Origin of the sequence: Sphingopyxis sp. 2PD (assembly GCF_005503695.1) — a bacterium.
Taxonomy (GTDB): domain Bacteria; phylum Pseudomonadota; class Alphaproteobacteria; order Sphingomonadales; family Sphingomonadaceae; genus Sphingopyxis.
In genome coordinates this window covers 1-50,296 of sequence record NZ_SCMU01000022.1, presented here as the reverse complement: position 1 = coordinate 50,296, position 50,296 = coordinate 1, and the positions used below count along the sequence as shown (strand labels likewise).

General features: G+C 66.0%; 39 protein-coding genes and 1 tRNA gene. 23 read left to right on the top strand and 17 right to left on the bottom strand.

Features of this window, described 5'->3' with window-relative positions:
* Positions 1 to 43: 43 nt before the first annotated feature.
* From FFS18_RS13455 to FFS18_RS13445, 3 genes are read right to left on the bottom strand one after another with little or no spacing between them, the layout of a single operon-like run.
* On the bottom strand, positions 44 to 784 hold the full coding sequence (locus FFS18_RS13455) for a thioredoxin domain-containing protein (protein WP_120215094.1): 741 nt from the start codon (positions 782 to 784) through the stop codon (positions 44 to 46).
* Between the two features lie 36 nt (positions 785 to 820).
* Positions 821 to 1,537, bottom strand: a complete 717-nt coding sequence (locus tag FFS18_RS13450) for a thioredoxin domain-containing protein (RefSeq protein WP_137871213.1) — start codon at positions 1,535 to 1,537, stop codon at positions 821 to 823.
* A gap of 13 nt (positions 1,538 to 1,550) precedes the next feature.
* Positions 1,551 to 2,129: a DUF721 domain-containing protein gene (locus tag FFS18_RS13445; RefSeq protein WP_137871212.1), complete on the bottom strand. Its 579-nt coding sequence runs from the start codon at positions 2,127 to 2,129 to the stop codon at positions 1,551 to 1,553.
* Between the two features lie 117 nt (positions 2,130 to 2,246).
* On the opposite strand from FFS18_RS13445, the gene FFS18_RS13440 reads away from it, so the two are divergent.
* Genes FFS18_RS13440 through nudC form a run of 3 tightly spaced genes read left to right on the top strand, consistent with a single transcriptional unit; the run spans position 2,247 to position 5,451 of the window.
* Entirely contained in the window at positions 2,247 to 3,299 is a 1,053-nt protein-coding gene (locus FFS18_RS13440) for an A/G-specific adenine glycosylase (protein WP_137871211.1), read from the top strand.
* On the top strand, positions 3,296 to 4,582 hold the full coding sequence (locus tag FFS18_RS13435) for a serine hydrolase domain-containing protein (RefSeq protein ID WP_137871210.1): 1,287 nt from the start codon (positions 3,296 to 3,298) through the stop codon (positions 4,580 to 4,582). Before FFS18_RS13440 ends, FFS18_RS13435 begins: the two co-directional genes overlap by 4 nt.
* Entirely contained in the window at positions 4,582 to 5,451 is an 870-nt protein-coding gene (gene nudC, locus FFS18_RS13430; RefSeq protein WP_137871209.1) for an NAD(+) diphosphatase, read from the top strand. Before FFS18_RS13435 ends, nudC begins: the two co-directional genes overlap by 1 nt.
* A 187-nt stretch (positions 5,452 to 5,638) precedes the next feature.
* On the opposite strand, the gene FFS18_RS13425 is transcribed toward nudC, so the two are convergent.
* The 3 genes from FFS18_RS13425 to FFS18_RS13415 all read right to left on the bottom strand — a co-directional run bounded on the left by FFS18_RS13425 (position 5,639) and on the right by FFS18_RS13415 (position 8,322).
* Entirely contained in the window at positions 5,639 to 6,034 is a 396-nt protein-coding gene (locus FFS18_RS13425; RefSeq protein WP_443029455.1) for a DUF2497 domain-containing protein, read from the bottom strand.
* A 104-nt stretch (positions 6,035 to 6,138) separates the two neighbouring features.
* Complete coding sequence (locus FFS18_RS13420) at positions 6,139 to 7,620, bottom strand: TolC family outer membrane protein (RefSeq protein WP_137871208.1); 1,482 nt, start codon at positions 7,618 to 7,620, stop codon at positions 6,139 to 6,141.
* 36 nt (positions 7,621 to 7,656) lie between these two features.
* Positions 7,657 to 8,322: a protein-L-isoaspartate O-methyltransferase family protein gene (locus tag FFS18_RS13415; RefSeq protein WP_137871207.1), complete on the bottom strand. Its 666-nt coding sequence runs from the start codon at positions 8,320 to 8,322 to the stop codon at positions 7,657 to 7,659.
* Between the two features lie 252 nt (positions 8,323 to 8,574).
* Here FFS18_RS13415 and FFS18_RS13410 point away from each other — a divergent pair.
* Positions 8,575 to 8,648 (top strand) — tRNA-Cys (locus FFS18_RS13410).
* A 210-nt stretch (positions 8,649 to 8,858) separates the two neighbouring features.
* Here FFS18_RS13410 and rtcR read toward each other — a convergent pair.
* Positions 8,859 to 10,463: an RNA repair transcriptional activator RtcR gene (gene rtcR, locus FFS18_RS13405; RefSeq protein WP_137871206.1), complete on the bottom strand. Its 1,605-nt coding sequence runs from the start codon at positions 10,461 to 10,463 to the stop codon at positions 8,859 to 8,861.
* A 313-nt stretch (positions 10,464 to 10,776) separates the two neighbouring features.
* Here rtcR and FFS18_RS13400 point away from each other — a divergent pair, with 313 nt between their 5' ends.
* The 3 genes from FFS18_RS13400 (at position 10,777) to rtcA (ending at position 13,599) form a co-directional block, all read left to right on the top strand.
* The gene (locus FFS18_RS13400; protein ID WP_120215102.1) at positions 10,777 to 12,003 is read left to right on the top strand and encodes an RtcB family protein; all 1,227 of its coding nucleotides are present in this window, start codon (positions 10,777 to 10,779) and stop codon (positions 12,001 to 12,003) included.
* Between the two features lie 40 nt (positions 12,004 to 12,043).
* A complete protein-coding gene (locus FFS18_RS13395) occupies positions 12,044 to 12,475 on the top strand; it encodes a hypothetical protein (RefSeq protein ID WP_120215103.1) in 432 nt (143 codons plus the stop codon).
* 101 nt (positions 12,476 to 12,576) lie between these two features.
* Positions 12,577 to 13,599, top strand: coding sequence for an RNA 3'-terminal phosphate cyclase (rtcA, locus tag FFS18_RS13390; protein WP_120215104.1), 1,023 nt, complete (start codon positions 12,577 to 12,579; stop codon positions 13,597 to 13,599).
* A gap of 515 nt (positions 13,600 to 14,114) precedes the next feature.
* On the opposite strand, the gene FFS18_RS13385 is transcribed toward rtcA, so the two are convergent.
* From FFS18_RS13385 to FFS18_RS13370, 4 genes are all read right to left on the bottom strand, one after another.
* Positions 14,115 to 14,567 carry a thiol-disulfide oxidoreductase DCC family protein gene (locus tag FFS18_RS13385; RefSeq protein WP_120215105.1) on the bottom strand — a complete coding sequence of 151 codons (453 nt, stop codon included), beginning with the start codon at positions 14,565 to 14,567 and terminating at the stop codon, positions 14,115 to 14,117.
* Positions 14,560 to 15,675, bottom strand: a complete 1,116-nt coding sequence (locus FFS18_RS13380; protein WP_120215106.1) for a saccharopine dehydrogenase family protein — start codon at positions 15,673 to 15,675, stop codon at positions 14,560 to 14,562. Before FFS18_RS13380 ends, FFS18_RS13385 begins: the two co-directional genes overlap by 8 nt.
* Entirely contained in the window at positions 15,669 to 16,139 is a 471-nt protein-coding gene (locus tag FFS18_RS13375) for a DUF2269 family protein (protein ID WP_120215107.1), read from the bottom strand. The genes FFS18_RS13380 and FFS18_RS13375 overlap by 7 nt, the downstream gene beginning before the upstream one ends.
* Before the next feature lie 65 nt (positions 16,140 to 16,204).
* The gene (locus FFS18_RS13370) at positions 16,205 to 16,834 is read right to left on the bottom strand and encodes a TetR/AcrR family transcriptional regulator (RefSeq protein WP_249340402.1); all 630 of its coding nucleotides are present in this window, start codon (positions 16,832 to 16,834) and stop codon (positions 16,205 to 16,207) included.
* 93 nt (positions 16,835 to 16,927) lie between these two features.
* Here FFS18_RS13370 and FFS18_RS13365 point away from each other — a divergent pair, with 93 nt between their 5' ends.
* The 4 genes from FFS18_RS13365 to FFS18_RS13350 are packed head-to-tail and all read left to right on the top strand — an operon-like array spanning position 16,928 to position 21,183.
* Positions 16,928 to 18,064: an ABC transporter permease gene (locus FFS18_RS13365; RefSeq protein WP_137871205.1), complete on the top strand. Its 1,137-nt coding sequence runs from the start codon at positions 16,928 to 16,930 to the stop codon at positions 18,062 to 18,064.
* The gene (locus tag FFS18_RS13360) at positions 18,061 to 18,789 is read left to right on the top strand and encodes an ABC transporter ATP-binding protein (protein ID WP_212743053.1); all 729 of its coding nucleotides are present in this window, start codon (positions 18,061 to 18,063) and stop codon (positions 18,787 to 18,789) included. Before FFS18_RS13365 ends, FFS18_RS13360 begins: the two co-directional genes overlap by 4 nt.
* Before the next feature lie 4 nt (positions 18,790 to 18,793).
* The gene (locus FFS18_RS13355) at positions 18,794 to 19,792 is read left to right on the top strand and encodes an efflux RND transporter periplasmic adaptor subunit (protein WP_137871204.1); all 999 of its coding nucleotides are present in this window, start codon (positions 18,794 to 18,796) and stop codon (positions 19,790 to 19,792) included.
* Positions 19,789 to 21,183: an efflux transporter outer membrane subunit gene (locus FFS18_RS13350; protein ID WP_249340401.1), complete on the top strand. Its 1,395-nt coding sequence runs from the start codon at positions 19,789 to 19,791 to the stop codon at positions 21,181 to 21,183. Before FFS18_RS13355 ends, FFS18_RS13350 begins: the two co-directional genes overlap by 4 nt.
* Positions 21,184 to 21,391: 208 nt before the next feature.
* Here the strand turns inward: FFS18_RS13350 and FFS18_RS13345 are convergent, their stop codons facing one another.
* A complete protein-coding gene (locus tag FFS18_RS13345) occupies positions 21,392 to 23,029 on the bottom strand; it encodes an N-acyl-D-amino-acid deacylase family protein (protein ID WP_137871203.1) in 1,638 nt (545 codons plus the stop codon).
* Between the two features lie 193 nt (positions 23,030 to 23,222).
* On the opposite strand from FFS18_RS13345, the gene FFS18_RS13340 reads away from it, so the two are divergent.
* The 7 genes from FFS18_RS13340 to dacB all read left to right on the top strand — a co-directional run bounded on the left by FFS18_RS13340 (position 23,223) and on the right by dacB (position 31,561).
* On the top strand, positions 23,223 to 24,107 hold the full coding sequence (locus tag FFS18_RS13340; protein ID WP_137871202.1) for a LysR family transcriptional regulator: 885 nt from the start codon (positions 23,223 to 23,225) through the stop codon (positions 24,105 to 24,107).
* Between the two features lie 96 nt (positions 24,108 to 24,203).
* Complete coding sequence (dgcN, locus tag FFS18_RS13335; protein ID WP_137871201.1) at positions 24,204 to 25,238, top strand: N-acetyltransferase DgcN; 1,035 nt, start codon at positions 24,204 to 24,206, stop codon at positions 25,236 to 25,238.
* Between the two features lie 10 nt (positions 25,239 to 25,248).
* Positions 25,249 to 26,241 (top strand): N-acetyl-D-Glu racemase DgcA, encoded by a 993-nt coding sequence (gene dgcA, locus FFS18_RS13330; protein ID WP_137871200.1) that lies wholly within the window; start codon positions 25,249 to 25,251, stop codon positions 26,239 to 26,241.
* 22 nt (positions 26,242 to 26,263) lie between these two features.
* Positions 26,264 to 27,502: a dicarboxylate/amino acid:cation symporter gene (locus FFS18_RS13325; protein WP_137871199.1), complete on the top strand. Its 1,239-nt coding sequence runs from the start codon at positions 26,264 to 26,266 to the stop codon at positions 27,500 to 27,502.
* Entirely contained in the window at positions 27,499 to 29,076 is a 1,578-nt protein-coding gene (locus FFS18_RS13320; protein ID WP_171005318.1) for an MFS transporter, read from the top strand. Before FFS18_RS13325 ends, FFS18_RS13320 begins: the two co-directional genes overlap by 4 nt.
* Positions 29,073 to 30,083 (top strand): serine hydrolase domain-containing protein, encoded by a 1,011-nt coding sequence (locus tag FFS18_RS13315; protein WP_137871198.1) that lies wholly within the window; start codon positions 29,073 to 29,075, stop codon positions 30,081 to 30,083. The genes FFS18_RS13320 and FFS18_RS13315 overlap by 4 nt, the downstream gene beginning before the upstream one ends.
* Entirely contained in the window at positions 30,083 to 31,561 is a 1,479-nt protein-coding gene (gene dacB, locus FFS18_RS13310) for a D-alanyl-D-alanine carboxypeptidase/D-alanyl-D-alanine endopeptidase (RefSeq protein ID WP_137871197.1), read from the top strand. The genes FFS18_RS13315 and dacB overlap by 1 nt, the downstream gene beginning before the upstream one ends.
* 232 nt (positions 31,562 to 31,793) lie before the next feature.
* Here dacB and FFS18_RS13305 read toward each other — a convergent pair whose 3' ends face one another.
* On the bottom strand, positions 31,794 to 34,181 hold the full coding sequence (locus tag FFS18_RS13305) for a penicillin acylase family protein (protein ID WP_137871196.1): 2,388 nt from the start codon (positions 34,179 to 34,181) through the stop codon (positions 31,794 to 31,796).
* Between the two features lie 421 nt (positions 34,182 to 34,602).
* On the opposite strand from FFS18_RS13305, the gene FFS18_RS13300 reads away from it, so the two are divergent.
* The 5 genes from FFS18_RS13300 to FFS18_RS13280 all read left to right on the top strand — a co-directional run bounded on the left by FFS18_RS13300 (position 34,603) and on the right by FFS18_RS13280 (position 45,911).
* Entirely contained in the window at positions 34,603 to 37,644 is a 3,042-nt protein-coding gene (locus FFS18_RS13300) for a TonB-dependent receptor plug domain-containing protein (protein ID WP_137871195.1), read from the top strand.
* A gap of 151 nt (positions 37,645 to 37,795) precedes the next feature.
* On the top strand, positions 37,796 to 38,407 hold the full coding sequence (locus tag FFS18_RS13295; protein ID WP_137871194.1) for a TetR/AcrR family transcriptional regulator: 612 nt from the start codon (positions 37,796 to 37,798) through the stop codon (positions 38,405 to 38,407).
* 260 nt (positions 38,408 to 38,667) lie between these two features.
* Positions 38,668 to 40,032, top strand: coding sequence for a hypothetical protein (locus FFS18_RS13290; protein WP_137871193.1), 1,365 nt, complete (start codon positions 38,668 to 38,670; stop codon positions 40,030 to 40,032).
* Positions 40,033 to 40,196: 164 nt separating this feature from the next.
* Positions 40,197 to 44,900 carry an NAD-glutamate dehydrogenase gene (locus tag FFS18_RS13285; RefSeq protein ID WP_171005317.1) on the top strand — a complete coding sequence of 1,568 codons (4,704 nt, stop codon included), beginning with the start codon at positions 40,197 to 40,199 and terminating at the stop codon, positions 44,898 to 44,900.
* 147 nt (positions 44,901 to 45,047) lie between these two features.
* Complete coding sequence (locus tag FFS18_RS13280; protein WP_137871192.1) at positions 45,048 to 45,911, top strand: ATP-grasp domain-containing protein; 864 nt, start codon at positions 45,048 to 45,050, stop codon at positions 45,909 to 45,911.
* A 452-nt stretch (positions 45,912 to 46,363) separates the two neighbouring features.
* Here the strand turns inward: FFS18_RS13280 and FFS18_RS13275 are convergent, their stop codons facing one another.
* The 4 genes from FFS18_RS13275 to hemH form a co-directional block, all read right to left on the bottom strand.
* A complete protein-coding gene (locus FFS18_RS13275) occupies positions 46,364 to 46,609 on the bottom strand; it encodes a ribbon-helix-helix domain-containing protein (RefSeq protein WP_137871191.1) in 246 nt (81 codons plus the stop codon).
* 234 nt (positions 46,610 to 46,843) lie between these two features.
* Entirely contained in the window at positions 46,844 to 47,566 is a 723-nt protein-coding gene (phbB, locus tag FFS18_RS13270) for an acetoacetyl-CoA reductase (protein WP_120215124.1), read from the bottom strand.
* 98 nt (positions 47,567 to 47,664) lie between these two features.
* Positions 47,665 to 49,233 (bottom strand): DUF1963 domain-containing protein, encoded by a 1,569-nt coding sequence (locus tag FFS18_RS17625; RefSeq protein ID WP_137871190.1) that lies wholly within the window; start codon positions 49,231 to 49,233, stop codon positions 47,665 to 47,667.
* Positions 49,234 to 49,315: 82 nt separating this feature from the next.
* The coding region (gene hemH, locus FFS18_RS13260) for a ferrochelatase (protein ID WP_137871189.1) at positions 49,316 to 50,296 on the bottom strand (981 nt) is incomplete at its 5' end.

Genomic DNA, 50,296 nt, shown 5'->3' with positions numbered 1-50,296 from the left:
GTCCCCCTCCCCACCGCTTCGCGGCAGGGAGGATTGCGCATCGTCAGCGCGCGCCCATCGTGCGCAGGCGGTCGCGCAGCGGGCCCCAGGTGTTGATGCCTTCGACGACCTGGCCGTTGAGGACGAAGGTCGGGGTGCCGGTGATTTGATATTTTTCGACCCCGGCGTTGGTGCCCTTTTCGATCGCCGAAACATTGTCGACCTTGCTCAGGCACGCCTGGATCGTCGCCGCCGGAACGCCGCGTTGCTGATAGAATTGGTCGATGCCCCAGCCTTTGGCGAGCGCGGTGAAGCGCTGTTCGGGCGGGAGCTGCATCGCGGCCTCGATCCCCGGCTGCGGCTTCTGCGCCCCGGCGATGAAGGCCTCATGCTCGAGGAAGGTTGCGTCGGCGAGCGGGAAGAAGCGGTCGGGGCCGGCGCACTTCGCGATCGCGCCGGCGATCGCGTCGACCGGGTGCAGCATGAACGGGGTCAGCTTGTACGACACGCGGCCGGTATCGACGAAATCGCGCTTCAGCTCTTCGTGCGAATCCTTGGTGAACTGTGCGCAATGGCCACAGGTAAAGGCGCCAAATTCTTCGAGTTTGATCGGGGCATCGGGATTGCCCATCACCACGCCGTCGCCATCGAAGCTGACGACCTGCGACCAGCTCTTGCCCGCGGGCGCCGCGACCTTGGCAACGACCTCCTGTTCCTTGGCAGGGTCGCTGGCGCCGCCGCCACAACCGGCAAGCGCGAGCGCGCCAAGCGAAGACAGAAGGGCGATACGAAGCGATGCGGTCATGATGTGCTGTTCTCCGGAAACAAGATGGGCAGGCTTTTACGATCCCTTGATCGCGAGGTCGAGTTTCGATTTGAGCGCGGGCCAGGCGGTGACTTCGGCGTTGCGGCCGTTGACGAAAAAGGTCGGAGTGCCGCCGACGCGGTCCGCGCCGTGTCCGATATTGGTCATTGCGGTCAGTTCGGCCTGTGCGACTTCGCTGTCGAGCGCGGCGTCAAGCTGTGCCTGCGTATAACCGCGCGCGCGCATCAGCGCGGCGAGCCCGGTATCGGCGGCGATCTTGCGGGCGCGCTGCGCGGTGGTGCCTTCGAACCAGCTGGTTTGCTGCGCCTCACTCGCGTTCTTCACCTTGGCCATCCACGTGTCGAAAGCGGCAAAAATTGCCTGATGATTGCGCGCGAAGGCCGCGGGGCCGCCGCAGCGCGCGAGCAGCGACGCGGTCATGTCAACGGGGTCGCGGACCAGATTGCGATATTCGAACAGCACCAGCCCGCGGTCGATATATTGCGTCTTGAGCGGCGCCGAACCGAGCTTGGCGAAATCGGCGCAGACGTGGCAGGTGTAGCTGAAATATTCGACCAGCCGAACCTTGGCGGCGGGGTTGCCGACGACATGCGCGCCGATCGAACTTGTCGTGACCTTTGACGACCAGGGCGCCGGCTTGGCCGGGGTCGCGGCGATCAGGGTCAGCGCGGCGCCCGATAGTGCGAGCACCGCGGTACGGCGATCGAGCGGGGAATCGTCAAAAACGGCCATCTCTTGGGGTCTTTCAACTGATCCGGGGAAGTTTGGGCGCCGCGGCCAGTCCCGATGCCATGCGTTCGAGCACGGTACGCAGTTCCGGGTCGCCGATGTCGCGCAAACTGTCCCCCAGCTCGGCGGGTACGGGTTTCAGCATGGCTGGCGGCTGAACGGGCGCGGCGGGCCTCACATGGCCGTGCGTCATGCGGACGTGCGCGACCGCGGCATAGCCGAAGAAGCGATTGACCGCGGTGATGATGTCGGGGGCGACATGTTGCAGCATCGGCGCGTGCGCGCCGCTGATCGTCAGGTGCAGCGTCCCGCCCGCCTTTGCCCCGACCGGAAAGCGGATCATCGCGGGCTGGGTGACGTCGGCGAGCCGGTCGCCGACGATCTCGCGCCAGCGGCTCACCACCGAGCTTTGGATGAAACCGAATTTGCGAAAGGCGGCACGGCCGATTTCAGGGACGAGGTCGGAAATCATCCGCGCTTCGCCGCCACGCGGGCGTTCATATGCGCGCTGGGCGGGCTTTCTGGCGCCGCCTTTCGCCCTGGCCTTTTTGGCTGGCCTGTCGTCTCCCGCATCTTTCGTCATCGCGGGTGCCATGCCATAGGCGAGGGGTGAGCGTCCAGACTTCGCGGCGCGGGACCTTCGGACGCCGGATATGATTTGCGACATTTTACCCTCACCCTTCCGGCGCTTCGCGCCTCCCTCCCTCTCCCGATGGGAGAGGGGAGGGGCCCGCCGGCGCAGCCGGTGGGAAGGGTGAGGGTGGAGTCCTTTTCCGACCGCCTGCTGGCCTGGTACGACCGCGCTGCGCGCGTGCTGCCGTGGCGGATCGCGCCGGGCAGCGACATTGTCCCCGATCCCTATCGCATCTGGCTCGCCGAGGTCATGCTACAGCAGACGACGGTCGCCGCGGTTGCGGGCTATTTTCAGCGTTTTACCGCCCGCTGGCCGACGGTCGCCGATCTGGCGGCGGCGGATGACGCCGATGTCATGGCCGCGTGGGCGGGGCTGGGATATTATGCCCGCGCCCGCAATCTGCTTGCCTGCGCGCGCGCGGTCGTGCGCGATCATAGCGGACGCTTTCCGGACAACGAGACGGCGCTGCGCGCGCTGCCGGGGATCGGAGACTATACCGCGGCGTCGGTTGCGGCGATTGCCTTTGGCCGCCCGGCGGTCGTCATCGATGCCAATATCGAGCGCGTGATGGCGCGCCACCGGCTGATCGAAACGCCGTTGCCGCTGGCCAAGCGCGAGATTCGCGCGGCGTTGGTGCCGCTGGTGCCGCAGGATCGACCTGGCGATTTTGCGCAGGCGCTGATGGACCTCGGCGCGACCATCTGTACGCCGCGCAGCCCCGCCTGCGCAATCTGTCCACTGATGGCCGACTGCCGCGCGCGCGGACGACCCGATGTCGAACGCCTGCCTGTCAAGCCGCCAAAGAAGGCGAAGCCGCATCGCCACGGGCTCGCGCACTGGATCGAACGCGACGCACGGGTCTGGCTCGTCCGCCGTCCCGACAAAGGCATGCTCGGCGGGATGCGCGCGCTGCCGGGAGGCGACTGGACCGATGCGCGTCCAACCGAGTCGGGGATCGCCCAAGTCGATCATGGCTTCACCCATTTCGACCTGACCCTGACACTGGTCCGCCGCGAATCCGCCGATGCCGCAGCGGAAGGCTTATGGTGGCCGATCTCGGACCTTGACGCCGCGGGGCTACCGACGCTCTATCGGAAATTGGTCGACAAGATGCTGGAGAGAGACGCATGAACATGATGGTTTCGCGCCGCGCGCTGCTCGGTGGGCTGGCGCTAGGCGGCAGTGCCGCGCTGCTGCCGCGCGCTGCCTTCGCGTGGAAGGAAAGCGGCGCACAGCTTTACCCCGCGACGCACGCGTTCATCAAAGGCTTCGTCGACCGCCGCGAACTCGCTGGCACGCTGGCCGCGATCGGCAAGGGACAGGCGCCCGCCGACTATTTCGGCGCCGGGGTGCAATCGATCAGCGATGCGGTACCGGTCGGCCCCGACACTTTGTGGCGGCTCTATTCGATGACCAAGCCGGTGACCGGCATCGCCGCGATGCTCCTGATTGAAGACGGCAAGATGAAACTCGACCAGCCGATCGCCGACTTCCTGCCCGCTTTCGCCAAAATGCAGGTGCAGACCACCCCCGACGGGTCGATCACTGATCTACGCCCCGCGAAAACGCAGATTACCGTGCGGCATCTGCTCACCCACACCGCGGGGCTTGGCTATAATATCATCCAGAAAGGCCCGATCAAAAAGGCCTATGATGACAATGGTATCGTCGGCGGGCAGGCGAGCCGGATGACGCTGCCGGGCTTTGCCGATGTGAAAGCCGCGCCTAGCCTGGCGGTGATGGCCGACCGACTCGCGGCGCTGCCGCTGGTCTATGAACCCGGCACCAAATGGAGCTATTCGATCAGCCTCGACCTGCTCGGCCGGGTGATCGAGGTCGTATCGGGGCAGCCGTTCGACGCGTTCCTGAAGGCGCGGTTGTTCGATCCGCTCGGTATGAAAAGCACGGGTTTCATGGTGGACGCAAAGGATGTCGGGCGCTTCACCAGCAATTATGCGTCACTCGGCGGCGCGTTGCTTCCTTTCGACCCGGCGACCAGCTCGATCTATCTAGATGCGCCGCCTTACCCCTTCGGCGGCGGCGGGCTGGTGTCGAGCGCGCGCGATTATGACCGTTTCCTCGTCATGCTGCTCGGCGAGGGCGAGACAGGCGGCAAGCGGATCATGAAGGTCGAGACGGCGCGGCTCGCGATGTCGAACATGCTGGACGATGCCGTCGATCGCAAAGGCACGTTCGTCGATGGACAGGGCTTCGGCGCTGGCGGGCGCGTTTCGTTGCCGACCTCGCCGGGCGGCGAAGGCCTGTTCGGCTGGGCGGGCGCCGCGGGCACGATCGGTTTCGTCCACCGCAAGCTCGGCTACCGCATCGCCGGCTACACACAGATCATGCCGCCCGAAACCGTGTCGTTCCAGGCGAAGTTCGGCGAAACGGTGATCAAGGACGTGCTGGCCTGATGCCCCTACCGTTGGGATTCACCGGGGCGTGGCTCGACCGCGCCGACCAGTTGCGGGTCGATGCCGATGGTTTCGCGGCCGCCCTGGCCGACCCGCGCGCGCGCTGCCTGACGCTCGACGGGATCGATTTCGTCCCCGGCGAACGGGGCGGGCTGCGCTGGGAGGCGCTCGACCCCGCCGACGATCGCCCGCTGTTGCTGCTCGGTTTGGACGACGCGGGCGTGCCGCATTTCGTTCGCGAAGCGCCCGCCGGGGTGCGCATCGACGCGCGTTCGCGCACCGTGATGCGGCTGCTGCCGCTGCTATCGGGGCCGGAGGCGGCATTATATGGCGGCGCGCGCAGCCTGGTCGACTGGCACGCGCGGCATCGCTTTTGTGCGGTGTGCGGTTCGCAGACGGCGGTATTTCGCGGCGGTTGGGGGCGGCGCTGCGGCAGCTGCCAAGCCGAACATTTCCCGCGCGTCGACCCGGTCGTCATCATGCTCGCCGAATGCGAGGGGCGCGTGCTGGTCGGGCGGCAAGGCGGCTTTCCCCCGGGCTTTTTCTCGGCGCTGGCGGGGTTCGTCGAACCCGGCGAATCACTGGAAGAAGCGGTGGCGCGCGAATTGTTCGAGGAAGCGGGCATTCGCGTAACGGACGTGACCTATGTCGCGAGCCAGCCCTGGCCCTTTCCATCATCGCTGATGATCGGTTGCCGCGCGGTCGCCAGCGACCCGGCGCTGACGCTCGACACGACCGAGATCGAGGCGGCGATGTGGGTCGATAGGGCCGAGGTGCGCGCTGCGCTGGCTGGTGACATGGGCGCGCCGTTCATTGCGCCGCCGCCACTGGCGATCGCGCGTTACCTGCTGGAGGAATGGGCGGGGTAGCTTAGTCCTCCCCCTTGATGGGGAAGGCAGGGAGACTTGCCAGCTTGCTGGCTTAGTCGCAGCGGTGGGGGTGTGTTCTCGGCCAGAAACGGCGATGGAAGGGCGCACCGTCACCCCCATCCAACTTCGCCTAGCCGCTGTGCGGCAAGGCTGCGTATCCTTCCCCCATCGAGGGGGAAGGGGGGTGCTAGATCCGCCGTCCGGTAATCCGGCTGATTTCCTTGGCCACCATGGCCTCGACCATGCTCGGCAGGTTGGCGTCGAGCCAGTCCTTCAGCATCGGGCGGAGCGCATCGAGCACGACATCTTCCATCGTGCGGCCGGCAGCGACGGGCGCGGCAGTCGTTGCGGCGGCAACGGCGGGGGCGATCGCGGCGGTCAGCGCATCGAGCGATTGGCGCGCCGCATCGGCGCTGGCTTCGGAGACGAGCTCGTCGGCCGCGGGTGCGGCATCGGCCTCATCCTCTTCCTCGTCGTGCAGATCGAGAATGTCTTCGGCGATCGCGGGCGTGATTTCGCGCGCCGTGCCGGGGGCTTCATCGCGTGCGATGACACGCCTGATCGACGACAAGATATCTTCCATCGACGGTTCCCGCGACATATCGCCCATAACCAACCCCCTAAACCATCGCGATTACCGGATGGTTAACTATCCTCTTACCGATTTGGGCGGTGTTTTGCCAAGCCTTATTGTCGCGGCGGCGCGGGCGGTCCGACCGGAACGCTGGCAGTTGCCGCGGGGATCGCGCGCGTGTCGGTCGCCTGTTGCTGCGGCGCCGGATCGTCGGCCCAGTCGAAAATCTGGCCCTTGACGCGGTTGTAATTGACCTCGGGGTCATAGAGCGCGCCGCCCTCGATCCCCAGATCGCGCGCTTCGGCCTTGCCCATGGCGGCGAGGACCGAGAAGGCGGCGACATAGGAGTTGCGCTGCGCCGACACCAGCTGGACCTGGGTGTTCAGATATTCCTGCTCGGCATTCAGGATGTCGAGGATCGACCGCGTGCCGACGCTGTTTTCGGCGCGCACGCCCTCCAGCGACAGGCCGTTGGCGCTCACCGCCTGCTGCGTCGCGGCGATGATCTGCTCGTTCGCGCGCCACGCGGCATAGGCGCCGCGCGTCTGTGCGATGACGCTGCGTTCGACCTCGACGTAATTTTCGATCGCCTGGCTGGTCCGCGATTGCGCCTGACGCACCTGCGCCGAGGGGCGCCCGCCCTGAAAGATCGGCACCGTCAGCGACAATCCCGCCGAAGCGCTCTTGGTGGTATTCTCCGACGCCGGATCATTCACCGAATTCAGATTGTTGTTATAGCCGCCGCTCGTCGTCGCCGACAATTTGGGCAAGCGTCCGGCGCGCGCCACGCCGATATCGGCGCGGCTGGCGTTGACCACCTGATTCGCCGCTTCGATGTCGGGATTGCTGGTCAGCGCGATCGCGACCGCTTCGTCGGGCGAGGCGGGCAGGTTCGGCAGCTGCGGCGGCTGTTCCAGGTCGACCGGCGCATCGCCGACCAGACGGACATAGGATTCGCGGCTGGCGATCAGATTCGCTTCGGCGGTGCGCAAATCACCCTCGGCCAGCGCAAGCCGCGCTTCCGACTGCGCGACGTCGGTGCGCGTCAGGTCACCAATTTCGAACCGGTCGCTCGTCGCCTGCAAATTGGTGCGCAGCACCGCGACATTCTTCTGGTTGAGCTGGACGATCGCCTGATCGCGGATCACGTCCATATAAGCGCCGACGACTTGCGCAAAAACGCTCGCTTCGGTCGCGCGCAGGTCAGCCTGGCCCGCCTCGACGCGAAATTTGGCGGCCTTTACCGCATTGCGCACCGCGCCGCCCTGATAGATCGGCACCGACACCTGACCGCCGACGCTGACGAAGCGTTTGGGCGAGAAAAAGCTGTTGCCGGGCAGCACCAGATTTTCCTGGTAATCCACTCCCACCCCGACGTTCGGCAGCCCACCCGATTTCTGGATCGGGACATTTTCGTCGTTCGCGCGCTGCCCGGCGCGCGCGGCGGTCAGCGTCGGGTTGTTTTCATAGGCTTTAGCCAGCGCATCCTGCAGCGTTTCGGCGTGCGCTGCGGTCGGCAGCAGCAGGGCGCCGACGGCGAGGCCGGCAAGCCAGCGGGCGCGGGGGAGAGGCCGTTTCTTATCGGTATCGAACATCATCATGTCAGCCTGAAACGAGGAGGGGATTGGCTTTTAGAATGTGAAGCCGGCCGCGGCGGCAAAACCCGGCAGCGGCGCGGCGTCCATGTCGGCAAAGCTGCGGAGCGGCACGGCGCCGCCGGCCTTGACCCCCTGGACCAGCCGCGTCACCGCGCCTTCGCGGCGGGCCGCGACCAGTCGGCCGCCCTCGGCCAATTGCGCGGTGAGTGCGTCCGGCAGCGTTTCGATCGCGCCGTCGATGATGATGCGATCGAACGGAGCCGCATCCGGCGCGCCGCCGTTGAGCGGCCCGTTGACCCAATGGATGTTCTCCTCGGCAGTCGTCGCAGCTGCGGCCATCGCCATCAGCTCGGCCTGATCCTCGACCGCGTGAACCTCGGCGCCAAGGCGCGCCAGCACCGCGGCGGTATAGCCCGTCGCACTGCCGATCAGCAGCACGCGCATGCCGGGACGGATTGCGGTGGCGACCAGCATCCGGCCGGTGACCAGCGGCGCGTTGAGTGCGCGGCCATGCCCCAGCGCAAGCGCGCGGTCGGTATAGGCGACGCTCGCCAGATGCGCGGGAACATGCGCCTCGCGCGGCACCGCCGCCATCGCGCCAACCACCGCCGCATCGATGACGTCGTTGGTGCGCAGCTGGCTGTCGATCATGGCAGCGCGCATGTCCGCCGCAGTGAATTCGCTAAACTTCGTCGCCATCAGCCTTTTCCGATTCCCTGGGGCCATGAACCTGTGCGGGGCAGCTCTAGCCCAACCGATGCTGTATTGCAATAGTAATACAGCCTGTGCCCGCATAGACGCGCATAGCTGGCAACGCCGGTGCCGCCAAGCCTGCATCATCGCATCGGCGACGGGCGCGCGGGCGAATCCTTGACAAGGCGGCGAAACCCCCTCACTAGCGGCGCCGTCCAACCCCCGGCCCATCCCCGACGGATGCGGTATCTGGCATGAGGCCCGATGGCGGAGTGGTGACGCAGCGGATTGCAAATCCGTGCACGCCGGTTCGATTCCGGCTCGGGCCTCCACCAAGTTTATCATTTAAAAACAACAACTTAGAACGAGAAATTTCTTCCCCACATTCCCTTAGGTTACAGGGATCTGGTGCCCTGATTGCGCGCCCGAGAGACTGAAATTACAAGGGAAATTTGCCGCGAATTGGGCCGCGAATGAGCAGAGTCTCTGCCGCAGAAAGTGCAAGTAGGGTTTTGATTTCTGAAAGCCGCGCTCGACGGCGACTATCGGTACCCGCCAACCGGTTGCTGAAGATCGGTCCACGTCAGATTAAAGCGAGCCAGATACTTGCGAAGGCGATCCGCGTCATTCGTGCTTGTACGCAACTCGCGAGACGCCGCGAACAGTTGCCGCCCTGCCTCCGACAGCGATCGGCATGCACGACAGGTTTTGACGACGAAGGCCAGTTGCACTCGGTCAAATGGATCAATCTCGGCCAGCTGGTCTCCACTTAGAATCAGGTCGAAAATATCAGCTTCGGATTTGTCGGCGTGCCAAGTAGAGCCCAGGCGCTTGATCTCAAGATCGACGGCGCCGACGTCGATCCGCCCGGTCGTGTTGAGCGTCGCCATTCGCGTGACGCTGGCGGCGAGATCGCGAAAATTTCCCTGCCACTTCGCGTCGTGGCTCTCCGCGAAGGCAAGATATCGTTGGCGCGCTTCCTTGTTGAAGGTGACCCGCGACCCTTCGCGCTCGGCGAAGCGTTCGAGCTCGTAATCAAGATTGGGTGCGATGTCTTCGCGGCGTTCGGCGAGGCCGGGAAGCGAAAAGGTCCAGAGGTTCAGCCGCGCGAACAGGTCGTCGCGGAAGCGGCCCGTGCGCACTTGCTCGACGAGATCGCGGTTGGTGCCCGCGATCAGCTGGAAATCGCTTCGCGTCTCGCTGTCCGATCCGACCGGCAGAAACCGCCCTTCCTCGATCGCGCGCAGGATCATCGCCTGTTCGTCAAGCCCGAGCTCGCCGATCTCGTCGAGGAACAGTAAGCCCTGGTCGGCGCTCTTGAGCAGCCCGGGACGGTCCTGCGCAGCGCCGGTAAAGGCGCCCTTGCGGTGGCCGAACAGCGCCGAGGTCGCGCTGTCGCCCTTCAGCGTCGCGCAATTGACCTCGACGAACGGGCCGCCGAGCTGGTGGCGAAGCTTCTTGAGTTCATAGACCTTCCGCGCCAGCTGACTCTTACCCGCACCGGTCGGTCCCATGAGCAAGATCGGCGCGCGACTACGGACTGCTACCTGTTCGATCTCCTCGATCATGCGGTTGAAGGCGGGGTTGCGCGTTTCGATCCCGCTTTTCAGAAAGCTCGCGCTCTCCGCGCTGGCCTCGGCGAAGCGCGTCGCGATACTGTCGTAGCGCGAGAGGTCGAGATCGATGCTGTTCCAGATGCCCACCGGTTGCGGTGCGCCGCGCTGTGGCTGCGTCTGCAGCAGCCGGCCGGGCAGGTAGCGCGCCTCGGTGAGCAGGAAGAGACAGATTTGCGCGACGTGCGTGCCCGTCGTGATGTGGATCAGATAATCTTCCGCGTCGGGATCGAAGGGAAAGCTGCGCGCGAAGTCGAGCAGCTTGCCGTAAACCTCCTCGAAATCCCATGCGTCGTCGAAGTCGACCGTTTGCGGGACGACCTCGGTCTCGGGCGATACGTCGGCGATGTCCTTTGCCACGATCTCGGCCAGCCGGCGGTGATGGCTGCCGTGGAGCAGGATGAAGCGATCGACGCGCAGATCCTCCTGCATGCAGATGCTCACGCTCGGCCGCCACTTGTTCCAGCGTCCGGCGTCGAACTTGCCCGCGTCGAGGGTCGAACCCAGAAATCCAAGAACGGTCAGCGGCTTCATGTCATTCTTATACATATTTATAATGAACGATACAATGATATCTCAAAATCCAATTTGTTTCGCCGGACTGATTTTTTCGTTTCAGAAAATATTGCAATTTATCAAAATGATGATCCAAGTTTTGGTATCGGCAAGCGGTTTGGCACGGCTTCTGCATTATGTTCGGTGCCGGGGTTCACGTCGCCCGGTACGACGCGGGAAGAGGGGTGGCCGGAATGGGCCGGCCGCCCCCAAGCGCCCAAACGACGTGGAAGGATTCAAGGGCTCGCCATTGCTACAGCGCTGCCCCAAGGAAGCGAAGAGGAGGTCAGCCATGACCCAGACGACCTATGAAGTGCTGAACGTCGAGGGCGGACGCCCGGTCAAGATGTGGACCCGCGGGGTTCCGGTCGAGGATATGGCGCGCGCGCAGCTTCGCAAGGCGGCGCAGATGCCGTTCGTGTTCAAGCATGTCGCCGCTATGCCCGACGTCCATGTCGGGATCGGCGCCACGGTCGGATCGGTGATCCCGACCAAAGGCGCGGTGATCCCGGCCGCGGTCGGGGTCGACATCGGCTGCGGCATGATGGCCGCGCGCACCACGCTGATGGCGCACGACCTGCCCGACAATCTGGAGGGCATCCGCAGCGCGATCGAGGCGGCGGTTCCGCACGGCCGGTCGGTCGGGCGCGGCCAGCGCGATCACGGTTCGTGGGGCGATCCCCCGGCCGCGATCGTCGACGCCTGGGCGACGCTGGCCGAACGCTTCGGCCATATCGTCGCCAAGCATCCGCGGCTGAAGAACACCAATAACCTGACGCATCTGGGGACGCTCGGGACGGGCAACCATTTCATCGAGCTGTGTCTGGATACCGAGGGGCGGGTGTGGGTGATGCTGCATTCGGGATCGCGCGGCGTCGGCAATGCGATCGGCACCTACTTCATCGAACTGGCGAAGAAGGACATGTGCAAATGGTTCATCAACCTGCCCGATGAAGACCTCGCCTATTTCCCGGAAGGGACCGACCATTTCGACGATTATGTCGAGGCGGTCGGCTGGGCGCAGGACTTTGCGGCGCTGAACCGGCGCATGATGATGGCGAATGTCATCGCCGCGCTGCGGCTCCAGATCGCCAAGCCCTTCGAGGCCGAGGCCGAAGCGGTGAACTGCCATCACAATTATGTGACGCGCGAGAATCACTTCGGCGAGAATGTGCTCGTCACCCGCAAGGGGGCGGTGCGTGCAGCGAAAGGCACGATGGGGATCATCCCGGGTTCGATGGGCGCGAAATCGTTCATCGTTCGCGGGCTGGGCAACGCCGAAAGCTTCGACAGCTGCAGCCATGGCGCGGGCCGCGTCATGAGCCGCACCGCGGCGAAAAAGCTCGTCACCCTCGACGAGCATATCGCTGACACCGCGGGCGTCGAATGCCGCAAGGACGAAGGCGTCATCGACGAGACGCCCAAGGCATACAAGCCGATCGAGGCCGTTATGGCGGCGCAAGCCGACCTCGTCGAGATCGTCCATACGCTGAAGCAGGTGGTATGCGTGAAGGGGTGATCCCCTTCACGCCGCCATCGCCAACTTCTGGTGAGAAGCCATGCGCAAGTCGCTTTATTGCAGCATATGTGGCGCGCGATTGACGACGCCGCTGACCATCGTTTCGGGTAAGAATCCGAAGGTTGTGAAGCCGCTGATCGAGGTTCGCAAGCCGATCGTGTCGCAGGGTACGGCATACAAGGCATGGGAGGCGACGCCGTGGCTCTATCGCGCGCCCGGCGAGTCCTTGTCCTTCGTTCCGCAATATTGGCTGAACCCCACGGACCTGACCGATTCCGTGCAGTTCCCGAAGAATGGCGCCGGGCTGGGCGGATGCTGCGGGATCGCCGGTATCGGCGGCCCCAATCAGCTTTGCCGATGCAAGTGCCCGATTGGGACCTTGCAGGACGATTGCATGACGCCAAAAGTCTTCATCCCTGAACCCGACGCCACCGTCTGGGTAGAGGGCAACGAGGACTATCCGGCACCCTAGCCATAGTGGAGACCACCTTTGGGCAAGAAGGCCGCAAGCCCGACATTTGGATGTTTTGGCCGATGCCTTGGTCGGCAGGATTTTACAGGTAAGCAAAGAACATGATCATCATCGACGGATCGGAAGGCGAAGGCGGGGGGCAGGTGCTGCGTTATGCGTGCGCGCTGGCGCTGCTGACCGGCGAGCCCTTCACGATCGAGAATATTCGTGGAGGACGCGAGAAGCCGGGGCTCATGCGCCAGCATGTCACCGCGATCGAGGCCGCGTGCGTCATCGGCGGCGCCGAATGTTCGGGGCTGGCGGTCGGGTCGAACAGCATCTCGTTCCGACCGGGGCGGATCACGCCCGGCGACTATCATTTCGCGGTCGGTACCGCGGGCAGCACTGCGCTCGTCCTGCAGACGGTCATGGTGCCGCTGATGCTGGCCGATGCTCCGTCGCGGCTCGTACTCGAGGGCGGGACGCATGCGATGGCCGCGCCGCCCTTCGAGTTCATCGAGCGCACGTTGCTGCCCGTCATCAACCGAATGGGGCCGACCGTTGCCGCGCGGTTGGTGCGCCACGGCTTCTTCCCGCGCGGGGGTGGGCGCGTCGAGATCGACATCGCGCCGGCGCCGCTGCGCGCGATCGAATGCGTCAAGCGCGGTGCCCTGCGCCGCGTCTCCGCGACCGCGATCATAGCGGGGGTTCCTTTCGACGTCGGCGACCGCGAGCTGAAGACCGCGGCCAAGACGCTTGCCGGCTGGCCCGCCGATGCCTTCGGTATCCGCCAGCTTCCCGCTGATCAGGGGCCGGGCAATGCGCTATTGCTCGAAGCCGAATTCGATCATGTGACCGAGGTAATGTCGGCTTTTGGCAAAATCGGAATTCCCGCCGAACGCCTAGCTAAAACTGCGGCGCGGCGGATAGCGGGATATTTGGCGTGTGAGGCTTTCGCCGGCCCTTACCTGCAAGACCAATTGCTGCTTCCCTTCGCGATGGCGAGGGGCGGGTCCTTTTCAACGGTAAAACTGAGTCAGCATACGCTGACGGCGGCAGCGCTCGTCGAGCGCTTTCTGGGGGCAGGCTTTCGCTTCGTCGAACGACCTGACGGGGCAATCATGGTCGAGTGGGCAGGCTCGTAGCGATACTGCTTGCTCGACCGGGCGCGACAATGGCCAGAGTCTCTCGGCGGGGATCGGCAGCTACGTAACTGAAAATGGGGTTACCTTTGACCGATTGCAGCTCGGCAGCTTTGAGCGAGCAAACGGAAAGAGCGCAAGTTGCGCGGGGTGGGTCATTGATCTGGAGTGCGTCCATCATGCGGTCTCTATATGCTCAACGACCGCCCGCGCGCATTGCGCAGGCAATTCTCGAACGAAACCCGGTCGAAGCCGACGAGGCCATGAAGCAGCACTTCAGGCAAAATATCGAAGTTTTGTCCGGGATCGCGGGATCCGGCGGTCGCGATATGCATCCATGGCCGTGACGCTGGCGGCGAGCTGATTATTGCGGATCGTCTGGTCGCGGCTGATTTGTTCGGCAATGGAGTTGCTTGTCGCGCCAAGGGACAAGCTCGCGTGCTCTCTCTCTCTCGGTGCAACGCAGCCAAAAGCCTGCAATCTGCTATCAGACGACGATCGAGGTTGGATCACGCTTCCTAAAGCAATCGCTCACGCTGCGCTTTGGTCAAGAGCGCGCAAAAGTCGGCCTTGCCGAACCAGCGATATCGGTTGCGGGCGACCAGGGCGTAGAGCCAGTCGCGCAGGCGTTCAGGGATGATGGCGGACATGCGGAGTGCGTGCCACCAGCGCCCCAATATCCGGCAGAGCTCCAGATAGCCGCGCGACGCGGTATAGGCGGACCCATCTGCAATGAGCAGATAACTCTCGTCCATATCGATTCCGTAATGGGCATAGAGCGCCTGGCCCAGCGCTTCCTGCGCAGGCGTAAAATTGACGAGCGCCCTGCCATCGTTTCGCATGATCCAGCTCGCGCCGCTCGAGCACAGCACGCAGATGCCATCGAACACGAACAGCGCTTTGCGGTCATCGAAATCGGGGACCGCCGGATCATTGCGATAGCTGAATGGTTGTTTTGAGACCTCAGGCATTAATCTCGTCCCGAATGACCTCGATATCGAGATCTGACAGCGCGCCGAGATAGCTGTCGAGATCGATCAGATCGACGCAGGGCGTTGCGCCGGGTCTTATCGACCAACCCCTTGCCAGCCGCCTGGCCAGCAGGATTGCCGGCATGCACGGGATGTAGGGCCCATGGCCCGACCGCGCGACGATCCAGAAGCGTCGCTGCTGCGGATCGCCGCCATGACCTACGCCGCGCAGGAACATATGAAAGCCGCTTTGTCCCGAGCCGAAGCGATCGAATGCGAAAGCGAGCTTGAGCAGCGATCCGGCATGGTTGCTGAGCGATCCGATCAGCCCCAACCGGACCAGCGCGCCCAGCATGCGCGTGCCGATATGGAGCGTCTTCAGCTCATGCCCGGCGCAAAAGCGCATCGACCGGAGCGTGGGATAGCGTTCGGGAAACAATGCCAGGTCCGGAATATCGCAGTTGCCGAAAAGACGGGTGCCAAGCCCGGGATAGCGGACGACATGCGTGTCTTCCCAGCCATGGACGGTTTTCATCGCGCCATCGCGCAGCATCTCGATCGGTTTGCCCACATAGCTGAGCACCGCCGAGGTTGTTGCCAGACCGCGATTGGTGTGCTGCGCCGCGCTGATGCCGTAATCGACCGCCTCGAGCCGTGCGAACGACGGGAGATAGGCGTCGATTACCGCTGCCGTCAGACAGGGGACCGAGCTGGCTCCACTGACCACCAGCAGATTTTTCGCTCGTGCTTCGGCATCGAGCCGGCCGATCGTCGCCACGAACGCCCGCGCATCGGCGAGGTCGATATAATGACAGCGCTGTGCGATGCACGCCCGCGCGACGCGGTGGTCCTGGGTCTGGAAAGGCCCGGTGGTGTGGATGACGATGTCTGGCGCGATTCGCCCCAGCGCTTCGGTGAGGTCGCCATCGATGTCGATCGCATGACCCTCGGCGACATGAGCGGGTCCGAGCGACGCCGAAAACGCCTTTGCCTTGGCCGCCGAGCGTCCCCCGATCAGCAGGTGGATGCTCGCGTCATTGGCAAGGCTGCGCGCGATATAGCTGCCAAAATTGCCATAGCCACCGATGATCAGGACGCGGGCTACCATGTCGGTTTGGTGACCATCAGCCAAAAAATGACGACCAGCCCGCCGAACGCGGGCCAGCCCAGGATGAACCATTTACGAAACAGCCGAACATAGGCCGCTTCATCGATTGCCTCGCCCCGTGCGGACGCTTCCAGCAGCCTTTTCATGCGGATCTGAATGAACACGACCGGCACCCAGCACAGCGCCGCCAGCAAATAGAGGCCATAGGTGACGACCAGCCAATAATCGTCCCACCGGAAGCCGCCGTGCCACACCAGCCACGCACCGCTCAGCGGCTGGATGATGACCGAAGGCAGGGTGAACAGGAAATCCGCCTTCACCGTCATGCGTGCGGCAAAGGCGCGCTCGACCGGAACGCGGCTACGACTTCCGAAGAACATGAAATTGGCAATCCCGATCCCCGTCCCGAACACGATCGTCGCACTCAAGATGTGCAGCGTTTTGACGAGCGAATAGAGGTCCATGGAATGTCGCTACAGCACAGCGCGCCGCGCCGCCAGATATACGGGCATCCACGAAGCAGACTAGCCTACCGACCCCCGCCGTAGATATTCAAAAAGGCATCGACCGCAGCCTCGACCCTTCGTTGGGTTGATTGGGCGCTCGGCGGCGCGCCGAAGCGGAGTTCGACGTCGCCGAAGCCCTTGCACATGGCCGCAAATTGCTCGGCGGCGAGGGCGGGGTCGGGAATGGCAAGGGCTCCGCTTTGGGAAATCGCGGTCAGAAATGTCGCCATCGTCGCTTTCATCCGCCGCGGACCGGCGTTCAGGAAAGCGAGGCCGATTTCCGGGTTGCGCTCGGTTTCGGCGGCGATACGGCGCTCGAACTGAACCATCTCAGGCCGCGACAAAAAGGCCACCATGGCGTGGCCGATATGGAGCAGGCGATCGCGGAGCGAGGTCGTCCCGTCACCCTCGATCGAAAAATGACTGCGCATCCGTTCGCATTCGCGTTCGATTGCCGCGGCAAACAGCCCCTGCTTGTCCGAAAAATGATTATAGACCGTCACCTTGGACACGCCCGCGGCCGCGGCAATTTGTTCGATCGCAGCGGCGCCATAGCCATGTTCGAAAAACGCATCCCTGGCGGCGACCAGAATGGCCTCGCGCTTGGCGAGATTGGCCGGGCGGCCAAGATTCGTTTTTGGGGCGATTGACAAACTGTACGCTTCCGTTCACTTATACGCTACCGTTCAATAATGTTCACAAAGCGAAACGGTTGCAAGCGGTGAGGAAAAAAGGGCTCTCCCCCGATGGTCTGGATCGCAATCCGAATGCTGACCGGCGACGCGACCAAATTTTATGGTCTGCTGTTCGGCATCGCATTTTCCACCCTGCTGATCACCCAGCAGCTGACCATTTTTGTCAATCTGATCGAGCGCGGCGCTAGCGGCGTTTACAACGTCCCGTCGGCCGATGTCTGGGTGATGGACCCGGTCAGCCGCACGACCGACGTCAATCTGCCGATGCCGTCGACAGCGCTCGATCGGGTGCGGTCGGTGGCGGGGGTCGAATGGGCGGTGCCGCACCTGCGCGCCGCGGCGTCGGTGCGGACAAAGGAAGGCGATCTTGAAGGCGTGTCGGTCATCGGGGTCGACGACGCGACGCTGATCGGCTTGCCTCGCCGGATGGCGTCGGGGGCCGCCGATGTGCTCGAGCGGCCCGATGCGGTCGTCATCGACGATGTCGGGACGACGCGCTTTTTCCCGGAAGGATATGATCCCGTCGGCGAGCGGCTGGAACTCAACGACCAGCGCGCGGTGATCATGGGGGTCGCCGATGCGATCCCCAGCTTTACCAGCCAGGTCACGCTCTACACCCGGTATAGCCGCGCCCTCAATTTCGTGCCCGGTACCCGCAACCGATTGAGCTTTGTGCTGGTCGGCGCCGCGCCCGGGGTGGATGCGAAGGCGCTCGCGGCGCGGATTACCCAAGATACGGGGCTGCGCGCCCGCACCCGCGACGAATTCGCGCGCGACGGGGTGGATTTCATCATCGAAAACACCGGCATTCCGCTGAATTTCGGGATTACGGTGCTGCTCGGCTTTGTCGTCGGGGTGGCGATCGTCGGCCTGACCTTCAGCCTGTTCATCCGCGACAATATCAAGCAATTCGGGGCGCTGAAGGCGATCGGGGTGAACAACGCGAAGATCCGCCGCATGGTCGCGGCGCAGGCGGCGATGGTCGGCCTGATCGGCTATGGCCTTGGCGTTCTTGGTACCGTCGGCTTTATCTGGGGCTTTTCGAGCAATCCGACCTTCAAGGGTTTCTATATCCCCTGGCAAGTGCCGCTCATCAGCCTGGTCGCGGTCGCCTTGATCCTGGCGCTGACCGGCTGGATTGCGCTGCGCCGGGTGCTCAAGACCGAACCCGCGGCGGTGTTCCGGTGAGCGCCGCCGCCGACACAGCGACGGCGATCGCCGCGATTTCGACGCGCGGTGTCGCGCGCGACTTCACCGCGGGGCAGCAGACGATCCGGGTGCTGCACGGCATCGACCTCGACGTGCGCGCCGGCGAGCTCACCTATCTGGTCGGGGAGTCGGGATCGGGCAAGACGACGCTGATTTCGATCATGTGCGGCATCCTGTGGCCGACCGAGGGCGAAGTGCGACTGTTCGGTACCGACATCTATCGCCTCAGCGACAGCGATCTGGTCGATTTCCGGCTGCGCAACGTCGGTTTCATTTTTCAGCAATATAATCTGATCCCGGCGATCGACGCGGCGTCGAATGCCGCCGTGCCGCTGATCGCGCAGGGAATGGACCGGCTTGAGGCCCGCGAGCGGGCGATCGAACTGCTCGCCGCGCTCAACATCGCCGATCAGGCTAACAAGCTTCCCAACCAATTGTCAGGCGGCCAGCAGCAACGCGTCGCGATCGCGCGCGCATTGGTCCACCAGCCGCGCCTGATCGTCTGTGACGAACCGACCGCGGCGCTCGACGCGCGGTCCGGGCGGCGCGTGATGGACCTGCTGCGCGAGGTTGCGCTCGCCGACGATCGGTCGGTGATCATCGTCACCCACGACAACCGCATTTTCGACCTCGCCGATCGCATCCTCGTGCTCGAGGATGGGCGGATCACCCATGACGGCCGCGACATGCCGAAGGACCATTGACGCCATGACCCGACGCTTTGCCAATCTGAACTTCGCCCGCCAGATCCTGCCGGCGATCGCCTTGCTGGGGCTGGTGATCGCGGTGATCTTTATCGCGAGCGGGCTCCCCGACCGGCAGCTCGAACCGCCGCAGCAGACGCCGCCGCGGGCGACCGGGGCGCTCGCTAACAGCGCGCGCGTGGCGGGGGCGGGGGTTGTCGAGCCGTCGAGCGAGATCGTCGATGTCGGCACGGCCTTGTCGGGTCTGGTGATGCAGTTGAATGTGCAACCGGGCGCCTATGTCGCCAAGGGTGACTTGCTGTTCACCGTCGACGATCGCGCCGTGCGCGCACGTTTGGCGGAAGCGGAGGCCGCGATCGGCGAAGCGCGCGCGGCGATCGGGGAGGCTGATGCGGCGCGCATCACCGCGCAGCGCCAGCTCGCACTGTATCGCCAGGTTGACGATGCCGAAGCGGTCAGCCGGACCGAAGTGGTGCGGGCCGAAGGCGAAGCCGCGGCAGCAACGAGCAGGCTCGCGCTGGCGCGGGCGCGCCTCGCCGCGGCGAGCGCGGCGGCCGGCAGCTCGCGTACCGAACTAGCCCGGCTGGCGGTGCGCGCGCCGATCGCCGGCGAGATCCTGGCGGTGAATATCCGCCCGGGCGAATATGTGCAGGCAGGCGGGCCGCAGGGCGGCAATGCCGAACCCTATATCCGCATGGGCGAAACGCGCCCGCTGCACGTCCGCATCGATATCGACGAGGATCAGGCGGCCGATGTCGCGTTGGGAGCCAATGCCATCGTGTCGCCGCGCGGCGCCGCCGAGCGCCAGGTCGCCGCGCGCTTCGTTCGCGCCGAACCGCTGGTGGTGCCGAAACGCTCGCTGACCAACAGCGCCGCCGAGCGCGTCGATGTGCGCGTGATGCAGATCATCTATGCGCTTCCGGCGGGCAGCGACCTCTTCCGCGTCGGGCAGCAGGTCGATGCTTTCATCCCGGCGAAAGCCCCCTCCGGAGCCAGGAAGTGACGCGCAGCGCGCCCCTGTTCTTCGCCGCGGCGCTGCTGGCAGGGTGCGCCGCCGGGCCACCGCCGACGGTGGAGACGCCGACGCCGCCGCTTCCTGCGACCTTTTCCGGCGCGCCCGATGCTGCTCGTGCCGGGTCTTTGGCGGCTTTGTTGCCGAGTGACGATCCTGCTTTTTTGGCGCTACAGGCCGCGGCGATCGCCGAAGCACCCTCGCTCGGTGAGGCGGCGGCGCGGATCGAACGCGCCCGCGCCGCCGCGCGCCGCGCCCGCGCCGAACGCGCGCCGCAATTGGACGCGTCGGCGTCGATCGAGACGAGCCGCAGCAATCCCGGGAGCTTCGGCGCCAGCCTGCCGCCCGGCATTTCGATCGATCCCGATCAGACGGCTTACGGCGCTTCGCTCAGCGCGCGCTGGGATCCGGACATCTTCGGTCGCTTGCGGTCCGAACAGCGCGCCACATCGTTGCGGCTCGATGCGGCGACCGCCGACGCCGATGCCGTCCGGATCGCGCTGATCGCCGATATCGCGTCGCTGGTGGTCGATTGGCGCAGCCTTGACGCGCGTGCGGCATCGCTTCAGCGCGACCTGGCGTCGGCCGAGCGTCTGATTGCGCTGGCCACCGCACGATCGACCGCCGGCCTTGCGCCGGGCGCCGACCGCGTGCGCGCCGAAAGCGTGGCAAGCGCATCGCGGAGCCGTCTCGCGGGGCTCGATACCGAACGTGGCCCGATCATTGGACGCCTGGTAACGCTAACCGGGCGCGATGCCGCATGGGTCGAGGCGCAGCTGGATGCGCCGCATGGTGAGCAGGCGTTGCCATCGGCGCCCGCCGCGCTGCCGTCCGACCTGCTCGTCCGCCGTCCCGATATCGTGGCCGCAGCCGCGCGGCTGGCCGCGGCCGACGCCGATCTGGCGGCGACCGCCGCGCGGCGGTTTCCGCGCCTGACGCTGTCGGGCACGCTGGGCCTGTTGGCATTCAGCCCGGGCCAGTTGTTCGACGATGATTCGATCATCGGGTCGCTCGCCGCTGCAATCGCGGGGCCGCTCCTTGATTTTGGCCGGATTTCGGCGGAGATCGATGGTGCGGCGGCGGACAAGAAGCTCGCCTTTCAGCAATATCGTGCGACGGTGTTCACCGCGCTGGGCGATGCCGAGTCGGCTTATCGATTGATTGCCGCCGCCGACGCGCGTGCGGCGGCGGCGGCGCAGGAGGCGGCGCTATTGGCGCGCAGCGACGCCCTGACCGCAAGCCGCTTTCGTGCCGGGCTGGCCGACTTGTCGGCGGTGCTGGAAACGCGGCGGCAAGCCGACGGCGCGGCGGAACGCGCCGCGGTCGCGGTGGGCGCGGCGCGGCGCGCGCGCCTGCTGTTGTGGCTGGCGCTGGGCGGCTAGAGTCTGTCCAGCTCAGGCTGAAGCAAGTCACCGTAGCCCTGAGCCTGTCGAAGGGCGCTTATCGGCGAGAGACGCCCCCTTCGACTGCCTTGCAGGCGCTCAGGACAGGCTTCGACAGGCTCAGGGCTACGGATTAGTTTGAACAGGACAGACGCTAGCGCACGTCGCCTTCGCGCCGGGAGCTGCGCGCGACGGATTTCCGCTTCAACTAGCCGGGGCAGCCCGGCGGGCGGGGCCGGAGCAGCGCGCGGCCCGCGGCAACGCCGGTGGTGCGGCCGTCGTCGAGCGCCAGCGCACCGTTGACGAACAGGCTTTGCACGCCGACGCTCAATTCGCGCGGGCGGACATAATCGGCGCGCGGCGCATATCCCGCAGGATCCAGCACGACGATGTCGGCGAAAAAGCCGGGACGCAGATAGCCGCGCCGGTCGAGCTTGTAGATGTCGGCGGTGCGGCCGGTCGATTGACGGATGAAGGTCGCCACGTCGATGACCCGGCGTTCGCGGACATAGCGCGCGTATTTTTCGGGAAAGGTCGCGAACATGCGCGGGTGGCCGTCCGACCCGTCGGACGATGTCACCATCCAAGGCTGCTGCATCAGCAGGTCGACGTCGGCCTGCGCCATGTTGAACGACGCGACCGCGGTACCGCCGCCCTTCTGGCCGCCAATCTTCGCCTCGATGCTCTGGCGAATGATGCGCAGCGCCGCGTCGCGGCTGTCCATCTTCCATTCGTCCGCGACCGCCGCCACCGTCTTGCCGGTCCAGGGAAAGCCCTCGGCGATCAACAGCAACGCCCCCGGCCCGCCGCGCCGCCGCAGATTTTCCTGCATTTCGTCCCGGAGTCGCGCCAACGTGGCGGGATCGTCGAGGCGCTTGAGCAGCGCCGCACCGCCGCCATCGACCGCCCAGCGCGGCAGCAGCGACGCATCGAGGTTGGATCCCGACGCCAGCCACGGATATTGGTCGGCGGTCACTTCGACGCCCGCTTTGCGCGCCGCTTCGATCGCGGCGATCACCGCCCCCGCCTGACCATGAACATCGACCCCCAGCGCTTTCAGATGTGCGAAATGCACCGGCATCCCGGCGCGCCGCCCGATCGCGATCGCTTCCTCCACCGACCCGATCAGGCCGATGCTATAGCTCGATTCGTCGCGTTGGTGGGTGTCGTACAGCCCGCCGCGGATCGCTGCCTCGCGCGCCACCGCGACGACTTCGTCGGTCGTGGCAAAGCTTTGCGGGGCATAGAAGAGCCCGGCCGACAGCCCGACCGCGCCCTCGCACATTCCGTTCGCGACCAGCGCCTTCATCGCGTCCAGCTCCGTGGCGCTCGGCGCGCGTGCGTTCTGCCCCAGCACGCGCTGGCGCACCGGGCCAAAGCCGACGAAGGGGACGATATTGGTGCCGATTCCCGACGCCGCGAGTTTGCCGCTGTCCGCAGCGACGTCGGGCGTGCCATTGCCGTCGACGCCGATCATCACGGTGGTCACCCCCTGATGCAGCCACGCGGCATTGACGCGTAGCTTGGGGTCGGACGAACGGAGGAAGCTGTCGGCATGCGTATGCGGATCGATGAAGCCGGGCGCGACGATCATCCCCTTCGCATCGATCACCCGCCGCGCCGTGATGTTGCCGATGCGGCCGACTGCGACGATCCGGTCGCCGCGGATCGCGACATCGCCGACGACGGGCTTGTCGGGACTGCCGTCATAGATGGTGCCGCCGCGGATGATGACGTCGACCGCCTTGTCGGTGCGCGCCGTGGCGCCGGTCACGGCGACCAGCGCCGCGCCTGCCACCAGTGCGCCGATGGCGCGGCGCACCGGGAATGAGGCAGTTGACGGCATCGGCGTGGTCCTTTGTGCGAACGACGGTTGATAAAGGTGAGCGCGGGCCACCGGGGGACTATTCCGGCTCGGAAGATGTCCCGAACGCAGGCCCGGCGTCCAGAGGAGGGTGTTGCGGCGCCTATAACCCAATGGCATAAGGCGTCAAATTGGGCTGGAGCGGCCCGCGCACGCAGCTTGGGACCGTCACGACATGAACCTTCGCCAGATCGAGATTTTCCACGCGGTGTTTCTGCACGGCACGGTCAGCGCCGCGGCGCGCTCGCTCAACGTGTCGCAGCCGTCGGTGACGAAGGTACTGCGCCACGCCGAACGATCGATCGGGCTGACGCTGTTCGAGCGCTCGAAAGGGCGGCTGATCCCGACGCAGGATGCGCACACCCTGTTCGCCGAAGTGTCCGACATTCAGGACCGGGTGCGCTCGCTGCGTCAGGCGTGCCAGAATCTGCGCCACGGGCGCGGCGGGCTGCTGCGCATTTCGGCGTTGCCCTCGTTGGGGCTCGGCGCGATTCCCGCGGCGGTGGCGCGATTCCTGGCCGATCATGAGGATATCATGTTCGACCTCCAGACGCTTCACCATGACGAAATGGTGCGCAAGCTCTACGAACATGAAACCGACATCGCGATCAGTTTCGAAGTGCCGCTGTCGGCCCCCGTCGCGCATCAGGTGATCGGCGAGGGCGAGCTGGTCGTCATCTACCGCGAAGAGGACATGCCCGCCGCGCCGCCGCGGCTGCATCTCGACGAGCTGCGCGGGCAGAAATTCATCAGCCCGGTGCAGGGCGGCCCGATCGGGCGGATGCTGTCGAGCGAACTCAGCCGTCTGGAGGTCGAGCTGGACGAAGTGGTGTCGGCGCGCACCTATTATGTCGCCGCCGCGCTGGTCAGCGCCGGGGTCGGCATGGCGATCGTCGACAATTTTACCGCCCATGCCGAATTGTCGCCCGGACTGGCAAGCCGCCCGCTGCAGCCCGCGATCACTTTCGACATCAACGCGGTCTATTTGCAGAACCGCCCGCCGTCAAAAACGGCGTCGGCGTTTCTGGAGGAGCTCGCCACGGTGATCGAAGGATTATAGCATCAGGCTATAGGATATGAGGCGCAGGATATTGGGGCAATGCGACGGGTGGCGGTAGAGTTGGTCCTTTCATCGTCCCGCAGGTTGCTCTGAGCCATGATCGACACACCCTATCTTCTTTACCTTGGTCATTCGCAGGACCCCGCCGATATCAAGACGTCGCGCGGGCTTGCGGTGTTCCGGCCCGACATCTGCGTCGGCGAGTATCGCCACGATGATTGTCCGCTGACGCTCGACCTGCCGCGCATGGATTTCGCCGCGGCGCGCGCGGCGGGAGCGCGGACGCTGGTGCTGGGGATTGCCAATGCGGGCGGCAAGCTGGGCGAGGACCTGGTCGTCGACGCGCTGGCCGCGATGGAGGCCGGGCTCGATATTGCATCGGGGCTGCACCACCGGCTGAATGCCGAACCGCGGCTGATCGCGGCGGCAGCGCGGCTCGGCCGCAAGCTGCACGACGTGCGCGACCCGCGACCCGACATCCCGATCGGCAATGGCAAGAAGCGGGCGGGCAAGCGGTTGCTGACCGTCGGCACCGATTGTTCGGTGGGAAAGATGTACACGACCCTCTGCCTCGCCAGCGCGCTCGAAAAGCGCGGCGTTGCCGCCGATTTCCGCGCCACCGGCCAGACCGGCATCCTGATCGCGGGCGACGGCGTCCCGCTCGACGCCGTGGTCGCCGACTTCATCTCGGGGGCGATCGAACAGATTTCGCCCGCGCGCAGCGACGATGGCTGGGATCTGATCGAGGGGCAGGGCTCGCTTTACCACCCCTCCTTCGCCGGGGTGTCGACGGGGCTGCTGCACGGGGCACAGCCCGACGCACTCGTCCTCTGCCACGATCCAGTGCGCCCGCATATGCGCGGCCTGCCGCATTATCCGCTGCCCGGCATCGCTGAAACGCTGGAGGCAAACGTCCGCGTTGCGCAGTTGACCAACCCCGATGTCCGCGTCGTCGGCATCGCGCTCAACACGTCGGCCATGGCCGAGGATGATGCGCGCGCGCTATGCGCCGCCACCGCGGCCGAATTCGGCCTGCCGACCAGCGACCCCTATCGCTTCGGGGTCGAGGCGATCCTCGACCGGCTGCTGGGCGTGACTGCCCCTTCGCCTGCCGTTGGCGCAACTGCCTGACCGGCCCGCCATGCCCCGCACCCTGACCGTCTTTGCAGAGACGTTTAAACTGCATGCGCCTTTTCGCATCTCGCGCGGGGTCAAGACCGCGGCCGAGGTCGTCACCGTAACGATCGGCCAGGACGGCCTGACCGGACGCGGCGAAGGTGTCCCCTATCCGCGTTACGGCGAGAGCGTCGAAAGTGCGGTTGCGGCCATCGAAAGCCTGCGCGGCGCGCTTGAACAGGGAATGGGCCGCCAGGAACTGCTTCGGTGCATGCCCGCCTCTGCCGCGCGCAACGCGGTCGATTGCGCGCTGTGGGACCTCGAACTGCAACTCGCGGGCAGCGATCTCGCGGCGGCGCTCGATCTCGACCGCCCGCTGCGCCCGATCGTGACCGCGATGACGATCAGCCTCGACACCCCCGACAATATGGCCGTCGCCGCGGCCGCGCTCGCCGCTGCCCCGTTGCTCAAGGTGAAGGTCGACCGCAACGATCCCGCCGCGCTGCTAACCGCGGTTCGCGCCGCGGCGCCGCTGCCCCGCATGATCGTCGATCCCAATGAAAGCTGGACGATCGCCGAGGTTCGCGATTTGCAGGGTCTGATGACCGATCTGCGGATCGACCTGCTCGAACAGCCGCTGCCTGCCGATGCCGACGGCGACCTCGCCGGCTTCCGTTCGGCCATCCCGATCGCTGCCGATGAATCGGTGCACGTGGCCGCCGATCTCGATACGCTGCCCGATGGCTATGGCGTCGTGAACATCAAGCTCGACAAGACCGGCGGGCTAACCGGGGCACTCGAACTGGCGGAGGCTGCGCGCGCGCGCGGGCTGGATGTCATGACCGGTTGCATGATCTGTTCGTCGCTGTCGATCGCTCCGGCGTGGGCGATTGCCGCGACCAGCAGCTTCGCAGACCTTGACGGACCGCTCTGGCTTGCCGAGGATCGCGCCGGGGGAGTCCGCGGTGCCAATGGCCTGCTGTCGCCGCCGCAGCCCGGCTTTTGGGGCGGGATTTGACACGAACGGGGCGACAGGGCCGATGACAGTTTTTCTTCGCGGCTGGTTTGCGGTGCCCCTGTGGCAACGCGTGTTGGGCGCGATGGTCATCGGCGTGGCACTCGGGCTGCTGTGGCCCGCGGCGGCCTCGGCGATCGCGATCATCGGCGAATTGTTCGTCCGCCTGATCCGGATGCTCGTCGTCCCCATCGTCTTTATCAGCATCGCATCGGGGGTCACCGCGCTCGCCGATCCGCGCAAGTTGGGATCGGTCGGCGCGCGCACCGTCGGCCTGTTCGCGTTCACAACCTTTTGCGCGGTGTCGATTGGTATCGTCGTCGGCCTGCTGCTGGAACCCGGACAGGGCGCCGCGCTCGGCAGCGCCGCGCCGCACGCGCTGGGTGAACCCAAATCGCTCCACGACCAGCTGGTCGGCATCGTTCCGGTCAATATCGTCCAGTCGCTGGTCGACGGCGACATGCTGGCGATCATCTTTTTCTCGATCCTGCTCGGCTTCGGCGTCATTCTGGCGGGCGAGCAGGGGCGCCCGATGGCCGATTTGCTGCAATCGGCGGGGCAGGTGCTGTTCCACCTGGTACGCATCGTCATGGAGGTTACGCCATTCGGCGTTCTTGCGCTGATCGCCAAGGCGGTCGCCGACAATGGCGTCGCGGTGTTCGCCAATATCGGCTGGCTCGCGGTCGCGGTCGCGGCGGGGGTCGTGCTGCAAATCCTGCTCGTCCATGTGCCGCTGATCGCCTTTGTCGTGCGGCGCCCGGTGCTGCGCTTCTATCGCACGATCGTCGACGCGCTGGCCGTCGCTTTCTCGACCGCATCCTCCGCCGCCACGCTGCCGGTGGCGCTGCGCATCGCGCTCGACGATTTGCGGATTGCGCCCGGGGTCGCCAAAACCGTGCTGCCGATCGGCGCCAGCATCGGCAAGGACGGGACCGCGATGTACGTCGGGCTGCTCAGCATCTTTGCCTTGCAGGCGGTGGGGGTCGAACCCGACCTGCCGATGCTCGCAATCGTCCTGCTCACCGGCGCGCTCGCAGCGTTCGGCACCGCGCCGATCCCTTCGGCGTCGCTGTTCATGCTCGCGGCGGTCTTGTCGGCGGTCGGGGTGTCGCCCGAACAGACCGCGCTCGTCGTCGGTTTTGTCCTGCCCTTCGATCGCCTGCTCGACATGACGCGCACGGTGGCGAGCGCGAGCGCGAACCTGACGGTCACCAGCGTCGTCGGCCGCTGGGAGCAGGCGGGCCAGCCCGAGGTCGGCAAATGACCGCCATGGCCTTCGATGCCGATGCGCCCGCGGCGGCATTTGCGAGCGATCACGAGGCCCGGTCGGCACAGCGCCGCGCCCGCATCCTCTATCTGATGCTCGGCTTCTCCGCCGGGCTGCCCTTTTACATGTTTTCGACCGTGCTGGCGGTGCGGCTGACCGATCATGGCGTCGCGCTGGCGATCATCGGTTTCTTCGCGTGGGTCCAGTTGTTGCCGACCTTCAAATTCCTGTGGGCGCCCTTGCTCGATCGTTATGCGGTACCGGGCTTCACGCGCTTCTGGGGCAAAAGGCGCGGCTGGATCATGCTGTCGCAGCTCGGCATCGTGACCGCTTTGGTGGCGATGGCGTTCACGTCCGCCGACAGTCTGGCGCTGACCGCGTTGTTCGCGGTTCTACTCGCCTTCTGGACGACGACGCTGGAGGTTGCCGCCGACGCCTGGCGGGTCGAACTGGGGCCGACGCCCGAATTGCAGGGGCCGCTCGCCGCCGCGAACCTGTGGGGCTATCGCACGGCGATGGTCGCCGCGGGCAGCGGGGCGCTGCTGTTCGCCGACGTCGGCGGCAGCCTCGCGCCGACGCTGCAGTCGTTCGGCATCGCGCCCGGCTGGACCGCGGCCTATCTGCTCATCGCGGTCGCGGCTTTCGTCCCGCTGCCGATCCTCGCCGCTCTCCCGTCCGAACAGCGCGGCACGCGCGGCCGTGCCGCCGCGCTGATGGGTGGATTGGCGACCAGCGCGGCGATCCTGCTCGCGCTCGCCGCGCTGGCCGCGGCGGTCGGCTGGGTCCTACTCGGCGCCGCCGCCAATCTTGGTATCAGCGCCGCGACTAACGTCACCCCCTGGGTGCTCGGCATCGCCATGCTGCCCTTTCTGGCGATGGCCGCGATGCTGCCGCGCATCCGCAGCGCCGCGCCCGATTCACCGCTGCGCACCTCGGCGGCGATTGGTCCCTATGTCGATTTCTTCTGGCGCTATGGCGGCCTCGCCATCGCCCTGATGGCCTTTGTGTCCATCTATCGCATGGGTGACGTGCTGGCGCTCAACCTGTCGAAGCCGATGATCCTTGGGCTCGGCTATACCAAGACCGAGATCGGCTGGGCCGACGGCGTGGTGGCGCTGGCCGCCAGCATCGTCGGCGTGGGGCTCGGCGGATGGATGACGACGCGCTGGCGGTTCGGCATCACCCTGACGATCGGGGCGCTGTTCGCGGCATTCGGCAATTTCGGCTTCGTCTGGCTCGCGCACCAGCCGCACGATCAGACCTTGCTCTATATCGCAACCGCTGCCGATCAGTTCGGCAATGGCATGGCTGGCGCCATCTTTGTCGTCTATCTGTCGATGCTGGTGAATCCGCGTTATCCGGGCGCGCAATATGCCTTTCTGTCGGGCTTCGCCTTCCTGTTGCCGCGCCTCCTGTCGGGGGCAGGCGGTACGGTGGTCGGGCGGCTCGATGATGCGGGATATAATGGCTTTGACCTGTTCTTCCTTGCCTCGGGGGTGATCAGCTTGGCGGCGATCCTGTTCCTGCCGCTGATCGCGCGGGCCAGGCCGCGCGCGGACGATCGGCCATGATCGACGCCGCCTTTGCGCCGGTGGCGGCAGCGATCGACGCGGGGCGGATCCCCGGCGCGGCGCTGGGGCTGGTCACCGCCGACGGGCAGAGCCAAGTGCGTATTGCTGGCATGGCCGCGCTTGTTCCCGAGCCCGGGCCGCTGACCCGCGAGCATTGGTTCGACCTTGCTTCGCTCAGCAAGGTCATCGCGACGACGACAATGATCCTCAAACTGGCCGAACAGGGCCGCCTCGACCTCGACCGCCCCTTGACCGATGCGATCCCCGATCTGCGCCAATATGACGTCGCGAACGCCGCCGAGCGGCGGCTGACCTTCCGCGACTGCCTGATGCACCGCAGCTTCCTGCCCGCGGTCGAGCCGATCTATACCTATGGCGACGATCCCGCGCGGCTGCGCGCCTTTGTCCTCCAGCGCGAATGGCGGCACGGCTCGCCGGTCTATTCGGACATCAATTTCATCCTGCTCGGTATCGCGATCGAGCGGCTGACCGGCGCCTCGCTCGCGGACTGGCCACTCGGCGAAGGGCTCGGCTTCGGCCCGCCCCCCGGCCCGGCGGTCGCGACCGAGCATTGCCAATGGCGCGGGCGGGTGCTGAAGGGCGAGGTGCACGACGAAAACGCCTATGCGCTCGGCGGCGCGCCGGGCCATGCGGGGATGTTCGGCACCATCGACGGGGTGCTCGGCTTCGCCCGCGCACTGCTCGCCGGGGAGCTATTGTCGCCCGCGATGCTGCGCGAAATTCGCACCGCCGACGAACGCCACCGCACCTGCGGCTGGGAGCGCGCGTTCGCGGGCTGGCACGGCGGGAGCGGCTGTTCGGCCGATACCATCGGTCACACCGGTTTCACCGGCACCGGTCTCTGGATCGATTTCGAGCGCGGCCTTGGCTGGACGCTGCTCACCAACCGGGTCCACCCGACCCGCCACTTCGACAGCGGCATCGCCGCGCTACGCCCCGCCGTCGGCGAACAGCTTGTCGCCGCATGGGATGCTCAGGAGAGATGATGAAAACCGCGCTCAAACCCCTCGCCCCGGCCCTTGCCCTGGCGCTGCTGATCACCCCCGTCCACGCCCGCACGCCTGCTGTTCCCGCGCCCGCACCGCTGCTCACGACGGTCGAACAGACGCTGGCGGCCGCCCCGGCGGGGTCGCGGTTCGGGCTGCTGGTGACGACGCTCGATGGCGAAGTGCTGCTGGCGATCGACCCCGACAACCGCTTCATCCCGGCATCGAACACCAAGATGTTCACGACCGCGGTCGGCTATGCCCAGCTGCCGCTGCTCCAGCAGGTGGCCAAAGGCACCGGGGTGCGGCTCGAACGCGGCGGCGGCGCGACCGATGTCATCCTCCACGGCCGCGGCGATCCGTTGTTGTCGAGCGCCGACGACTGCAAGACCGATTGCCTGCAGACTCTTGCCGACGCGGTGGCGGCAAAGACCCGCGCGGTCCGCAACATCGTCGGCGACGACAGCTGGTTGCCCGACGAACGCTGGAGCCCGGGCATGAGCTGGAACAATATCGTCTCGCGCTACGGCACCGGCAATTCCGCGCTGACGCTCGACGATAACGAGCTGGTGGTGAAACTGGCGCCCGGCGCGCTCGGCGCCGCGCCGACGATCCAGACCTCCGGCTATTATGTCATCGACAACCGGGTCACCACGGTCGCGGGCAAGGCCGAAGCGATCGAGGCCGATCGCATGCCGAATAGCCGCGTGCTGTGCCTGACCGGCACCGTCGGTGCCGAGGTCGCGCCGCTCACCCTCCGCTATGGCATCGACGATCCGGCGCATTATGCCGCGTGGCGGCTCGGCGAACTGCTGAAGGCGCGCGGCGTCCGCGTCGATGGCGCGATCGAGGTTCGCCACCGGCCGCTGACCGCCGCCGATGATCCCGAAAAGCGCAACGGCGCCCCGGCCGCCGTGCTGACCGAACCTGCCATGCTCGCCGAACTGCCCGCGCCGCCGCTCGCCGAAAATATGGTTCGGATCAACAAGGAGAGCCAGAATCTCCACAGCGAACTGATGTTGCGCCGCGTCGCGCGGCATATGGGCAGCGGTTCGATCGCCGACGGCCGGGAGGCGGTGCGGCAGTTGATGACGCAGGCCGGGGTCGCCGAAACCAGCTACGACTTTTCGGACGGGTCGGGCATGTCGAGCTACAACCGGATGAGCCCGCGCGCCGCGGTCGGCCTGCTCAGCTGGATCGCGCGTCAGCCGTGGAGTCTGGCGTGGCGCGACACGCTGCCGATCGCGGGGCGCGACGGGACGCTACAGAACCGGTTCAAGGGGACGATTCTGGAGGGCAAATTATTCGCCAAGACGGGGTCGCTCAACGCCTCGCGCGCGCTGTCGGGGTATCTCACGACAAAAAGTGGCAAGACGTTGATCTTTTCGGTGCTCGCTAATGACATGCCCGACGGCACCGACAGCCAGGCGACCGCAGCGGTCGACCGCGCGTTGGTGGCGATCGCCGAGGGGCTGTAGCAACTGAATTCTAGCCACCCTTCCCCCTTGATGGGGGAAGGATACGCAGCCTTATCGCAAAGCGATTAGGCGGAGTTGGATGAGGGTGATGGTGCGTCTTTTCGCCGTCGCCTCAGGTCGAGAGCGCACCCCCACCGCTGCGACTAGGCGGCAAGCCGCCAAGTCTCGCTGCCTCCCCCATGGAGGGGGAGGGAAACCAAGAGCTTGCGATAGATTTTGGTCGACGTCGCGATTAGCTCCCAGCAGGGGCCAGCACCAGCCGCGCCACCGCATGACGATCCACCGCAGCCTTGCTGAACCACAGCGGCTGCATCGCCCCCGCCAGCCATTTGGGGTAAAAGTCGCGATAACGCGGCGACCGTGGATCGGCGGACTGGCCGGGGAGCAGCAGGAAGCGGCTGTTGTCCCACGCGCCGACGTCGGCGACGAACAAGTAGCTGGCGCCATGCGACACGTTGAACCCGCGCCGCGAATTGAAGCCGCGCGCCATCGGCGTCGTGCCGTCGCCCCCCGACCGGCCGCCTTCGATCTTGGGAAAGGCCGCCGCGATCGCCGGGATCGACGATGCGAGGGGGTGCGCGATCGTCACCCGGTGCAGGTCACCCCACTGCCACTTTGCGGGGTCGCTACCGCCAAGCTCGATTGCCTTTTGCCAGCCCGCCACCAGCGCGCGGTCGATCATCGCGTCGCGCGCCGCGGCGGGATCTTCGCCCAGCCGCTGGTCGGGCGTTCCCAGGATGCGCAGCATTTCCGACAGGTTGACCGTCGGGATCAGATCCTTCGCTGCCGCGGGAACCACCCGGTCGCGAAAATCGGCCGCCAGTGCCACCATCACCATTTCGAACAACAGCGCCGCCGCGCTATCGGCCTCGATCCCGCAGTCCCAGCGCCTGAGCAGCGCCGCCGCTGGCGCCGCCTCGGCTGACAGATTTGCGGGAAGCAGTTTCAACAGCGCGCGCGCGGGCAGCGACTGGACGTCGTGCTGCAACGCGATACTGTCGGCGATCCGGTGCTTCGGCTGGCTGCGCAGCACCTCGGCGCAGCGATCGTAACGATAAGGATCGCTCCAGGTAAAGCTGATGATCCGCTCGCGATAGGGATAGTTCGCAGGCAGGTTCATCTGGTTCGCCGACGCGAACCACCCCTCGGGCGGGTTATAGACGTGCGGCATATCCTGGACCGGCAGCAGTCCCGTCCAGTCGAAATCGCCATCGCCGGGGGCAGGAAACAACCCGTCATGCTTCGGCCGCCGCGGGGTAAAGCCGATCGTCTGCCACCCGGTATTGCCGTCGATGTCCGCGTAATGGAGATTGGTCGGCGACACGTGCAGCTTGAAGGCCTGCTGAAGCGACGCCCAATCGGTCGCCAGATTGATCGCGATGATCGCGAATTTCATGTTGGCGCCCGGCAGCATGCTGACCGTGGCAAAGGCGACGGCGCGATTGCGCGCGGCGTCTTGCGACACGATCGGGCGGCCATCGGCATAGCGCAGCGTCACGCGCTCGGGCGGCGCGCCCTTGACGATGATCTCGTCCTCATGGGTTTCGAACGCGCGCCATTTGCCCTTGTGCCAATATTGGTTCGGGTCATCCGGATTGGTGCGCAGGATGAACAGGTCGGTCTGGTCGATATGGAAATTGGTGCGGCCGAAGGCGAAGCGGTCGGTGTGCCCCTGCATGATCCCCGGTAGCCCCGGCGCGCCCGCGCCGATGATGTCCAGCCCCGGTGCGGTCATATGAACCATGTGCCGGGGACTGGCGCCGCCGATGCCCAGATGCGGATCGTTGGCCAAAATCGCCCGTCCGGTCGCGCTGCGCGAAGGCGAAACGGTCCAGGCATTGCTGCCGAGGGCAAAGCGGTCGCTGCCGCGCAATTCGGGATCGAGCGCCGCTTCCTGGATGGCGTCGAACGGCACCGGTCGGGCCGCAGGATCGAGTACGCCCAGATCGGCCTCGCTGACCGCCGCGACGTCGAGCCCCTCGGGTACGGTAAAGGCCCAGGCGGGGCGTAGCGGCGCAAACAGCTGTTCGGCGTCGAGCAGGCCGCGCGTGTGCAGTTGCGCGCGGCGCACCTCGTCGTCGGCGTCGCCCATGCCGATGCCGCGGCTGCGCACCAGGTCGCGCACGTCCCAGCGCAGCGGGCGGATCCCCAAAATGCCATATTCCAGCGGCAGCGCGGTGGGATCGGCGGCGAGTTCGTCGATCCGCGCATTGACCCCGGCGACATAGCCGCGCGCGCAGTCGAGCACGTCGGGCGGCAGCGCCGCCAGTTCGGCGTCGATGTCACCGCGATAATGGAACAGCCGCGCGGCGCGGTCGGCGGCGACGAAGCGCGGGCCGAAGGCTTCGGCCATCCGCCCCATCTCGCGGCGGCGTTCCATGTCCATCTGGAACAACCGGTCGCGCGCAACCAGATAGCCTTGCCCGAAAAAGGCGTCGTGGCGCGATCCGGCGCGGATGTGCGGCACGCCCAATTCGTCCTCGATGACCTCGATCGGCGCGCGCGACCCGGCGAGGTTCACCCGTTGCGTGCCGCCCTTGACCCGTGGTTTCGCGAGAAGGCTTCCCGGCATCGCGACAAGCGCGGCCGAGGCGAGCAGGAACGCGCGGCGCTGGATCAACGAAACTTCCCCGACAAAATGACCGATGACGAAGCGTCAGCCTATCGTAGCATGGGGTCGCCACCCCATAGCAAGCGGGGCGCCTCCTATAACTGCAAGCTATCCGCCGCCGCGCCAAGGCGTTCCGCGATGCCATGCCCTGTGGCTATAGGTCCATATCGTCAGGGTCAGCGCGAAGCGGTTGACCGCCCGTAACCACCCTGTAACCTTCCCGTCACGGACCCGGCTGTCGGCGCGAAGGACGCGCAGCGGCAATCGGGCCGTGAAGGTCGAAAGCCGGAAAATCATAACAAGACGGCATAAGCAGCCGTCAGGCAGTCAGGGCGGACATAGTGGGGGCGCGCCAGCCCGGTGCATCGGTGCCGGGAACCGCATCGAGCGATGCGCGGCGCGCCGTTGGGCAATAAAGGGGACGTTTAACATGCGCTATCTTGAACGAAATCGCCGGTCGCTGGGCCGCAGCAGCAGCTTTGGCGCGGCGATGACCGCGCTGGCGCTCGTTCACAGCGCGCCGGTGCTGGCGCAGGAAACGGCGGCGCCCGCCGATTCCATCGAGGCCGCAGACGCCGATCAGATCATCGTCACCGGTTCGCGCGTTGCGCGCGACGGGTTCCAGGCGCCGACCCCGCTCACTGTGCTGAGCGAAACCGAGATCCAGAACAGTTCGCCGACGAACAACATCGCCGACTTCGTCAACACGCTGCCGTCGCTTGCAGGTTCGACCCGTCCGTCCAACTCGCGCCTCAACATCTCGAGCGGTCAGGCGGGCATCAACGCGCTCAACCTGCGCAATCTGGGGTCCGAACGCACGCTGATCCTGGTCAACGGTCGCCGTTCGGTGGGGTCGACGATCACCGGGCTGGTCGACATCAACACGATCCCGCAGGCGCTGATTTCCAGCGTCGAGGTCGTGACCGGCGGCGCGTCCGCGGCTTATGGTTCCGACGCCGTCGCGGGCGTCGTCAACTTTGCGCTCAACAACAAGTTCGAAGGCCTGAAGTTCGAGGCCGACAGTGGCATCACCCAGGAAGGCGACGGCTTCAACTATTCGTTCAGCGCCGCGGCCGGCATGGCGTTTGCGGGCGGGCGCGGTCACGTCCTGCTCAGCGGCGAAGTCGCGCACAATGACGGAATCCTCCAGGTCGATCGCGACTGGAATCAGATCGGGTTCCTGCGGTTCGAAAATCCGGCCTATCTGGCGAACGCCAATTCGGGGGCGCCGCAATATATTTTCGTGCGCGGTGCGGGGCCGACCAACTCGACCCCGGGCAGCATTATCACCAACTCCGCAGGCGGTGCCGCGAACCGACTGCGCGGCATTTATTTCGGCAGCGGCGGATCGGTAAACCAGTTCGTCTGGGGCGATCTGACCTTCCCTTCGCCCACCGGCACCGCGGTGCCGCTGCGCACGCGGGGGGGTGACTGGCGCGTCAATGATTCGGGGCGCAACATCGGCCTCGACCCGCGCGACGACCGTTACGGCGTGTTCGGGCGCCTGAGCTACGAGGTCGGCGACAATGTCGAATTGTTCGCCGAAGCCGCGTACAACAAGCAGGAAGTGCTGTTCAATGCGGGGCCGAACCTGCAGACCGGGATCGTGCTCAACGCGACCGGCTGTACCCAGACCCCGGTTCCGATCACCTGCAACGCCTTCCTGCTCAACACGCTGGGTGCCGCAGCGCTGCAGGGCATCACCAGCGTCACCATCGCCACGACCTCGGCCGATCTGCCGTTCCGCGGGATCAACAACAAGCGCGAGGTTCAGCGCTATCTGATCGGCGCCGAAGGCCAGTTCGACGCATTCGGCAAGACCGCGCGTTGGGACATTTACGGTCAATATGGCCGCGCCGACCTGCGCGAACAGTTGCGCGACATTCAGAATATCGCGCGCATCAACGCCGCCCGCGACGCCGCCTTTGCGCCGGCGGGAAGCGGCTTTCCGACCGGGTCGATCCAGTGCCTGATCAACGTCGACGCCAATCCGAACAACAATGACGCGGCGTGCGTTCCGCTCAATCGCCTCGGCCTTGGCGTCGCCGATCCGGCCGCGATCGATTATGTGCTCGGCGATCCGTATCGCAAACAGCGGCTGGAACAGATGGTCGTCGGCGCCAACCTGTCGCTCACCCCGTTCGCGACCTGGGCTGGCGACGTCAGCATCGCGGTCGGCGCCGAATATCGGAAGGAAAAGATCAGCGGCTTCGTGCCCGACGAATTCCAGCCGGTGCCGACGCGCGACGTGAACGGCAATGTCATCGGCGCCACCAACCGCTGGTCGGTGGGCAATTACCTGCCCAGCTTCGGGTCGTACAACGTCAAGGAAGCCTATCTTGAAACCGTGATTCCGCTCGGCTTCGGTCTGGAGTTCAACGGCGCGGTGCGCGCGACCGATTATTCGACCGCGGGTTATGTGACGACGTGGAAGGCGGGCGCGACCTGGCAACCGATCGACGACATCCGCCTGCGCGTGACGCGGTCGCGCGACATTCGCGCGCCCAACCTCAACGACTTGTTCCAGGCGGGTACCGCGAACAGCGATTCGGTCAGCAACCCCGGCTTCATCACCGGCACCAGCCCGTCCTTCGTCCCCGCCGGTCAGCCGCCGCAGGCCGGTTACAGCTATTCGGGCTTTGCGACGGGCAACACCGACTTGACCCCGGAAAAATCCGATCAGTGGAACGTCGGCGCGATCTTCACGCCCCGCTTCCTGCCCGGGTTCAACCTCGCGGTCGATTATTTCGACATCCGGTTGAAGAGCGGGATCAGCGCGTTCAGCGCCCAGCAGATCGTCAATCTGTGTTTCCTGGGCGAACAGGCATTCTGTAACGCAATCAGCGTCGACCCCGCACGCACGCAGAATCCGGCGCAGCCCTATCTCGTCATCCTGACGCGCCCGTTCAACGCGGCGAGCCAGAAGGTCCGCGGCGTCGATATCGACGCATCGTACCGGATCCCGATGGCACAGGGCAGCGGTGCGTTCACGATCCGCGGCCTTGCCACCCGCTATCTGGAAAACCGCTTCAACAGCGGCGTCCCGGGGACGGTGGTGCTCAACACGGTCGGGGTCAACGGCGGCCAGTCCAGCACGCCGAAATGGATCTACCGCGTCAGCGCGGCCTATGACGATGATGATTTCAGCATCACCGCGGTGGGCCGCGGGGTGAGCGCGGGCAAATATGTCGCCAACGGCATCGAATGCCAGACGACCTGCCCCGTCTCGACCGTCAACGCGCCGACCTATGAACGCAATCGCGTCAAGGGCGCCTTCTACGTCGATCTCAACCTGACGCAGAAATTCTCGGTCGGCGGCGACGATGGCCGCGGCGAGTTCTTCATCAACGTGACGAACCTGCTCAACGGCGACCCGATCCTGCTGCCCGAAACCGGGCTCGCGGCGAACAGCACCTATTCGGATCTGCTGGGCCGCGCCTTCCGCGTCGGGGTGCGCTTCAACCTGAAGTGATCGCCGACCAACGAGCGAACATGGGGGAGGGCCGCCGCGGCTCTCCCCTTTTTCGTTGAGGAGAGCCGAAAATGTCCGCGCGGACGGTTGGCGCCGCCGAGGTCAGGCGCTGCTGGACATTTTTTGCTGCCTAACTTATATACCAGCCGTTATGGAAATCGAAGCCGCCACCGCCCCGAAAGGCCGTCCGCGCGAGTTCTGCGTCGATGCAGCGCTGGCGGCGGCGCTGCGCGTATTCTGGTCGAAAGGCTATGAGGGTGCGTCGATGGCGGACCTCACCGAGGCGATGGGGATTACCAAGCCCAGCCTCTACGCCGCGTTCGGCAACAAGGAAGCGCTGTTTAACAAGGCGCTCGATCTCTATGAGCGCGAAAAGACCGACTATATGCGCGCCGCGCTCGACGCGCCGACCGCGCGCGGAGTGGCCGAACGGCTGATGCACGGCGCGCTCGACATGTACAGCTGCCCCGAAAATCCGGGCGGCTGCCTTGGCGTGATCAACTCGGTCGCTTGCGGCGCCGAGGCCGAGTGCATTCGCGAAGCCGTGGTCGCGCGCAGCGCGGCGGCGAAGCAGGCGATGCTCGAACGATTTACGCGCGCCAAGGCCGAGGGCGATTTTCCCGACGATGTCGATCCGGCCGGGCTTGCGGCGTTTCTGACCGCGATGAACCAGGGGATGGCGGTGCAGGCGGGCGCGGGCGCGACGCGCGCCGAGCTAGAGCGGCTGGTCGAAACCGGCCTCAAGCTGTGGCCGGGACGCTGATAGAAGAAGTTTACTGACCGGTACAGAAAGCGCTTGACGCCGTCCCGGCTATTTATATACTTGTCAGTACATAAATGGGCTCTCCCCCCGGACCGGCCGCCGTGTGGCAAAGATCGCGCGGCGGCCGGAACCTTCCGCTTCCGCTCCGCTCCATCCTGTTTGGCAACGCCGCCGCCCGGCAGCGCGCGGGGCATCGTTTACGCGGCTTTTACCAGTTCTGGTGCATGACATTCCCCGATGTTTATGGCTGGGGATAAATGATGGACAGCATGCGCGGACTGCTTTCGGGCAGCCACGACCAGGATGACGGCGCGATCGATCCGCCGGCGTCGGTCGGTGTCGACGAACGGCGGATGCAGGTGCGCGCCTATAATTACTGGGCGTCATTGCTCGCCGACCGCGCTTATCCCTCGGTCGAGGATCTCGATCTGGAGCGTGCCGACTTCGGTTCGCATGCCGTATTGCTCGATTTTACCGCCGGCGTCGAAAACCCCGGCATCGCCTTCGTCGGCGACCGGCTCCGCGCGGAGTCGCAGATCGACGAAGATGTTCATTACATCAGCCAGATCCCCGGCCGTTCGCTGCTGTCGCGGCTGACCGACCATTATCTGCAGATCATCGCCAACCGGGCGCCGATCGGCTTCGAGGCCGAATTCGTCAACGATCGCGGCGTCACGATCATGTACCGCGGCATCCTGCTGCCCTTTTCGTCCGATGACGACACGATCGACTTCATCATGGGGGTGATCAACTGGAAGGAAGCGGTGCCTGCCGATCAGGCCGCCGAGTTGCAGCTGTCGGTCGAACAGGCGCTGCGCAGCGCGGCGCCGCTGACCGCGCCGGTGCCGGTGTGGGCCGACGGCCCCGACAGCGAACATCTCGACGATGATGTCGACGGTCATGGCGACGCGACCCCCGGCTTTGGCGCCTTGATCGACAATAAGGATGTGCCGATCGTTGTCGGGCCGACTGCGGACGATACGTCGGAGAGCGACCTCGACATCGGCGAGGATCCGGGCGCCGACGCCGAACTTGCCGACTGGCTGGCGCTCGCCCGCGAGACCGCCGAGCGCGCGATCGCCGCCGATAGCCGCAGCCGCGGCGCGCTGTATCAGGCGGTCGCCAAGGCGTGGGATTTCGCACTGGTCGCCGAACAGCAACCCGAAGCCTTTGCCGCGCTCCTCGACGACGCCGGGCTGGCGGTGCAAGAGCGCGCGCCGATGACGCCGGTGGTCAAACTGGTATTCGGTGCGACGTACGACAAGACGCGCCTCGCCGAATATGCCTGTGTACTGGGCCATGCCAAGGACGAAGGCGTTGGCCGCGGCGAACTGGCCGCCTATCTCGATCGCTATCCGGGCGGGCTGAAAGGCCTGGTCAAGGATGCGCGTGCGCGCCGCAAGCCCGCGCGCGACGAAAGCGCCAAGGTCGATGACAAGCTCGACACGCTGCGCAGCGCGCACCCGGCGATCATCCTGGAACATGATGCCGGCGATGCCGAATTTGTCGTGCTGATCGCGCGGACCATGCCCGGCGGGCATATCGGCATCGTCGCCAAGGCCGCAGACGATCCAGCGCTGATCACCAGGCTCGCGCGCAAGGCGGTCCCGATTACCGGCGGCTAAGCCCGCCCGCGCAACAGACAAACCAAGATTTGAAATAAATTAACGTGGGCGCGCGAACGAGGCCTTGAGCCGCGCGCGCCACAGGCGCATAGGGTGGGGAGCGAACGGACCCCCGCCGATCGTCGGCAGGGATCCCCGTGTTTTGCTTCGGGATGCTGCACTTTATGTCTCAAAATTCGTCCGCCACGCCGGAAACGGACACGCCAACCACCGACACCAAAATCCCCGCCAAAATCGCCGCCGCCTATCTGGCGGCGCTGCACGGCAGCGCGCTGCCCGGCGAGGGCGACGATATGGACAAGGCCGCGCTGGCCGACGCCAGCCAGTTTGCGGGGCGCGCGTCGCTGGGTCGCGCCGCCGACACCCCGTCGCTGCTGCTCGAACCGATGGCGGCCGACGGCACCGACCGCCGCATGCGGCTGGTGATCGTCAACGACGACATGCCCTTTCTGGTCGATTCGACCTCGCAGATCGTCGCCGCGCAGGGGCTGGCGGTCCACCGCATCCTTCACCCCGTCGTCGCGGTAAAGCGCGACGCGCAGGGCCATCTGGTCGAAGCGGGCGAGGGGCCGACGCGCGAATCGGTCATCTATATGGAACTCGAGCGCGGCGATGCCCGTGCGCGGCGTCGTCTGCTCGACGCGCTCGAAGCGGCGCTGCGCGACGTGCGCGCCGCGGTCCGCGACTGGCGGGCGATGCGCGCCGCGATGCTCGCCGACGCCGCGATGCGCGTCGAGGGCGAGGCGGCCGAGCTGCTGCGCTGGTTCGAGGGCGGGTCGATGACCCAGCTCGGCCACGAATGGCGGACGCGCGACGGCAAAGTGCAAGATCCCTTGGGGGTCAGCGAAAGCGGCGAGAGCCAGCTGTTGTCGCCCGCGGCGCTCGATGCAGCCTTCGCCTGGTTCGATGGCGGCGGTCAGGCGCCGCTGCTGATCAAGTCGAACCGCTTGTCGGCGGTCCATCGCCGCGTCCTGCTCGACCTCGTCATCGTTCCCGAAATGAAGGGCAAGAAGGTCGACCGCCTGTCGATCCACGCGGGGCTTTGGACCAGCGCCGCGCTGTCGACCCCGCCCGCCAAGGTGCCGGTGCTGCGCGCCCAGCTCGACACGCTGATGACGAAATTCGGGTTCGATCCCGCGGGTCACGCGGGCAAGGCGCTGGCGCATGCGTTGACCGCGCTGCCGCACGACCTGTTGATCGCGTTCGACGGTGCGTCGCTCGAAGAGCTGGTGCTCACGTCGATGTCGATCACCGACCGGCCGCGGCCCAAGATCGTGACGGTGCGCAGCGCGCTCGGTCGTCACCTGTTCGCCTTTGTCTGGCTGCCGCGCGACGAAGTATCGACGGGCCGCCGCATCGCGGTCGAGGCGATGCTGGTGCGCGAAGCGAAGGCCGGGGTCATCGGCTGGACGATGGTGCTGGAGGATGGCGGCGCGGCGTTGCTGCGCTACACGCTCGACCTACGCAGCGGCGGGGTGGTCCCCGACACGGCCGCGCTCAACACCCAGCTGGAACAGATGGTCCGCGGCTGGCAGCCCGAGGTCGAGGCGGCGCTGGCGAAGCGCGGTGATGCGGGCCGCGCGGCGGCGCTCGCGGCGCGCTTTGCGCCGATGTTCCCGCCCAATTACCGCAATCTCTACAACCCCGAAGAAGCCGCGCGCGACATTCTGCGCCTGCGCGATCTGGATGCCGAGCGCCCGCGCAGCGTGCGGCTCGCGAAAAAGAGCCTCGACGGCGATGACCGGCTGCGGCTGAAGGTGTACAGCGCCGCGGGTCCGCTGGCCTTGTCCGACGTCGTCCCGGCGCTCGAACATTTCGGGTTCGAGGTGATGGAGGAAATCCCGACCGCGCTCGGCCATGGCCGGGCTCCCGGGATGGAAACCGACGATGAATTGCCGATCGTCATCCATGATTTCACGCTGCGCCTGCCCGCCAATGTCGATGAACTGGCGCTGCTGCCCCATGCCGAGGTGCTCGAAGGCGCGATCGCCGCGGTGCTCGACGGCAAGGCAGAGAATGACGCGTTCAACGAACTGATGCTGACCAACCAGACCGATCCCCGCGCGATCGTGTGGCTGCGCGCGTGGTTCCGCTATCTGCGCCAAGGCGGTTCGGCCTATGGCATGGACACGGTGGTCAGCGCGCTGCGCCACGCCCCCGCGCTGAGCGCGGCGCTCATCGAGCGCTTCATCGCGTTGCACGATCCCAAGGGCCGCGACGCCAAGCGCGCCGAAGCGCTGGAGGCAGAGATCCTTGCGGGCTTTGCCGACATCAAGTCGATCGACGAGGATCGCATCCTGCGGCTGTTCCACGCCGTCATCGGCGCGACCTTGCGCACCAATGCCTTTGCGCCCGCCGCAGCGGAAGCGCTGGCGTTCAAGATCGACAGCAGCAAGGTTCCGGGCCTGCCCAAGCCGCTGCCGTGGCGCGAGGTCTGGGTCTATTCACCGCGCGTCGAAGGTATCCACCTGCGCGCCGGTCCGGTCGCGCGCGGCGGGCTGCGCTGGTCCGATCGCCGCGACGACTTCCGCACCGAGATCCTCGGGCTGATGAAGGCGCAGCGCGTCAAGAATGCGGTCATCGTGCCGACGGGCGCCAAGGGCGGTTTCTATCCCAAGGCGCTCCCCGACATCTCGCTCGACCGCGACGCGTGGTTTGCCGAAGGCACCGAATGCTACCGGATCTTCATCCGTTCGCTGCTGTCGATCACCGACAATCTGGTGGCGGGCAAGGTCGTGCATCCCAAGGGCGTGGTGATCCACGACGGCGACGACCCCTATTTCGTCGTGGCCGCCGACAAGGGCACCGCGACCTTCTCCGACGTGGCCAATGCGCTGGCGATGGAGCGCGACTTCTGGCTCGGCGACGCATTCGCGAGCGGCGGGTCGAAGGGTTATGACCACAAGGCGATGGGCATCACCGCCAAGGGCGCATGGCTGTCGGTGCGGCGCCATTTCGCCGAAATGGGCGTCGATGTGCAGAGCGACACGATCCGCGTCGTTGGGTGCGGCGACATGTCGGGCGACGTGTTCGGCAACGGCATGCTGCTGTCAAAGGCGATCCAGCTGGTCGCGGCGTTCGACCATCGCCATATCTTCCTCGATCCCAATCCCGACCCGGCGAAAAGCTGGAAGGAACGCGAACGGATGTTCAATCTGCCGCGGTCGAGCTGGGAGGATTATAACAAGAAACTGATCTCGAAGGGCGGCGGGGTGTTCCCGCGCAGCCAGAAGAGCATTCCCCTGAGCGCCGAAGTGCAGGCGCTGCTTGGCCTTTCGGTGTCCGAAATCGACCCCAGCGGGCTGATCTCGGCGATCCTGAAGGCGCCCGCCGATCTCCTGTGGTTCGGCGGCATCGGCACCTATGTCAAAGCTGCGAGCCAGAACAATGCCGAGGTCGGCGATCCCGCCAACGACGCGCTGCGCGTCGATGCCGAAGATCTGCGCGTCCGCGCCGTGGGCGAGGGGGCGAACCTCGGCACGACCCAGGCGGCGCGTATCGCCTTCTCGGCGAAGGGGGGCCGCATCAATACCGACTTCATCGACAACAGCGCCGGGGTCGATTGCTCGGATAATGAGGTCAACATCAAGATCGCGCTGAACCGCGAGATGGCCGAAGGGCGACTAAGCCAAGAGGATCGCGACGCGTTGCTGGTGCGGATGACCGACAATGTGTCGGACCTGGTGCTCGAGGATAACCGGCTCCAGGCGCTGGCGCTGTCGATTGCCGAACAGGGCGGATCGGCGGCGGTCGCCTCCTACGTCCGTCTGATGGAGACCTTCGAAGCGTCGGGCCGCCTCGACCGCAAGGTCGAAGGGCTGGCGGCGAACGACGAGTTGCTCCGCCGCGCCGCCGAGGGGCGCGGGCTGACCCGCCCCGAACTCGCCGTGCTGCTGTCGACCGCGAAGCTCGCGCTGCAGGATGCGATCGAGGACAGCAGCCTGCCCGACGATCCGGCGCTGGGCAGCGACCTTGCCGCCGCGTTCCCGGGCGAGATGCAGCGCGATTTCGCGGGCGCGATCGCCGATCACCAGCTGCGCCGCGAAATCATCGCGACCAAGCTGGCAAACCGCATCGTCAACCGCATGGGCATCGTCCATCCGTTCGAACTGGTCGAAGAAGAGGGCTGCGCACTCGGCGACATCGCCGCGGCGTTCGTCGCGGTCGAACGGTTGCTCGACCTGCCCGCGCTGTGGGACGCGCTCGATGCGGCCAGGATCGACGAAAGCGTTCGCCTGTCGCTGTTTGGCCAAGCAGCGTCGGCGATGACGTCGCAAATGGCCGATCTGCTCCGCGTCACCCAGACGTTGGCGCAGCCGGGACCGGTGGTCGCGCGGCTCGAGCCCGGGGTCGATCGCCTGAATGCCAGCGTCGACGGACTGCTCAGCCCATCGGTCAAGCGCCAGTGGGACATGCTGACCCAGCAATTGCTCGACGCGGGCGCGCCCGAGGCGCTCACTGCCGCGGTCGTGCGGCTGTTCAAGACCGACGGCGCGATCGGGATCGTCGACCTTGCCGAACGGCGCGGCGACGACGAGGTCGCAGTGACCAGCGCCTTCACCCATTTGGGCGAAGCGCTCGGGCTCGACTGGGCGCAGACGCTCGCGGCGCACATGAGCCCCGGCGACCCGTGGGAACGCCTCCTGGTCAACAGCCTGGCGCGCGATTTCCAGCAGATGCGCCTGACCTTCCTTGCTGGTTTGCCGAAGGGCGATCTGGACGCGGCGGTGACCAAATGGCTCGCCGACCATGCGCCGCGGGTGGCGCAGTTCCGCGCGACGGTCGATCGGGCGCGGACGATCCCGAACCCCAATGGCGCGATGCTGTCGCATATCGCCGGACAGGCGCGCGGGTTGTTGGGGCGGTAACCGACGATCCCCTCCCCTTCAGGGGAGGGGCAGCAAGACTTGCCAGCTTGCTGGCTAGTCGCAGCGGGGTGGGCCAATCGACCTCACTCTACACTGCGACCCCCACCCCAACCCCTCCCCTGAAGGGGAGGGGCTTCAGGAGAGCCCATGCCCTTCCAGCCCCGCGTCGCGATCCTTGTCCCCGCGCCCGATTATTATGAAAAATGGCAACCCGCCTTTGCGCGCAAGGCGGCGGCGCTGACCGGTGCGGGACTGATCGTGGAGCAGCGGGTTTGGACCGATCCGGGCGACCTGTCGGGCTATGACCTGATCCTGCCGCTGTTCGCCTGGGGCTATCAGCGCGATGTCGTCGCCTGGTACGCGCTGCTCGACCGGTTGGAGGCGGACCGCCTGCCGGTCGCCAATCCGGTGCCGGTTCTGCGTTGGAACAGCGACAAGGCGTATCTCTCCGAGCTGGCGGCCAACGGCGTCGCGGTGGTGCCGACGGTCGAGGTTGCGGCGCTGGACGGTGCCAGCCTTGCCACGGCCCGCGGCCAACTCGGCGCCGATGAAGTGGTGGTCAAACCCGCGATCTCGGGCGGCGCCGACGGCACCCATCGCATCGCGGAGGGCGATGCGATCCCCGCCGATGCGCTGGGCCAGCGCCGCCTCGTCCAGCCGCTGATGCCCGGCATCCTGACCGATGGCGAATTTTCGCTCTTCTTCTTTGGCGGCAAATTCAGCCATGCGATCGTCAAGCGGCCCGCTGCTGGCGATTTTCGCGTGCAGGAACAGTTCGGCGGACGCGAGACGGGGTGGGAGGCGACCACTGACGCACAGGCGCTCGCCGCCGCCGCGCTAGCCGCCGCCCCGGCGCCGCCGGTATACGCCCGCGTCGATATGGTCGGCGACGTGGCGGGCAAGCTCCACATCATGGAGCTGGAGCTGATCGAACCCTCGCTGTTCCTGCATCACGCCCCCGACAAAGGCGCAGCGTTCGGGGCGGCGGTGTCGGCCAGTCTGCTGAGCTAGTCAAGGTTGCCTTCCCCTGGAAAGATAGTCACCATCGACGGCATGTTTCGCACATTAATCTTGTTGCTTGTTTTGTTCGTTGGTTCTCCGGTTGGTGCTCAGGGGGCGAACCCGCCTGTTCCTCCTTTGACCGGACGGAACCCCTTGCCGGGACCATATTTTTTCTATTTCGAGAACGGCTCGACCGAACTGGATGAACGGCAACTCGAATACCTCAGAAATATCCCAAAATATTGGAACGATGGCGACGGAGGCTCCGTCATATGTAGCCCGGCGTTTCTTACTGGTCCTGCACGTGACACGACACGGTCGCAACAGCTCGACCATCTGAAGTCGAAACTTGCGTCGGTGGGTATCACCCAGTTGTTCCTGACATTCGAAAACTGCCCGGTCGATCGACGGTCTGTGACGCCCGCATACACTGTTTTCGCGATCTACGGTGTTGGTCGACTTTAGGGTCGCCCACTCTGACCTCTTCGCCATAACCACTGCCGGATTGCCGAGGTCAGGTTCGGCGGGTCGTCGGCCTCCATCCGTTCAACATCGATCCGCGCGACGAGCGCGTTGACGGGTAGCGCTTGGCGTGCGGCTTCGGCTTCGAGCGCGTCCCAGAACATCGGCTCGAGACTGATCGAGGTCGGGTGACCGGCGATGGTGACCGAGCGTTTGACGGGGGGGTGGAGGGGGTGGTCAGCCATGCCTCTCCCTAGCCGTTCGCATCGAGCGAAGTCGAGATGCCGATATAACTGGCGCGGCGTGTGGCAGCGGCGGCAAAGCCGCCGCCTGAGCCTGCCCCCGCGAAGGCGGGGCTCAGACGGGGCGGCGATCCTTTGGGATCGCCGCCCCGCTGGCCGTGCCGGGCCGTGGCTGCGCCACCGGTTGCCAACTCGCCGTTCGCTGACGCGAACGCCTTCGCTGGCGCCCTCGGCCCGTCAGTACATATGCTGCCCGCCATTGATCGACATCGTCGACCCGGTCACGAAACCCGCATCCTCGCTGCACAGGAAAGCGACGCCGCGCGCGATTTCGTCGGCCTGGCCCAGCCGTCCGACCGGAATCTTGGCGACGATCTTTTCCAGCACCTGCGGCGGCACCGCGGCGACCATGTCGGTGTCGATATAGCCGGGCGCGATCGCGTTGACGGTCACACCCTTTTTGGCGCCTTCCTGCGCCAGCGCCTTGGTAAAGCCGTGGATGCCCGATTTGGCCGCGGCATAATTGACCTGGCCATATTGGCCCGCCTGCCCGTTGATCGACCCGATGTTCACGATGCGGCCCCAGCCGCGCTCGACCATGCCGGGGAAGCACGCCTTCGCCATGTTGAAACATCCGCCAAGGTTGATGCGCATCACGTCGTGCCAGTCGTCGTAGCTCATCCGCGCAAGGGTGCCGTCGCGGGTGATGCCCGCGTTGTTGACGACGATGTCGACGGGGCCGACCTCGGCCGCGACGCGGGCGCAGCCGTCGAGGCAGGCCTGATGGTCGCCCACGTCCCACTTATACGCCTTGATCCCGGTGCGTTCGGTAAATTCGCGCGCCTTGTCGTCATTGCCGCCATAGTTGGCGACGACGGTGACCCCCTGTTCCTGCAATTTAAGGCTGATCGCCTCCCCGATACCCCGGCTGCCGCCGGTGACGATTGCTACGCGTGCCATGAATCAAGCTCTCCCACACAATTTGTGGCGCCAGACTAAGGCGCGGTGCGGGACGCTGCAAGTTGACCGGAACGTCAATCGCAAAGCACTTCAGCGGGCTAGTTACTCACCTGAACGCGCAGCCGGGAAAAGTCGCCGACGGCCAGATCGGCCTTGTCGATCGTCACCACCAGATTGTCGCCGTCGCCGAACATCCGGCTCATCAACCCGCTCGTCGGCAATTCGAGCAGCACCGCGTCACGGTCGTGATCATAGTCGTGGACATAGCGGAACGGTTCATGCCCGATCGCCGCCATCTCACGCGCGGCAAGATCGCGCCACCAGGGTTCGTAGAAAGCGCGCATCGGCGCCGAAAGGCTGTCGGGGTTGGCGCACCAGGCGTGCTTGGCGCGGTCGAACAGGATCGTCTGATAGTCATGCACCCACAGATTGGCGTCGGCGCGGTGCGTGGTCAGCGGCAGGGTGATCGTTTCGTGCGTCTCGGCTCCGGTTTCGGGGTCGGTGCGGTGGATCGACCGCGCCCAATGGATGGCGTGGAGCGCGGCCATCACCGCGGTCGCGTCGCTGGCCGAAAAGCTTTCATGTGCGGCGCTGTCGTGGACGATGGCGATGATCTCCTCGGCGCGGACGCGCGCGTCGCGATTGATCGCGGCGCGCTGTTCCAGCTCGACGATCGCCTCGGCACTGGCGCCCGGCGGTGGGGTCGGGTCGGTCGCGAGCCGGTCGAGCCGCATTTCGAGCAGCGCCACCATCGCGGTCATGCTGCCCCAGTCGAACGGGTGAAAGGCGGGGTCGGCGATATCGTAACTGCGGTCGTACAGCGTCGCGGCAAGGTCCGCGGGATCGGCGTCGACGCGCGGGTCGGGATCGCCCGGGCCGACCGCGAGCAGATCGACCGGCCATTCGGGAAAGGCCCGTACCGCAAAGGGTTCGAGATCGCCGAAGCGCAGCCCGCCATGCGGGCCGAACCAGCCGCCCTGATCATCGAGCGCGAGCGGCGGCGCCAGCGCGACATCGGTATCGCGCACATGCAGGACCTGCATGCGATAGCCGCGGCGATGGATGAAAAAGGCCAGCGCGCCATCGCGCGGCCCCAGTCCGTTCCACAATGCGGGCGGCAGGCTGGCGCAGTCGATCTGGGCCAGGAAATCGGCGGGTTCGCCGTCGATCTGCGGCCATTCGGTGCCGCTGGGCAAGCGCGGGCGACCGCCGAGCCAACTGGATGTCGAAATCGCGTCGCGCGGCGGAATTTGCGGCACCAGGCGAAGGGAGACAGCAACGGGCGCGGCTTCTTCGATCCGGTGTGCGGTATCTTCGACTTCGGCGACCATCGCGGCGAGCGCGCCCTCGTCGATCATCGGTTCGGTTTCGACTTCGGCGGCGATTTCGGGGGCCGGATCGCGATCGAATTGATCGATGTCCGGCGCTGCGGGCGGCGCCTTGCCGCTGATGCGCGCGAGCCGCGAGGCCGAGATTTCGACCGGTTCAAGTTCGACCTTTGCCGTGCGCGTCAATTTGGGCAGCCGGATTTCGCGCGGCGCTTGCGGCGCGCGCGGCGCGGCGGGAGCGGTGCGCGGGCGGCGCAGCCACCAGACGGCGATAGCGAGCGCCGCAAAGGCCACCACAGCCGCGGCGAGCATCAGCGCTGCCGATTGGATCTGGTTCATGGCGTCTCTCCAATTTGCCGCGACCGCACCATTTCGGTGCCGCGTCGGAGCAATCTAGCGCATCGACCTAAACAGTTGGTAACTATAGCCAGCCTGCGAGTTCGCGGCGGATTAGCCCTTCGAGCATCGCCATGCCCGAAGCGTCGGCATTCAGGCAGGGCAGATAGGCAAAACGCGCTCCGCCTGCGGCTTCAAACTGCTCCTTGCCGCGGATCGCGAGTTCCTCGAGCGTTTCGAGACAGTCGGCGGAAAAGCCCGGGGCAAAGATCGCGACGCCTTTGCCGGCCTTGCCCAGCGCTTCGAGCTGGGTGTCGGTCGCGGGCTCGAGCCATTTGGCGCGGCCGAAGCGCGACTGGAACGCGACCTCGATCGGGCGCCCCATCGCTTCCGACAGCAGCCGCGCGGTCTTGCGGCACTGGCAATGATAGGGATCGCCGAGGTGCAAGGTCCGCTCGGGCATACCGTGGAAGCTCGCGAGCAGCACGTCGGGGGTGAAGTCGAGCGCGGCGAGCCCCGTCTCGACCGATGCTTTCAGCGCGGCGATATAGGCGGGATCGTCATGATAAGGCGGCAGGTAGCGTAGCGCGGGTTGCCAGCGCAGCGTTTTGAGGTGGCTACCCACGGCGTCGACCACCGTAGCCGTCGTCGCGGCGCAATATTGCGGATACAGCGGTGCGATCAGGATGCGCTGGCATCCCGCCGCGGCCAGCGCGTCGATCGCCGGGCCGATCGCGGGATTGCCATAGCGCATCGCATAAGCGACCCGCACATCTTCGCCGAACGCCGCCTGCAACGCGGCGCTCTGGGCGCGGGTCATCGCGGCGAGCGGCGAGCCTTCGTCGGTCCACACCTGCGCATAGGCGTGCGCCGATTTCTTTGGCCGGGTGGTCAGGATGATGCCGCGCAGGATCGGTTGCCACAGGATTTGCGGGATTTCGACGACGCGGCGGTCGGACAGAAACTCGGCCAGATAGCGCCGCACCGAGGGCGGATCGGGCGCATCGGGGGTGCCGAGGTTGACGAGCAGCACGCCGATGCACGGCGCAGCGACGGGCGGGTGATC

Bases quoted from the DNA above. Each gene is read 5' to 3' on its own strand.
- FFS18_RS13440 (WP_137871211.1), top strand. From the start codon at position 2,247: ATGGGAGAGGGGAGGGGCCCGCCGGCGCAGCCGGTGGGAAGGGTGAGG.
- FFS18_RS13295 (WP_137871194.1), top strand. From the start codon at position 37,796: ATGGAAATCGAAGCCGCCACCGCCCCGAAAGGCCGTCCGCGCGAGTTC.
- FFS18_RS13455 (WP_120215094.1), bottom strand. From the start codon at position 784: ATGACCGCATCGCTTCGTATCGCCCTTCTGTCTTCGCTTGGCGCGCTC.
- FFS18_RS13425 (WP_443029455.1), bottom strand. From the start codon at position 6,034: ATGGAAGATATCTTGTCGTCGATCAGGCGTGTCATCGCACGCGATGAA.
- FFS18_RS13435 (WP_137871210.1), top strand. From the start codon at position 3,296: ATGAACATGATGGTTTCGCGCCGCGCGCTGCTCGGTGGGCTGGCGCTA.
- nudC (WP_137871209.1), top strand. From the start codon at position 4,582: ATGCCCCTACCGTTGGGATTCACCGGGGCGTGGCTCGACCGCGCCGAC.
- dacB (WP_137871197.1), top strand. From the start codon at position 30,083: ATGAAAACCGCGCTCAAACCCCTCGCCCCGGCCCTTGCCCTGGCGCTG.
- FFS18_RS13450 (WP_137871213.1), bottom strand. From the start codon at position 1,537: ATGGCCGTTTTTGACGATTCCCCGCTCGATCGCCGTACCGCGGTGCTC.
- FFS18_RS13280 (WP_137871192.1), top strand. From the start codon at position 45,048: ATGCCCTTCCAGCCCCGCGTCGCGATCCTTGTCCCCGCGCCCGATTAT.
- FFS18_RS13355 (WP_137871204.1), top strand. From the start codon at position 18,794: ATGACCCGACGCTTTGCCAATCTGAACTTCGCCCGCCAGATCCTGCCG.
- FFS18_RS13395 (WP_120215103.1), top strand. From the start codon at position 12,044: ATGCGCAAGTCGCTTTATTGCAGCATATGTGGCGCGCGATTGACGACG.
- FFS18_RS13325 (WP_137871199.1), top strand. From the start codon at position 26,264: ATGACAGTTTTTCTTCGCGGCTGGTTTGCGGTGCCCCTGTGGCAACGC.
- FFS18_RS17625 (WP_137871190.1), bottom strand. From the start codon at position 49,233: ATGAACCAGATCCAATCGGCAGCGCTGATGCTCGCCGCGGCTGTGGTG.
- FFS18_RS13380 (WP_120215106.1), bottom strand. From the start codon at position 15,675: ATGGTAGCCCGCGTCCTGATCATCGGTGGCTATGGCAATTTTGGCAGC.
- FFS18_RS13365 (WP_137871205.1), top strand. From the start codon at position 16,928: ATGGTCTGGATCGCAATCCGAATGCTGACCGGCGACGCGACCAAATTT.
- FFS18_RS13340 (WP_137871202.1), top strand. From the start codon at position 23,223: ATGAACCTTCGCCAGATCGAGATTTTCCACGCGGTGTTTCTGCACGGC.
- FFS18_RS13445 (WP_137871212.1), bottom strand. From the start codon at position 2,129: ATGGCACCCGCGATGACGAAAGATGCGGGAGACGACAGGCCAGCCAAA.
- FFS18_RS13320 (WP_171005318.1), top strand. From the start codon at position 27,499: ATGACCGCCATGGCCTTCGATGCCGATGCGCCCGCGGCGGCATTTGCG.
- dgcN (WP_137871201.1), top strand. From the start codon at position 24,204: ATGATCGACACACCCTATCTTCTTTACCTTGGTCATTCGCAGGACCCC.
- dgcA (WP_137871200.1), top strand. From the start codon at position 25,249: ATGCCCCGCACCCTGACCGTCTTTGCAGAGACGTTTAAACTGCATGCG.
- FFS18_RS13415 (WP_137871207.1), bottom strand. From the start codon at position 8,322: ATGGCGACGAAGTTTAGCGAATTCACTGCGGCGGACATGCGCGCTGCC.
- FFS18_RS13420 (WP_137871208.1), bottom strand. From the start codon at position 7,620: ATGTTCGATACCGATAAGAAACGGCCTCTCCCCCGCGCCCGCTGGCTT.
- FFS18_RS13290 (WP_137871193.1), top strand. From the start codon at position 38,668: ATGGACAGCATGCGCGGACTGCTTTCGGGCAGCCACGACCAGGATGAC.
- FFS18_RS13300 (WP_137871195.1), top strand. From the start codon at position 34,603: ATGCGCTATCTTGAACGAAATCGCCGGTCGCTGGGCCGCAGCAGCAGC.
- rtcR (WP_137871206.1), bottom strand. From the start codon at position 10,463: ATGAAGCCGCTGACCGTTCTTGGATTTCTGGGTTCGACCCTCGACGCG.
- FFS18_RS13285 (WP_171005317.1), top strand. From the start codon at position 40,197: ATGTCTCAAAATTCGTCCGCCACGCCGGAAACGGACACGCCAACCACC.
- FFS18_RS13315 (WP_137871198.1), top strand. From the start codon at position 29,073: ATGATCGACGCCGCCTTTGCGCCGGTGGCGGCAGCGATCGACGCGGGG.
- FFS18_RS13400 (WP_120215102.1), top strand. From the start codon at position 10,777: ATGACCCAGACGACCTATGAAGTGCTGAACGTCGAGGGCGGACGCCCG.
- FFS18_RS13385 (WP_120215105.1), bottom strand. From the start codon at position 14,567: ATGCCTGAGGTCTCAAAACAACCATTCAGCTATCGCAATGATCCGGCG.
- FFS18_RS13345 (WP_137871203.1), bottom strand. From the start codon at position 23,029: ATGCCGTCAACTGCCTCATTCCCGGTGCGCCGCGCCATCGGCGCACTG.
- FFS18_RS13275 (WP_137871191.1), bottom strand. From the start codon at position 46,609: ATGGCTGACCACCCCCTCCACCCCCCCGTCAAACGCTCGGTCACCATC.
- rtcA (WP_120215104.1), top strand. From the start codon at position 12,577: ATGATCATCATCGACGGATCGGAAGGCGAAGGCGGGGGGCAGGTGCTG.
- phbB (WP_120215124.1), bottom strand. From the start codon at position 47,566: ATGGCACGCGTAGCAATCGTCACCGGCGGCAGCCGGGGTATCGGGGAG.
- FFS18_RS13375 (WP_120215107.1), bottom strand. From the start codon at position 16,139: ATGGACCTCTATTCGCTCGTCAAAACGCTGCACATCTTGAGTGCGACG.